We start from the raw sequence: 40,563 nt of genomic DNA on the forward strand, positions 1-40,563 counted from the left end.
CCGTACCGCCGTTCTCCCGTCGACTCTCGGCGGAGGGGCCGTTGGTCCCGGGTCACGGCGGTCCTGCGCCCCTGCCCGGCGGCGCCCGGACCGACGACGCTGAGGGTGAGAACGAGAGCGAGGGAGGCCCCCGATGCGCGCCAGTGTCGTCACCGCGTTCGACCGTCCGATGGAGATCACCGAGCGTCCCGTGCCGGAGGTCGGCCCGGGCGAGATCCTGGTCCGCGTCGAAGCCAGCGGACTCTGCCACACCGACATCCACGCCGCCCGCGGCGAGTGGCCGGTGAAGCCCACCCCGCCGTTCGTACCCGGTCACGAGGGCGTCGGCCTCGTCGAGCAGGTCGGTCCCGGTGTCACCGAGCACGCCGTCGGCGACCGGGTCGCGCTGCCCTGGCTCGGCTGGGCCTGCGGCACCTGCGCGTACTGCGTGACCGGCTGGGAGACGCTGTGCGAGTCGCAGCGCAACACCGGTTACAGCATCGACGGCGCGCACGCCGAGTACGCGGTGGCCTCGGCCCGCTACGCGGTCCGCGTGCCCGATGGCGTGGACCCGTTCGAGGCCGCGCCGCTGACCTGCGCGGGCGTCACCACGTACAAGGCCGTCAAGGTCGCCGGGGTACGGCCGGGCGAGCGGGTCGCGATCTTCGGCATCGGCGGCCTCGGTCACCTCGCCCAGCAGTACGCGCAGATCTTCGGCGCCGAGACGGTCGCGGTGGACGTGACCGCCGAGAAGCTGGAGCTGGCCACCTCGCTGGGCGCCGCGCACACTGTCGACGCCGCCACCACCGACCCGGTCGAGCGGATCACCGCGCTGGGCGGCGTGGACGTGGCGATCGTGCTGGCCGCCAGCCCCCGGGTGATCGAGCAGGCCCACCGCTCGCTGCGCCGCGGCGGCCGGCTGGTGCTGGTGTCGCTGCCCGCCGACAACGCGATCACCCTGCCCGTCTTCGAGACGGTGCTCAAGGGCATCACGGTGCTCGGCTCGATCGTCGGCACCCGCGCCGACCTGGCCGAGGTCTTCGCGCTGCACGCCGCCGGCCGCACCCGGGTCGTCTACGAGACCCGCAAGCTGGACGACATCAACGACGCGGTGGACGACGTCCTCACCGGCCGGGTCGCCGCCCGGCTCGTGCTCCAGCCCTGACCCCCGCCCCCGGTCCCCGCACCCGCGGGGACCGGGCCGCCGACGCCCGGAGAGGGACCGACATGACCGCCACCGAACCCCTGGCCCCCTGGCGCGGATTCCACGCCGGCGCGTGGCAGGAGACAGTCGACGTGGCCGACTTCGTCCGCCACAACCACGAGCCGTACACCGGGGACGCCTCGTTCCTGACCGGGCCGACGCCGCGCACGCTCGCCGTGTGGGACCGGCTGCGGGAAATGTTCCCGGAGGAGCGCCGCCGCGGCGTGTACGACGTCGACGCGGCCACCCCGTCGACGATCACCTCGCACGCCCCCGGGTACATCGACCGGGAGCGGGAGCTGATCGTCGGGTTGCAGACCGACGCGCCGCTGCGGCGGGCGATCATGCCGGCCGGCGGGCTGCGGATGGTGGAGACGGCGCTGCGCGCGTACGGGCGTGAGCCGGACCCGCGCGTGCACGAGATCTTCACCCGGTACCGCCGCACGCACAACGACGCGGTGTTCGACGCGTACCCGGAGACCGTGCTCGCGGCCCGGCGCTCGCACATCATCACCGGCCTGCCCGACGCGTACGGACGCGGGCGGATCATCGGTGACTACCGCCGGGTGGCGCTGTACGGCGTGGACCGGCTGATCGAGGAACGCCGCGCGCTCAAGGCGGCGCTGGACGACCGGCGCAGCACCGACGACGTGATCCGTGACCGGGAGGAACTGGCCGAGCAGCTCCGCGCGCTCGGCGAGCTGAAGGAGATGGCCGCCTCGTACGGCTTCGACATCTCCCGCCCGGCCGTCACCGGCGCGCAGGCGATCCAGTGGCTCTACTTCGCCTACCTGGCCGCCACGAAGGAGCAGAACGGCGCCGCCATGTCGCTCGGCCGCACCGCCGGGTTCCTCGACGCCTACCTGCGGCGGGACATCGCCGAGGGGCGGCTGGACGAGAGTGGCGCGCAGGAGCTGATCGACGACTTCGTGATCAAGCTGCGGATCATCCGCTTCCTGCGCACCCCCGAGTACGACCAGCTCTTCTCCGGCGACCCCACCTGGGTCACCGAGTCGCTCGGCGGGATGGGCGCGGACGGCCGCCCGCTGGTCACCCGCACCACGTTCCGCTACCTGCAGACGCTGTACAACCTCGGCCCGGCGCCGGAGCCGAACCTGACGGTGCTCTGGTCGCCGCGGCTGCCCGAGGGGTTCAAGCGGTTCTGCGCCCAGGTGTCGCTGGACACCAGCGCCATCCAGTACGAGAACGACGAGCTGATCCGCCCGGCGTACGACGACGACACCGCGATCGCCTGCTGCGTGTCGGCCATGCGGGTCGGCCGGGACATGCAGTTCTTCGGCGCCCGGGCGAACCTGGCGAAGGCGCTGCTGTACGCGATCAACGGCGGCCGCGACGAGCTGTCCGGCGCGCAGGTCGCCCCGCCGGCCGCGCCGGTCGGCGGCGAGACGCTCGACTACGACGAGGTGCTGGCCGCGTACGACCGCACGCTGGACTGGCTGGCGCAGACGTACGTGGACGCGCTGAACGTGATCCACCACCAGCACGACAGGTACGCCTACGAGCGGCTGGAGATGGCGCTGCACGACCACCCGGTGCGCCGCTTCATGGCCACCGGCATCGCCGGCCTGTCGGTCGCCGTGGACAGCCTGTCGGCCATCCGGTACGGCCGGGTCAAGGTGCTGCGCGACGAGTCCGGGCTGGCGGTCGACTACGCGGTCGAGGGCGAGTTCCCGACGTACGGCAACGACGACGACCGGGCCGACGAGATCGCGGTGTGGCTGGTCGAGACGTTCGCGGAGAAGCTGCGCCGGCAGCGCACGTACCGCGACGCGGAGCTGACCATGTCGGTGCTCACCATCACCTCGAACGTGGTGTACGGCAAGCACACCGGCAACACGCCGGACGGGCGGCGCGCCGGTGAGCCGTTCGCGCCGGGGGCGAACCCGATGAACGGGCGGGACACGCACGGCCTGGTCGCGTCCGCGCTGTCGGTGGCGAAGCTGCCGTACGACGCGGCCCGCGACGGCATCTCGCTGACCGGCACCGTCACGCCGGACGGCCTGGGCCACACCCGCGACGAGCGGATCGCGAACCTGGCCGGGGTGCTCGACGGCTACGCCGACGCCGGCGGGTTCCACCTCAACGTCAACGTGCTGGACCGGGCCACGCTGCTGGACGCGATGGCGCACCCGGAGCGGTACCCGCAGCTCACCGTCCGGGTCTCCGGGTACGCGGTGAACTTCGTGCGGCTCACGCCGGAGCAGCAGCGCGACGTGGTGTCGCGGACCTTCCACGGGTCGCTGTGAACGGCCGCCCGCCCGCGCCGCCGCAGGTGACTGCGGCGGCGCCGGGGTGCGTCACCGGCGCTGTGCACTCCTGGGACACCTCGGTCGGGGTGGACGGGCCGGGCACCCGGTTCGTGGTCTTCCTGGCCGGTTGTCCGCTGCGCTGCCGCTACTGCCACAGCCCGGACACCTGGTACGGCCGCAGCGGCCGCCGCCGCAGCGTGGACGAGATGGTCGCGCTCGCCGGCCGGTACCGCCGGTTCATCCAGGTGGCCGGGGGCGGCGTCACGGTGAGCGGCGGGGAGCCGCTGCTGCAACCGGCGTTCACCCGGGAGCTGCTGCGGCGCTGTCACGTCGACCTGGGCCTGCACACCGCGCTGGACACCTCCGGCTTCCTCGGCGTCCGCGCCGACGACACGCTTCTGGACGCCACCGACCTGGTGCTGCTCGACGTGAAGGCGGGCAACCCGCAGACGTACCGCCGGGTCACCGGCACCGGCCGGCTCGCGCCGACGTTGCGGTTCGCGCAACGGCTGGCCGACCGGGGTACGCCGATGTGGATCCGGTACGTGCTGGTGCCCGGCCTGACCGACGCGGTCGACGAGGTGGAGCGGGTGGCCGACATCGCGGCCGGGCTGGCCACGCTGCAGCGCGTGGAGGTGCTGCCGTTCCACCGGCTCGGTGCGCACAAGTACGCCGAGCTGGGGCTGACGTTCCCGCTGGCGGACACCGAGCCGCCTGATGCCGACCTGCTGACCCGGGTACGCGGTCAGTTCGCCGCCCGGGGTCTCACCGTCACCTGACCGCGCGCCGGTTCAGCTGGCTGCGGCCGTCGGGTAGCCGTAGAGGTCCAGCAGCCGGACCCGGGACGCCTGGAGGCGGTCCACCACCACGCTCATGAACCGGCTGGTGAGCTGGCGGCCGAGCGTGTCGTCGGACTCCATCAGCCGGCGTACCCCGTCGGCGTCGAGTTCGACGGCGGTGCTGCGCTGGGTGGCGACCGCGCCGAACTGCCAGCGGTACGGCGGGAACAGCCAGGACCAGCCGAGCACGCCGCCCGGGCCGATCGTCTCGATGCCCACGTCGCCGCGGCCCGGCACCGGGAAGTCGAGCGCCACCTGGCCGCCGCGGACGAGCCAGAACCGGTCGGCCGGCGCGCCGGCGCGGAACAGCCGGTGCCCGGGGTGCCAGACCACCGGGCGGGCGTACCCGGTGAGCCGGGGCAGCCACTCGTCGGGCAGCCCGGCCAGGAAGGGGTGGACGCGGAGCATCTCCAGCGGGGTCATCGCGCCTCCAGGATCGACAGGAGGGAGCACTGGTTCCCATTCCACCTCGCGAACGGCCCGGCCGGTAGGGGCCGATGGTCCCGGCTGTGCCGGGCGGATCGACTCTGCCCAGGTGGGAGCCGTCGGCGCAGGCTGAGGGGGAACCGAAGGAGGACGTGATGACCGACAGGACCGGTGCCCCCGTCGTGGTGGGCGTGGACGGCTCCCCGTCCGCGCTGGACGCGGTACGGCTGGCCGCACGAGAGGCGGTGCTGCGGCACCGGCCGCTGCGGGTGGTGAACGCCTTCCTGTGGCCGCTGGTCGGCACGCCGCTGGGCATGGTCGCCCCGGTGCTGCCCGACATCGAGCTGCGCCAGGAGGCCGAGAAGCTGGTCGAGGAGGCGGTGGACGAGGCCCGCAAGGTCGACGCGGAGCTGGCGGTGACCGGCGCGGTGGTCGACGGCGGGCCGGTCGCGGTGCTGCTGCGGGAGAGCCGCGACGCCGCGCTGCTCGTGCTGGGCCACCGTGGCCTGGGCGGCTTCGCCGAACTCCTGGTCGGCTCGGCGGCGGTGCAGCTCTCCGCCCGCGCGGACTGCCCGGTGCTCGTCGCCCGGGGCGAGGCCCGCGCCGACGGCCCGGTGGTGGTCGGCGTGGACGGGTCCGCGCTGTCCGACGAGGCGGTCGGGTTCGCGTTCGCCGAGGCTGCGGCGCGCGACGCCGAGCTGGTGGTGGTGCACACCTGGCTGTACCCGCAGCCGGTGAGCTACCGCGAGGCGTTCGGCGACGTCCTGCCGCTGGCGTACGAGCCGGAGCAGTTGCGCGCCGACGAGCAGCGGGTGCTGGCCGAGGCGGTCGCCGGCTGGACCGAGCGCTACCCGGAGGTCACGGTGCGGCCGAAGCTGGTCGCCGCCGCCACGCCGGCCCGGGTGCTGGTCGAGGAGTCCGTCGGGGCGCAGCTGACGGTGGTCGGCGCGCACGGGCGGGGTAGCCTCGGCTCGCTGCTGCTCGGCTCGGTCAGCCACGCCGTGCTGCACCACTGCCACAGCCCGCTGGCCGTCGTCCGGCACCGCGGGGGCCGGGAACGCTGACCCCGGTTCGGCGGTCCCGGCGCCGCCGGGACCGCCACAATGGCCTGAGCCGACCGGAGGGAACAGACCTGATGAACCGACCCGTCGTGGTGGGAGTGGACGGATCGCCGTCCAGCCTGGCCGCCGCCGACCTGGCTGCCGCGACCGCCGTGGCACGTTCCCGGCCGCTGGTGCTGGTGCACGGATACCTGCACCCGCTCGGCTACGGCGTGCCGCTCAACCCGTACGACCTGGGGGTGCCGGCGCCCACCGCGGAGGCGGAGAAGATGCTCGAGTCGGTCGCCGCCGACCTGACCGAGCGGCACCCGGGCCTGCGGGTGCAGGTGCGCCAGGTGGCCGGCGGTCCGGGCGCGACGATGGTCGAGGAGTCCCGCCGCGCCGAGCTGGTCGTGGTGGGCAGCCGGGGCGTGGGCGGTTTCGCCGGCCTGCTGCTCGGCTCGGTCAGCGGGCAGCTCGCGCAGCACGGGCACTGCCCGGTGCTGATCGTCCGCCCGGAAGAGCAGCCGATTCCGGTGGACGGGCCGGTGCTGGTCGGCGTGGACGGCTCCGACTCGGCCGCGTACGCGATCGAGCTGGCTGCCGACGAGGCCGAGCGGCGCGACGCGGAGCTGGTGCTGATGCACGTCCGGTCGCCGGAACGCGGCGCGGTGGCGCCCGAGATCGCGGCGGAGGCGTCCACCGCCGAGCGGGCCGAGGCGGCGGGACTGCTGGCCGAGGCAGCGGAGCGGGTCCGGTCGGCGCATCCGGGCCTGCGGGTGACGGAGCGGTCCGTCACCTCCCCCTCGCCGGAGACCGCGCTCGTCGAGGCCAGCGGCGAGGCGGCGCTCGTGGTGGTCGGCTCCCGGGGCCGGGGCGGCTTCGTCGGGCTGCTGCTCGGCTCAGTCAGCCAGGCAATGGTGCAGCACTCCCACTGCCCGGTGCTCGTCGCCCACCGGCCCGAGCCGGCCGACGACTGAGCCGCCTCGCGGGCGGCGGCCCCGCGCCGGCCCTGTCCGCCGGGCCGCCCGGCGCGAGAGATGTCTTCCGAGCGATATGACTGAGAGGCACATTTATGCCTCTCAGTCATATCCGGTTTTCGGCGTGGTTCGCCGGCGACGGTCACGCCCGGTAGCGGTCGCCTCCGCGCCGCACCGCCCCCGGCGTCAGGCCGGGTCGCGGCCGGCGAGCAGGTCGGCGAAGTCGGTGGTGAGCGCGAACGGGTCGGCCGGGCCGGTCGCGGGCGGGCGGCGGTCCACCTGCTCGGCCAGCTCGGCGGCGGCCCGGCGGATCCGGGACCGCAGCGCGCTGTCCCCGTCGTCACCGGCCCAGTCCTCGGGCGCGGCGAACACCGCAGTGGGCAGTGTCGCCGCCCGCAGGTACGTGAACATCGGCCGGACCGCGTGCTCCAGCGCGAGGGAGTGCCGGGCGGTGCCGCCGGTCGCCCCGATCAGCACCGGCTTGCCCGCGAGCGTGTCCCGGTCGATCACGTCGAAGAACGACTTGAACAGCCCGTTGTAGGACGCGTTGAAGATCGGCGTCACCGCGATCAGCGCGTCGGCGGCCGCCACGGCGTCGAGTGTCTGCCGCAGCGCGGCCGGCGCGAAGCCGGTGAGCAGGTGGTTCACCACGTCGTGGGCGTGCTCGCGCAGCTCCACGGTGCGCAGTTCCACCGTCGCGCCGCGGCCGGCCAGCTCGTCGCGGGCGGCCGCGGCGAGCTGGTCGGCGAGCAGACGGGTGGACGACGGCTGGGCGAGCCCGGCCGAGACGACCGCCAGGGTACGACGGGTCATCGCTGCTCCCCGTCGGCCGGAGCGGCGTCGCGGGCGGCCAGCAGGCCGGCGTGGGTGGGCGCCTCGGGCACGTGCGCGGGACGCAGCGAGTCGAACTCCTTGCGCAGCACCGGTACCACCTCCTCGCCCAGCAGGTCGAGCTGCTCCAGCACCGTCTTCAGCGGCAGGCCGGCGTGGTCGATCAGGAAGAGCTGCCGCTGGTAGTCGCCGACGTACTCGCGGAAGCCCAGCGTCCGGTCGATGACCTGCTGCGGGCTGCCCACCGTCAGCGGCGTCTCGCGGGTGAACTCCTCCAGCGACGGGCCGTGCCCGTAGACCGGGGCGTTGTCGAAGTAGGGGCGGAACTCGCGTACCGCGTCCTGGGAGTTGCGGCGCATGAAGACCTGCCCGCCGAGGCCGACGATGGCCTGGTCGGGTGAGCCGTGGCCGTAGTGCGCGAACCGCTCCCGGTAGAGGCCGACCATCCGCTGGGTGTGCTCCTTGGGCCAGAAGATGTGGTTGGCGAAGAAGCCGTCGCCGTAGTACGCGGCCTGTTCGGCGATCTCCGGGCTGCGGATCGAGCCGTGCCAGACGAACGGCGGCACGCCGTCGAGGGGGCGCGGGGTCGAGGTGAACGCCTGCAGCGGCGTACGGAACCGGCCCTTCCAGTCGACCACGTCCTCGCGCCAGAGCCGGCGCAGCAGGTCGTAGTTCTCGATGGCCAGGGGGATGCCGTTGCGGATGTCCTGGCCGAACCACGGGTAGACGGGCCCGGTGTTGCCGCGCCCCATCATCAGGTCCACCCGGCCGTCGGCGAGGTGCTGCAGCATCGCGTAGTCCTCGGCGATCTTCACCGGGTCGTTGGTAGTGATCAGCGTGGTCGCGGTGGACAGCAGCAGCCGTTCGGTGCGCGCGGCGATCCAGCCGAGCATGGTGGTCGGCGACGACGGCACGAACGGCGGGTTGTGGTGCTCGCCGGTGGCGAAGACGTCCAGGCCGACCTCCTCGGCCTTGAGCGCGATGGCGGTCATGGCCTTGATCCGCTCACGCTCGGACGGCAGTCGCCCGTTTGTCGGGTCGGGGGTGACGTCACCGACGGTGAAGACTCCGAACTGCATGACCAGCTCCTCGCGTGGGGTCCGGACCGGTCGGCCCGGGATCGCTCCTCACAACATATTTGACGAGTCAACTATTCCGGTGGCCGCCCGCCCCGGCGTGGCCCGGATCACGCGCCTCCCACCGACTACCCTTGCCGCGATGACGTACCCCTGGCTCTCCGCGCCCGCCGCGCAGATCGCGCAGACCGCGCGGACGCTGCTCGGCTGGACCGTGTCGGCCGGCGGCGTCACCGTACGCCTCACCGAGGTGGAGGCGTACGCGGGCACCGGCGAGGACCCGGCGTCGCACGCCCACCGCGGGCCGACGCCGCGCAACCAGGTCATGTTCGGGCCCGCCGGGCACGTGTACGTGTACTTCGTGTTCGGCATGCACTGGTGCGCGAACATCGTCTGCGGGCGGGACGGCGAGGCGGCGGCGGTGCTGCTGCGCGCGGGCGAGGTGGTCGGCGGCGTCGAGACCGCCCGCGAGCGCAGGCCGCGCGCCGCCGACCGGGATCTGGCCCGCGGGCCGGCCCGGCTGGTCACCGCGCTCGGGATCGGGCGGGACGCGAACGGCACCTCGGCTATCGACGGCAGCGGCCCGCTGCTGCTGACGCCACCGGCGATCCCGGTCGACCCGGCGCACATCGTCGCCGGGCCGCGTGTCGGGGTCGCCGCCGCGCACGACCTGCCGTGGCGGTTCTGGCTGGCGGACGAGCCGAGCGTGAGCGTCTACCGGCGGCACACCCCGCGTCGCCGGCCCGCTCCGGCCGCCCCGGTGCGGAACTCGCCGGCCTGAATCGGCCGTTCCGGGCAACCCGGGACACCCCGCGGCGCGTCTGTGGTGGCATGACGCGCCGACCCTTCACCATGCGTTGAGGTCACGGTGTTTTACACGAAGGGCTTTCAACGGGGTGTTGACAACGGGCCATTCTTGGGTGTGGGATGGACGACATGGTCACCGTGGACAACGACCCGTTCACCGCTCCGGATGCTGCCCAGGCCCGGGCGCACCGCAACTACGCGGCGCTGCTGCGGATCGCCGAGCGGCACGCCGGCACCAACTCCCGCCGCCGTCGCTACGCCCACCCCGACGTGCCCGACGCCTACGAGGCGGCCACGCTGGTGATGGCGCTCGCCGGGGGCGCCGAGCTGGACGAGGGTGAGGAGCCGGTCGACCAGGCCGACCTGATGGCCGCGCTGACGCTCATCCCGCACGTGCGCTCCGAGGTGGACGCGCTGGAGGCCGGGCTGCTCCAGGTGGCTCGCGGCCGGGGCATGACCTGGCAGGCGATCGCCTTCGGGCTGGGGCTGGGCAGCGCCCAGGCGGCCCGGCAGCGCTACGAGCGGCTCACCGTCCGCACCGGCACCGGCGACTGACCGGCGGCGCGCACTGTCACAGCCGCGGGCAAGACTGTGCCCGACGACGGCACGGGGAGGACGCGATGACGCGCGAGGAGATGCTCGCCTACTGCCTGGCCAAGCCGGGAGCCTGGCTCGACCGGCCGTGGGAGGGCGACGAGGTGGTGAAGGTGGGCAGCCGGATCTTCGCGTTCCTCGGCTCGCCCGACGGTGAGGCGCGGGTCGGGGTGAAGTGCGGGGCGTCCCGCGAGGTGGCCGACGAGTGGCTGCACCGGTTCCCGGCCGACGCGCGCCCCTCCCCCTACATCGGCCGGTCGGGCTGGAACACGCTGCGGCTCTCCGGCGGCATCCCCGACGACGAGCTGGTCGAGGCGGTCGACGGGTCGTACGACGCGGTGGTGGCGAAGCTCCCCAAGCGCGAGCGCCCCACCGGTTGACCGGTGTGATCCGGGGGCAGGCGGGTGCCTGCCCCGGATCAGCCGCAGGTCAGCGGGGGACGACCCGCTCGGCGGCCCACTCGCGCCAGCCGGTCAGCTTGTCCGCCGCGGCGGCGAGCTGGTCGGCGACCGGGCCGGGCCCGGTGGAGCCGGGCGTGATGCGGGCGGCCAGCGCCGAGCGCACCGACAGCACGTCGCGCACCGACGGGTCCAGGTGCTCGCTGACGGCGGCCAGGTCGGCGTCGGACACCTCGTCCAGCGCGCAGTCCCGGGCCGCGCAGAGCGCCACCAGCTTGCCGGTGATCTCGTGCGCGTCGCGGAACGGCACGTTGCGCCGGACCAGCCAGTCGGCGACCTCGGTGGCGAGCGAGAAACCCGACGGGGCGCTCGCCACCAGCCGGTCCACCCGGACCGTCATCGTGGAGATCATCCCGGCCAGCGCGGGCAGCAGCAGCTCCAGCGTGTCGACCGCGTCGAACGCCGGCTCCTTGTCCTCCTGCATGTCCCGGTCGTACGTCATGGGCAGGCCCTTGAGCATGGTGAGCACGCTCATCAGGCCGCCGACCAGGCGGCCGGACTTGCCCCGGGCCAGCTCGGCGATGTCCGCGTTCTTCTTCTGCGGCATGATCGACGAGCCGGTGGCAAACGCGTCGTCCAGCTCGACCCAGCCGAACTCCTGCGACGTCCAGAGCACCACCTCCTCGCCGAGGCGGGACAGGTGCACGCCGATCATCGCGGTGACGAACAGGAACTCGGCGACGAAGTCGCGGTCCGCGACCGCATCCATCGAGTTGGCGAACGAGGTACGGAAGCCCAGCTCCTTGGCGACCGCCACCGGGTCCAGCGGCAGCCCCGACCCGGCCAGCGCGCCCGCGCCGAGCGGGCTGATCGCGGTCCGCTCGTCCCAGTCGCGCATCCGCTCCAGGTCGCGCAGCAGCGGCTGCACGTGGGCCAGCAGCCAGTGCCCGAACGTCACCGGTTGGGCGTGCTGCAGGTGCGTCATGCCCGGCGCGGCGGTGTCCACGTGCCGCTCCGCCTGCTCGACGAGGGCCTCGGCCAGCTCGACCAGCCGGGCCGCCACCCCGCGGGCGTGGTCACGCAGGTAGAGCCGCAGGTCGGTGGCGACCTGGTCGTTGCGGGACCGGCCGGCGCGCAGCTTGCCGCCGAGGCTGCCCAGCCGCTCCAGCAGGCCACGCTCCAGCGCGGTGTGCACGTCCTCGTCGTCGACGGTCGGGCGGAACGCGCCGGAGGCGCACGCCGCCTCCAGGTCGTCCAGCGCGGCAAGCATCCGGCCCAGTTCGTCCGGGTCGAGCAGGCCGGCGCCGGCCAGGACCCGGGCGTGCGCGCGGGAACCGGCGATGTCGTACGGGGCGAGGCGCCAGTCGAACTGGACACTCACCGACAGCCGCGCGAGCGCCTCGGCGGGGCCGCCGGCGAACCGGCCGCCCCAGAGGCTCGTCCGGTTGGCGGGGGCGCTGTTCTCGGTCAGGCTCTTGTCGTCCACCCCACCCATTGTGGTGCCCCCCATCAGACTCCTCCCATCCGGGCGTCCCGCGCCGCCGCCATCCGGCTGGGCAGGCCCCACAACTGCACGAAACCCTTCGCCAGCGACTGGTCGAACGTGTCACCGGTGTCGTACGTGGCGAGGCCGAAGTCGTACAGGCTCGCCTCGGAACGCCGGCCGGTCACCACGGCCCGGCCGCCGTGCAGCCGCAGCCGCACCTCGCCGCTGACGTGCCGCTGGGCGTCGTCGATGAACGCGTCCAGCGCGCGCTTCAGCGGCGAGAACCAGAGCCCGTCGTAGACCAGCTCACCCCAGCGCTGGTCGACGCCGCGCTTGAACCGGGCCAGGTCCCGCTCGACTGTCACCGCCTCCAGCTCCTGGTGGGCGGTGATCAGCGCGACCGCGCCGGGTGCCTCGTACACCTCGCGGCTCTTGATGCCGACCAGCCGGTCCTCGACCATGTCGAGCCGGCCCACGCCGTGCGCCCCGGCCCGCCGGTTCAGCTCCCGGATCGCCTCGTACGGGGTGACCGTCTCGCCGTCGATCGCGACCGGGACGCCGGCGTCGAACGTGAGCACCACGTCGTCCGGGTCGCGTTCCGACGCCGGGTCCTCGGTGTACGCGTAGAGGTCCTCGACCGGGGCGTTCCAGATGTCCTCCAGGAAGCCGGTCTCCACCGCGCGGCCCCACAGGTTCTGGTCGATCGAGTACGGCGACTTCGCCGACACGTCGATCGGCAGCCCCTTCTCCTCGGCGAACGCGATCGCCTTGTCCCGGGTCCAGGCGAAGTCCCGGGCCGGGGCGATCACCTTCAGGTCGGGCGCGAGCGCGCCCAGGCCGACCTCGAAGCGGACCTGGTCGTTGCCCTTGCCGGTGCAGCCGTGCGACACGATCGTGCCGCCGTGGGCGCGCGCCGCGGCGACCAGGTGCTTGACGATCAGCGGCCGGGACAGCGCGGACACCAGCGGGTACCGGTCCATGTAGAGGGCGTTGGCCCGGATGGCCGGCAGGCAGTAGTCGGCGGCGAACTCGTCGCGCGCGTCCACCACCTCGGCCTCGACCGCGCCACAGTCGAGCGCGCGCTGCCGGATCACGGCCATGTCCTCGCCGCCCTGGCCGACGTCGACCGCCACCGCGATGATCTCCGCGCCGGTCTGCTCGGCCAGGTACGGAATGGCGACCGAGGTGTCCAGGCCCCCGGAGTACGCCAGCACGACCCGCTCGGTCACGTCGTGCTCCCTTCGACTGTGTCGTCCCGGCGGGCCCAGGCGGCGAGCCGCTCGCCCAGCGCCGCCCCGCCGTCGGCCTCCCGGGCCACGACGAGGATGGTGTCGTCGCCGGCGATGGTGCCGACGATCTCGGTGAGGCCGGCCCGGTCCAGCGCGCTGGCGAGGTACTGGGCCGCGCCCGGCGGGGTGCGCAGCACCGCGATGTTGCCGCTGGAGTCGACGCCGTTGAGCAGCTCACGCAGCAGCCGGACCAGCCGGGCCGGCGCGCCCTCGGCGTCGCGCAGCGGCCGGTGCCCGTCCTCCGGGATCAGGTAGACGCCCCGCCCGTCACCGCCGCGCGCGGTCACCGCCCCCAGTTCCTTCAGGTCCCGCGACAGCGTGGCCTGGGTGACCTGGATGCCGTCGCCGGCGAGCAGGTCGGCCAGCTCGGTCTGCGAGTGGATCGGGGTGTCGCGGATCAGCTCGACGATGCGGGCGTGCCGCGCGGCGCGGGTCAGCGGAGCGGTCATGCGGATTCCTCCAGGAGAAACGTCAGCAGCGCCTTCTGGGCGTGCAGACGATTCTCCGCCTGGTCGAACACCGCGCTGTGCGGGCCGTCGAGCGCCTCGTCGGTGATCTCCTCGCCCCGGTGGGCGGGCAGGCAGTGCAGCACGATCACGTCGGCGTCGGCGTGGCCGAGCAGCGCGGCGTTGACCTGGTACGGCAGGAACGGCGTGATCCGGTCCAGCCCGTCGGCCTCCTGCCCCATCGACGTCCAGGTGTCGGTGGCGACGACGTGCGCGCCGCGTACCGCCTCGGCCGGGTCGGTGAGCACCTGGACCGAGCCGCCGGTGGTGGCGGCGATCTTCTCCGCGCGGGCCACGATCTCCGGGTCCGGCTGGAACCCGGCCGGACCGGCGATCCGCACGTGCATCCCGGCGGTCGCGCCGGCCAGCAGGTACGAGTGGGCCATGTTGTTCGCCGCGTCGCCCACGTACGCGAGGATCCGCCCGGCGGTGCCGCCGAAGCGCTCGCGCACGGTGAGCAGGTCGGCCAGCATCTGGCAGGGGTGGTACGTGTCGGTGAGCGCGTTGACCACCGGCACCGTGGCGTGCTCGGCGACCTCGGCGATCCGGTCGTCGCCGTGGGTGCGCAGCACGATCGCGGCGACGTAGCGGGACAGCACCCGGCCGGCGTCGGCCAGCGTCTCGCCGCGGCCGAAGTGGGTGACCTGGGTGTCCACCACCAGCGGGTGCCCGCCCAGCTCGGCGATGCCCACGTCGAACGAGATCCGGGTCCGCAGGCTCTGCTTGTCGAACAGCACCGCCACCGACTTCGGCCCGGCCAGCGGCTGGTGGCCGTACCGGTCGGTCTTCATCCGGGCGGCGAGGTCGAGCACGGCGGCCTGCTCGGCGGGCGTGAGGTCGTCGTCGCGCAGGAAGTGGCGGATCATGCGGGAGCCTCCGTCGGGGTCGTGGCGTCGGACGCGGCGTCGTCGGCGGTCGCTGCGGCGTCGGTGGAAGGGTGCGGCGCGGCGGCGGGCAGCGCGGCGGGCAGCGCGGCGACGAAGGCGTCGGCCTGCGCCACGGTGAGGATCAGCGGCGGGGCGAGCCGGATCACGTCCGGCTGCACCGGGTTCACCAGGAAACCCGCGTCGCGCAGCGCTGCCGCCGCGGCGGCGGAGACCGGCTGGTCGAGCACGATGCCGAGCAGCAGGCCGGCGCCGCGCACCTCGCGTACCAGCGGGTGGCCGAGCGCCTCGACGCCGCGCCGCAGCCGCTCGCCGACGCGCTTGACGTGGTCGAGCAGGCCCTCGTGCGCGATCGTGGAGACGACCGCGAGCGCGGCGGCGCAGCTGATCGGGTTGCCGCCGAACGTGGTGCCGTGCGAGCCGGGGGTGAGCAGGTCGGCGGCCCGGCCGAAGGCCAGGCAGGCGCCCAGCGGCAGTCCGCCGCCGAGGCCCTTGGCGAGCGTGATCACGTCCGGCTCGACGCCGTCGGCCTGGTGGGCGAACCAGTGGCCGGTCCGGCCGATGCCGGTCTGCACCTCGTCCAGCACCAGCAGCGCGCCGTGCGCGGCGGTGATCCGCCGGGCCGCGGCGAGGTAGCCGGGCGGCGGGACGACCACGCCGTTCTCGCCCTGGATCGGCTCGATGATCAGCATGGCGGTGTCGTCGGTGACCGCCTCGGCCAGCGCGTCGGCGTCGCCGAACGGCACGTGCGTCACGTCGCCGGGCAGCGGGCGGAACGGGTCGGCCTTGGCGGGCTGCCCGGTCAGCGCCAGCGCGCCCATGGTCCGGCCGTGGAAGCCGCCGTGGGTGGCGACCACGTGCCGGCGGCCGGTGAGCCGGGACAGTTTGAACGCCGCCTCGTTGGCCTCCGCGCCGGAGTTGGCGAAGAACACCCGGCCGGGGCGGCCGGCCAGCGCGAGCAGCAGCTCGGCCAGCGCCACCGGCGGCTCGGCGACGAACAGGTTCGACACGTGCCCGAGCGTCGCGACCTGCTTGCTGACGGCGGCCACCACCGCCGGGTGGGCGTGGCCGAGCGCGTTGACGGCGATGCCACCGAGCAGGTCGACGTACTCCCGGCCGGTCTCGTCGGTCACGACGGCGCCGGAGCCGGAGACGAGCGCCAGCGGCGGCGTGCCGTAGTTGTCCATCATGGTGGCGTTCCACCGCTGCACCAGCGTGCTCATGAGTCGATCACCATGGTTCCGAAGCCCTCCGACGTGAACACTTCCAGCAGCGTGGAGTGGGCGACCCGGCCGTCGACGACGTGCGCGGCGGGCACTCCCCCGCGCACCGCCCGCAGGCAGGCCTCCATCTTCGGGACCATGCCCGACTCCAGGGACGGCAGCAGCTTCGCCAGGTCGTCCGCGGTGATCTCGCTGACCAGGCTGGACGTGTCCGGCCAGTCGGCGTACAGGCCCGGGACGTCGGTCAGCACGACCAGCTTGCGGGCGTCCAGCGCCACCGCGAGCGCGGCGGCGGCGGTGTCCGCGTTGAGGTTGTGCAGCACCCCGTCGGCGTCCGGCGCGACTGTCGAGATGACCGGGATCCGGCCGGCGGCGATCAGGTCGGTGACCGCCGAGACGTTCACCGACTCCACGTCACCAACCTGGCCTACGTCGACCGCTTCGCCGTCCACGTACGCGGGACGGCGCACGGCGGTGAACAGCCCGGCGTCCTCGCCGGAGAGGCCGACCGCGTACGGGCCGTGCGCGTTGATCAGCCCGACCAGTTCCCGGCCGACCTGGCCGACCAGGACCATCCGGACCACGTCCATCGCCTCCGGCGTGGTGACCCGCAGGCCGCCCCGGAACTCGCTGGCGATACCGAGCCGGCCGAGCATGGCGGAGATCTGCGGGCCGCCGCCGTGCACCACCACCGGCTTCAGGCCGGCGTAGCGCAGGAACACCATGTCCGCGGCGAACGCCCGCTGCAGTTCCGGGTCGACCATGGCGTTGCCGCCGTACTTGACCACGACGGTGGCGCCGGAGAAGCGGGCCAGCCAGGGCAGCGCCTCGATCAGCGTGGCGGCCTTTGCCTGGGCCCGGGTGAGGTCAGCACTCAGATTCATGTGGAATAGGCCGAGTTCTCGTGTACGTACGCGTGGGACAGGTCGTTGGTCCAGATGGTGGCGGTGTCGACGCCGGCGTGCAGGTCGATCCGGACGGTGACGCCGCGGCCGGTGAGGTCCACCTTGGCGCGGTCCTCGGCGGCGGCGCCGCCCCGGCACACCCAGATGCCGTTGACCGCGACGTCGACGCCGTCCGGCTCGAACACGGCGGTGGTGGTGCCGACCGCGGCGAGGATGCGGCCCCAGTTCGGGTCGTTGCCGAACAGCGCGGTCTTGACCAGGTTGTTGCGGGCCACCGTACGGCCCACCTCGACCGCGTCGTCCTCGCTGGCCGCGCCGACCACCTCGATCGCGACCTCCTTCGTCGCGCCCTCCGCGTCGGCCAGGAGCTGCTGGGCCAGGTCGTGGCAGGCGGCGGTGACCGCGGCGGTCAGCTCCTCGGCGGTCGGCTCGATGCCGGACGCGCCGCTTGCCAGCAGCAGCACCGTGTCGTTGGTGGACATGCAGCCGTCGGAGTCGATCCGGTCGAACGTGATCCGGGTGGCGGCGCGCAGCGCGGCGTCCAGGGCGTCCGGCCCGGCCACCGCGTCGGTGGTGAGCACGCAGAGCATGGTGGCCATGGCCGGGGCGAGCATGCCCGCGCCCTTGGCCATGCCGCCGACGGTCCAGCCCGTGCCCTGCGCCACTGTCGTCTTGGGCCGGGTGTCGGTGGTCATGATGGCCTCGGCGGCCGCCGGGCCGCCATCGCGGGACAGGCCGCGCACCGCGTCGCGTACGCCGGGAAGCAGCTTGTCCATCGGCAGCCGCTCGCCGATCAGGCCGGTCGAGCACACCGCGACCTCGGCCGGCCCCGAACGATGAAGCCGCGCGGTTCCGCCGCGGTGATCGCGGCGGCGGTGTGGCTCGGCGGTGGCGTGCGTGTCCTGGAAAGCCGGCCGGGCCGGTGCAAGGCGTTCGCGCCGCCGGAGTTGAGCAACACGGCGCTCACGACGCCGCCGTGCACGACCTGCTGGCTCCACAGCACCGGCGCGGCCTTGACCCGGTTGGCGGTGAAGACACCCGCGACACCGGCGTCCGGGCCGTCGTTGATCACGAGGGCGACGTCGGGCGCGCCGGAAGACTTCAGTCCGGCCGCGACACCTGCGGCGCGGAACCCACGGGGGACGGTGACGCTCACGGGGCCACTCCAAACACGGACAGACCGGTGGTCTCCGGGAGACCCACCATCAGGTTGGCGTTCTGCACGGCCTGGCCGGCCGCGCCCTTGCCCAGGTTGTCGATCGCGCTGACCACGATCACCCGCCCCGAGTCGACGTCCACCGTCGCCTGGAGGTGGCAGGAGTTCGACCCGGCGGTGGCGGCGGTGTGCGGCCACGCGCCCTCGGGCAGCACGTGCACGAACGGCGCGTCGGCGTACGCGGCGGCCAGCACCGCGCGCGGGTCGGCGTCGCCGGTGGGCACGGCGGTGACGGTGGCCAGGATGCCCCGGGGCATCGGCGCGAGCACCGGGGTGAAGGACAGGCCGGTCGCGCCGGTGGCCTGCTTGATCTCCGGCACGTGCTGGTGCGCGCCCACCTTGTAGGGCGACAGGTCGCCCATCACCTCGCTGCCGAGCAGGTGGGTCTTGGCGGCCCGGCCCGCGCCGGAGGTGCCGGAGGCGGCGACCACCACCACGTCGTCGGGGCGTACCGCGCCGGCCGCGATCAGCGGCGCCAGCGCCAGCGTGGTCGCCACCGCGTAGCAGCCGGTGCTGGCCACCCGCGACGCGGCGGCGATCTCGGCCCGCTGGCCGGGCAACTCGGGCAGCCCGTAGGTCCAGGCGCCGGCGTGCTCCCCGCCGTAGTAGCGGGACCAGGCGCCGGCGTCGCGCAGCCGGTGGTCCGCGCCCAGGTCGACCACCTTGACCGTGTCGGGCAGCGCCGCGGCGAGCGCCGCGGACTGCCCGTGCGGCAGGGCCAGGAACACCAGGTCCGCGTCGGCCAGGGTCGCCGGTTCGGTCGCGGCGAAGACCAGGTCCAGGCCGGCGAGCTGCGGGTGTACGGCGGTGACCGGCTGACCGGCCTGGGTGTGCGCGGTGGCGGCGATCAGCTCGAACTCGGGGTGACCGGCGAGCAGGCGCAGCAGTTCGCCCCCGGCGTATCCACTCGCCCCGGCCACCACTGTTCGAATGCCCATACCCACCTCCGCATGACTATGCAGAGAAGGGTACCGGTCGGGGCGACCTCATCGCAAGGTCATACGGCGCGCTGCATAGCCATGAGACGACGTTCACGGGCGGCTCGCGTGCGCGCGGTGTTAAAAGGGGCCCCCTCCGCTGCCGGAGGCGTTAAGAGGGGGCCCCTCCTTTCAGGCGCCGCGCAGGGTGGCGCCGAAGCGCTCGGCGGCGACAGCGACCGCCGCGTCGCGCGCCGCCACCGCCTCCTCGCCCGCGAGGGTCCGGTCCGGGGCGCGGAACGTCAGCTTGTACGCCAGCGACTTGCGCCCCTCGCCGAGCTGCTCGGAGGTGTAGACGTCGAACAGGCGGACGTCCTCCAGCAGCGCGCCCGCGCCCTCGACCAGCGCGGCGCGCACCTCGGCGGCCGGCACCGCGTCGTCCACCACGAGCGCCACGTCGATCAGCGCCGGCGGGAACGTGGAGATGGTCGGCCCGGCGACCAGGGGGGCGGCGGGCAGCGCGTCCAGGTCCAGTTCCATGGCGCTGGTACGCCGGGGCAGCTCCAGCGCGGCCAGCACGGCCGGGTGCAGCTCACCGGCGTGGCCGACGACCACGTCGTCCACCACCAGTTCGGCGCAGCGGCCCGGGTGCCAGGGCGCGCGCTCCCCGGCCCGTACCGTCACCCGGTCGGCGGGGATCCCGGCGGCGTCGAGCACGGCCCGGCCCGCCTCGATCGCGTCGGCCCAGCCGGCCGTGCGGCCCGCGCCCCACCAGCCGGCCGGCTCGATCTCGCCGGTGAGCGCCACCGCGACGTGCCGGGGCTGGGCGGGCACCACCGCGTCGGCGGCGGCGAACTCCTCGTCGGTGGGCCGCCGGTCCACGCCCATCGCGGGCGGGGCGCCGGCGCCGGGACGCGGGTGGAAGACGGTGCCGATCTCGTAGATCGCCACGTCCCGCTGGCCCCGGCCGACGTTGCGCTTGACGATGCCGAGCAGCGGGCCGAGCAGCGTGGTGCGCAGCAGCGGCTCCTCCTCCGACAGCGGGTTCGCCAGGCGTACCGCGGGGCGGCGCGGGTCGTCGGCGGGCAGGCCGAGCTGGTCGACCAGCTCCGGCGCGACGAACGGCTGCGCCAGCACCTCGACGTAGCCGCGCTCGGCGAGCGAGCGGGCGACGGCCCGGCGGCGCTGCTGCTGCCAGGTCAGGCCCCGGCCGGGCGGCGCGGTGGGCAGCACCGACGGCACCCGGTCGTAGCCGTCGAGGCGTACCACCTCCTCCACCAGGTCGGCCGGGTCGGTCAGGTCGGGCCGCCAGCTCGGCGGCGTCACGGTCAGCACCTCACCCGCGCCGGAGCCGACCCCGGCCGTGCCCGGGTCCTCGGCGAGCCGGTCCACGCCGCGCGTGACGGTGCAGCCGACCTGCTCCAGCAGCTCCACCACGCGGTCCGGCGAGTAGGACACGCCGACCCGCCGCGACGGCAGGTCCACCGGCAGCGTCACCGGCGTACGCGGCGCGACGTGGTCGATGTCGAGCACCTCCTCGCCGGCCGTGCCGCCGGCCAGGTCGGTGAGCAGCCGGACCGCCTTGTCCAGCGCGACCAGCGGCAGCGCCGGGTCGACGCCCCGCTCCCACCGCTTCGCCGCCTCGCTGAACAGCTTGTGCCGCCGCGCGGTACGGCCGACGGTCGCCGGGTCCCAGTGCGCCGCCTCGAACAGCACGTTCGTGGTGGAGGCGAGCACCTCGCTGGTCTCGCCACCCATCACCGCGGCCAGCGAGATCGGACCGGTGTCGTCGCAGATCACCAGGTCCTCGGCGGACAGCGAGCGGCTCACCCCGTCCAGCGTGGTCAGCTTCTCCCCCGGCTCGGCGCGGCGCACCACGAGCGGCCCGGCGATCCGGTCCGCGTCGAAGGCGTGCATCGGCTGGCCGAGTTCGAGCATCAGGTAGTTGGTGATGTCGACCGCGAGCGAGATGCTGCGTACGCCGGCCACGGTGAGCCGCTGCCGCATCCAGCCCGGCGTCTCCACAGTCGGGTCGACGCCGCGCACCATCCGCGCCGCGAACCGGTCGCAGCCGACCGGGTCACGGACCTCCACCGGGTACGCGGGCTCGGCGGTCGCGCCGGGCGCGGGCGCATCGGCCGGGTCGCGGAACGGCACGCCGAGCGCGTGCGACAGCTCCCGGGCGATGCCGCGCACGCTCAGCGCGTACCCGCGGTCCGGGGTGATCTCCATCTCGACCACGACGTCGTCCAGGCCGACGACGGGCCGGGCGTCGTCGCCGGGCTGGGCCTTGACGTCCTCGGGCAGCACGACGATGCCCGAGTGGTCGTCGCCCAGTCCCAGCTCCTGGGCCGAGCAGATCATGCCGTGGGAGTTGCGCCCGTACGTCTTGCGCGCGCCGATCGCGAACCCGCCGGGCAGCACGCCGCCGGGGAGGATCACCACGACCTTGTCGCCCTGGGCGAAGTTGCGCGCCCCGCAGACGATCTCCTGCGGCTCGCCGGTGCCGTTCGCGGCGCCGACGTCGACCCGGCAGAAGCGGATCGGCTTCTTGAAGCCGGTCAGCTCCTCGATCTCCAGTACCTCGCCGACGACCAGCGGGCCGGTGACGGACTCGCGCAGGTCCACCACGGACTCGACCTCGATGCCGAGGTCGACCAGCGCCTGCTCCAGGTCGCCGGTGGGCAGGTCGGCCGGCAGGTCGACGTACTCGCGCAGCCAACTGACAGAAACTCGCATGACTGTTAAACCACCGTTCCCGTAGCTCAGGCGCCGAACGCGCGGGTGAACCGCACGTCGCCCTCGGCCATGTCCCGCATGTCGCTGACGCCGTGCCGGACCATCACGGTCCGGTCGATGCCCATGCCGAACGCGAATCCGGAGTAGACCTCCGGGTCGATGCCGCAGGCGCGCAGCACCCGCGGGTTGACCATGCCGCAGCCGCCCCACTCGACCCACTGCGGACCGTCCCGGTGCTCCGGGAACCAGACGTCGAACTCCGCCGACGGCTCGGTGAACGGGAAGTAGTGCGGCCGCCAGCGGGTCTTCGCGCCCTCGCCGAACATGGCCCGGGCGAAGTGGTCGAGCGTGCCGCGCAGGTGCGCCATGGTGATGCCCTTGTCCACCACGAGGCCCTCGACCTGGTGGAAGACCGGCGCGTGGGTGGCGTCCAGCTCGTCGGTGCGGTAGACCCGGCCGGGCACCACCACGTAGATGGGCGGCTTGCGGCTGAGCATGGTGCGCGCCTGCACCGGCGACGTGTGGGTGCGCAGCACCAGGCCACTGCCCTCGGGTGCGATGTGGAACGTGTCCATCAGGCCGCGCGCCGGGTGGTCGGCCGGGATGTTCAGCGCGTCGAAGTTGGTCCACTCCAGCTCGACCTCGGGACCCTCGGCCACCTCGTAGCCCATGCCGATGAACAGGTCACTGATCTGCTCCATCAGCACGCTCAGCGGGTGGCGGGCGCCACGCGGCCGGCGGTCGTACGGCAGGGTCACGTCGACCCGCTCCTCGACCAGCACCCGCTCGGCCTGCTCGCGCTCCAGGATCTCCTGCCGGGCGGCGTACGCGCTCTCGATCGCGCGGCGGGCCTCGTTGACCCGCTTGCCGGCGTCGGCCTTCGCGGCCGGCGGCAGCGCGCCGATCTCCCGGCGCGCGAGCGACACCGGGGACCGGTCGCCGAGGTGCGCGGGGCGCAGCGCGGTGAGCGCGTCCGGGTCGGTGGCGTCGGCGAACGCCTTCTCGGCGTCGGCCACTGCTCCGGCCAGGGCGTCCGGGTCGAGCAGGGCGACCTGCTTCGGGTCGTACGGATCGTTGCGGTAGCTCATGGTGAACGGGCACTCCCTCACGGCGGCGCCGACCCTCACGGGTGGCTAGGCGAGTCTACGGACGCGCGGCTTCGCCGCAGCCCGCCGGTGGGGAGTCGTGCAGGGGGAAGGGTCAGGCCCGCCGCCCGCCGACACCGGCGGGCTGGCTAAACGAACGCCGTGGCGCGTTCATGACGAGGCGGACTCCCCTGCTGTCTCTCGCGTGCCCCGGGGGACACGCAGTGCTCTGGCGGAAGAATACAGGCAGACGGCGGCAGCCGCAGCCAGGTTCAGGCTCTCCGCGCGCCCGTGCAGCGGCACCCGGACCCGGGCGTCGGCGGCGGCGGTCAGCTCCTCGGGCAGGCCGTGCGCCTCCGATCCGAACAGCCACGCTGTCGGTGCGGCCAGCCTTCCCGCGTCGGCGAGGTCGTCCAGGTCGCTGTCGCCGTACCCGGTGGTGGCGAAGATCTTCAGGCCGGCGGTCCGCAGCGCCTCGACGGCCGCGAGCGGGTCGGCGGCGCGCACCACGTCGACGTGGAAGAGGCTGCCGGCGGAGGCCCGCACACACTTGCCGTTGTAGGGGTCGACCGCCTCGCCCGCGAAGATCACCGCGCCCGCCCCGGCCGCGTCGGCGGTGCGCAGCACGGTGCCGGCGTTGCCCGGGTCGCGGATCCCGGCGAGCACCGCGACCAGTCGCGGTCCGCGCGCCACGGCCTGCTCCAGGGGTACGTCGAGGTGCCGGCACACCGCCACCAGTCCCTGCGGCGCGACCGTCTCGGCCAGCGCGGCCAGCGCGTCGTCGGTCACCTCGGAGACCGGCACGTCGGCCCGGGCGGCCGCGGCGGCGAGGTCGGCGTACCTGTCGAGCGCCGCCGGGGTGCCGAACAGCTCCACCACGGTGCCGGCGCGGGCCAGCGCCTCCCGGACCGCCTGCGGCCCCTCGGCCAGGAACCGGCCGGCCTGGTCGCGGTCGCGCCGGCGGTGCAGCCGGCGGGCCGCCACGACCCTGGGGGTACGCGGGGTGAACGGTCCGGGAACGGCGTCGAGACGCCTCCCCTGCGAATGTGACTGCATGGGAGACGCCTCGATCTGCCGTACGGGGTGGGTCAGGCGGCCTGAGCCGCGGCGCCACCGGTGCCCTCGGCCGCCACGGCGGCGCGGGCCAGCTCGACGATCGCCGCGAACGAGGCGGCGTCGTTGACGGCCATGTCGGCCAGGATCTTCCGGTCGACCTCGATGCCGGCCAGGCGCAGGCCCTGGATCAGCCGGTTGTAGGTCAGGCCGTTGGCCCGGGCGCCGGCGTTGATCCGCTGGATCCAGAGCTGCCGGAAGTCGCCCTTGCGGTCGCGACGGTCCCGGTAGGAGTACTGCATCGAGTGCAGCACCTGCTCCTTGGCCTTGCGGTACAGCCGGGAGCGCTGACCGCGGTAACCGCTCGCGGTCTCCAGCAGGGTACGACGCTTCTTCTGGGCGTTCACAGCCCGCTTGACGCGTGCCATCTCAACTCCTTCTTCGGTTCAGGTGGCTCGCGTCAGCGGCCGAGCAGCTTCTTGATGCGCTTGACGTCGGCCTTGGCCAGCTCGACGGTGCCGGTCAGCCGACGGGTCTGGGTGCTGGGCTTCTTCTCCAGGTTGTGGCGAAGGCCGGCCTGCTGGGCAACGATCTTGCCCTTGCCGGTCACCTTGACCCGCTTGCCCATACCCGTGTGGCTCTTCATCTTCGGCATTGGAACGTCTTCTCCCCTGTTACTGGCCGCTGGTCTCAGCGGTCGTACCGGTCTCGCCGGCTGCTGCGGTGTCGCCGGCCGCCGGGGTCTCGCCGGCCGGAGCGGCCGGTTCCTCCGCGGCCCGGTCGCGCGGTCCACCGCGGGACGCCGTGGCGGCGACCGCGGAGGCCTTGACGGCCCGGTGCGGAGCGAGAACCATGATCATGTTGCGGCCGTCCTGCTTCGGAGCGGCCTCGACGTATCCCAGGTCCGTGATCTCGGACTCGAGCCGGCGCAGGAGCCGGTAACCCAGCTCCGGGCGGCTCTGCTCCCGACCGCGGAACATGATCGTCACCTTGACCTTGTCGCCGGCCTTGAGGAACCGCACCACGTGACCCTTCTTGGTCTCGTAGTCGTGCGGGTCGATCTTCGGCCGGAGCTTCATCTCCTTGATGACGGTCTGCTGCTGGTTACGCCGCGCTTCGCGCGCCTTGAGTGCGCTCTCGTACTTGAACTTGCCGAAGTCCATGAGCTTGCACACCGGCGGGCGCGCCATCGGCGCAACCTCGACCAGGTCCAGGTCGACGTCCGCGGCCAGCTGCAGGGCGCGCTCAAGCGGGACGATGCCCACCTGCTCACCCTCAGGGCCGACCAGTCGGACCTCACGTGCCCGGATCTGCTCGTTCACGCGTGGTTCGACGCTGATGGGGCCTCCTCGAGTCGAGTCTCCTACGGTGCCGACTCCGCGGGCTCCCGGGCGGGAGCCGACCCGGAAAGCAGAAGGCCCCGGCATATGCCAGGGCCCACTCGACCGGTCGGCACGATCACAGGATCGCGCATCCGGCGCCGGGACGTGCCCGAAACCGGGGACCGGACCCGGCCACCGTGGCGGCGACTCGGGTGGGAGCGGGCGCTCCGCTTCACGACCGCCCGCGCGTCAGGGACGGGGGCAGTCTGGTCGACTCCGCAACACTACACCCTCGGCCCAGGCCCGCCCAAACCGGGCTCGCTGGTCAGCGGGGTGCCGACTGGCCGGCGGACAGCGCCGCCAGGTGCGCCTGGTGCAGCCGGCGCAACGCGCGGACCGCCTCGACCGCGCTCTCCTTGTCGGCGGCCTGCAACGCGACCATCGGGAGCAGGTCGTCGTCGTGCAGCTCCAGGCTGGCCCACGGGGCGCCCCGGTCGAACCGGACCCCGCGGATCACCTCCCACGGCAGCTCGTACGAGCTGAACACGTTGCGCACCCGGACGCCCTTGGCGTCGGCGACCACGCGCGGGCGGGTGAACAGCAGGAAGCCGAGCGCACCGAACACGCCCAGGCCGATCATGGCGAACTGGTCGCCGCGCTGGAACGTGCCGTAGCCGTTGCCGGTGGCGCCGGTCAGCGACGTCGCGACGAGGCTGAACACGACGAACAGCGTGACGGCCGACACCCAGCACACGACCCGGACGCGGCGGGGTCGCACGGTCACCACGGAATCGCTCACCCGACCAGTCTGCCATCCGGTTCGCGCGCATCTTCGGCCGCCACACGGTCCGGGCCGCGCCGGCGCAGGCTGGTGACCACCACGGCGAGCAGCGTGAGCAGGGCGCCGGCCAGCACCGGCAGCCGCACGCCGGGCCCGCCGGGTAGGACCAGGTCCAGCAGCAGCGCGCCACCGAGCTGCCCGGCCACCAGCGCCAGGCCGGTGCGCAGCACCCCGGCGGCGCGTACGCCGACCAGCAGGGAGAGCACGATGCCGACGCCGAGCAGGCCGCCGACGTAGAGCCACCACTGGCCGGGCCAGCGGGGCTGGCTCGCGAGCGCGCCGGTCAGCGCCGCCACCGCGCCGATCACCACGGTGCTGACCGCGAAGTTGACGGCGAGCCCGGCGGCCGGGCCCACGATGGCGGCGACCCGGCCGTTGAGCGCGGACTGCGTCGCCACCGCCAGCCCGCCCAGGACGCAGAGCAGCACCAGCCCGACCGCCAGTTCGCCGACCGGGCGGCCGAGCTGGGCGAGCGCGACCGCGCCGACGCCGAGCACCGCCCCGCCGACGCGGGGCACGGTGAGCGGCATCCGCCCGGTCGCGGCCAGCCCGGCCCGGTCCACCGCCAGGCCGCCGAGGCTGCCGCCCGCCACCTGGGCGATGGTGAAAACCGCCACCCCGAGCACCGGCACCACCACCGGCGCGACCAGCACGATCACCGCGCCGCCCACCCCGCCCAGGTAGGTCCACCAGGGCAGCCCGGAGCGGCGCAACGCGGCCAGCCCGGCGCGCATCGACGGCAGCGCCACGATCCCGGCCAGCACCAGCAGGCAGCCGCCGAGGTTGTTGACGACCGCGCCGAGGACCGGGGCGCCGGTCCGCTCCCCCATCTCGGCGTTGACCACGCCCTGGGCGGCGGAGGCCACGCCACCGGCCACGACCACCGCGAGCGCGGCCGGGAGCGGCAGCGGCCTCACAGGCGGCAGGCGTGGATGTTGGTGACCAGGATCGCGCGGGCGCCCAGCTCGTACAGCTCGTCCATGATCCGGTGCACGTCGTCGCGGAGCACCATCGCCTGCACCGCGACCCAGCCCTCCCGGTGCAGCGGCGAGACCGTCGGCGACTCGATGCCGGGGGTCAGCGAGCTGGCCCGGTCGAGCAGGCCGGCCGGTACGTCGTAGGCGAGCATCACGTAGCGCCGGGCGACCAGGACGCCGTGCAGCCGGCGCAGCAGCTGCTCGTGCTGGGTGCCGCCGGGCGTGCCGGCGCGGCGGACCAGCACCGCCGAGGAACGCAGCAGCGGCTCGCCGAACACCACCAGGCCGGCCTGGCGCAGCGTCGCGCCGGTCTCCACCACGTCGGCGACCACGTCGGCCACGCCGAGGCGGATGGCGTTCTCCACCGCGCCGTCCAGGCGGATCACGTCGGCCTTGACGCCCAGCTCGGCCAGGTGCCGCTCGACCAGACCCGGGTACGCGGTGGCGATCCGGTGCCCGCCCAGATCCCGGACGTCGTCCACGTCCTGCGGGCGTGCGGCGAACCGGAAGGTGGCCTGGGCGAAGGCGAGGTCCACCACCTCCTCGGCCGGAGCGCCGGAGTCGATCAGCAGGTCCCGCCCGGTGATGCCGACGTCGAGGTCACCGGAGCCGACGTAGGTGGCGATGTCCTTGGGGCGCAGGTAGAAGAACTCGATGTCGTTGGGCTCGTCCCGGCAGACCAGGTCCTTCGGGTCGGTGCGCTGGCGGTAGCCCGCCTCGCGCAGCATCTGGGCCGCCTTCTCGGCCAGGGCGCCCTTGTTGGGTACTGCGACACGCAGCATGGGAGTGCTCCTTCGTTCGATCGGATGATCAGCGGACGGGCACTCACAGATGTCGGTAGACGTCCTTCAGTTCCAGACCGGTCGCGAGCATCAGCACCTGCGCCTGGTAGAGCAGCTGGGAGATCTCCTCGGCGGCCCGCTCCGGGCCCTCGTGCTCGGCGGCCATCCACGACTCGGCCGCCTCCTCGACGACCTTCTTGCCGATGAAGTGCACGCCCTTCGCGAGCGCGTCGACCGTGCCCGAGCCCGGGGTGCCGGCGGCGGCCTTGGCCTGCAGCTCGGCGAACAACTCCTCGAACGTCTTCACGGAAGGCGATTCTTCCAGCCGCCCCGGGTGAGCACGCCCACCGGGTCCACCCGCGTCGTCCGGCTCACCCGGGCAGCGCGGCCAGGAAGTCCCGCACTGCGGCGGCGAACTCGGCCGGGCGCGCGGCCGGCACCGCGTGACCGGCCTCGACTGTCACCAGGCGGGCGGCGGGGATCCGGGCCGCCATCCGCGCCAGCTCGTGCTGCGGCAGGTGGCTGGCGGGACCACCGGCCACCACCAGGGTGGGCGCGGTGATCTCGGTCAACTCCTCCCACCACGTGGGAGGCGGGGCGTTGAGTTCGGCGACGACCGCTTCGCGGGCGGCCCAGTCATAGGGCAGCGGGCCCGCCGGCCGAGGTGGCAGCCGCAGGCCGAGCGGCACCGGTGGCGGCGGTTCGACGAGCACCAGCGCCGCCACCCGGTCCGGATACGCCCGGGCGAGCAGGTGGGCGGCCACCGAGCCGGAGGAATGGCCCAGCACCGTGACCCGGGTCAGCGCCAACGCGTCGAGCAGTCCTCCGCGAGCGCGGCCCAGCTCTCCCCCGATCCCGTGCCGCCGTGCAGTGCCACGAGCGGGCGGCCGTCGGCCCGGCCCCAGATCCGGTACGCCATCCGCAGCCCAGGCAGGTCCGCGTACCCGGTCTCCGTCATCGCAGCAGTCAACCACGGCGCACCAAAGGATTCGTTCAAAGCGGTTCTTTCGAAAGGAACCTTTTCAAAGTAGTCTTTCGATATGACCGAGCAACACCCTCGCGAGATCACCGACGTGGAGACGCTCCGCGCGGTCGCCCACCCCCTGCGCCTGCGCATCCTCAACGCCGTCGGCCTCTACGGCCCGCTGACCGCCACCGAGGTGGCCGAGCGGGTCGGGGAGAGCCCGGCCAACTGCTCCTGGCACCTGCGACAACTCGCCAAGTACGGCTTCGTGGCCGACGCGGGCGGCGGGACCGGCCGGCAGCGCCCCTGGCGGATGGTCACCGACGGGCACCGGTGGGGCGACGGCGACGAGAGCCCCGAACTGGCCCGCGCCGGCGACGCCGCCGCGCGGGTGCTGCTCGACCTGGAGTACCGCAAGCTCTGGGACTGGATGACGGCCCGCCGACAGGAGCCCGCGCAGTGGCGGGACGCGGGCTTCTTCAACCAGTTCATCGGCTGGTACACGGCTGAGGAACTGGCCGGGCTGCGTGAGGAAGTCCGGTCGCTGTTCGCCCGCCACCTGGACCGGTTGGAGAATCCCGCCGCGCGGCCCGCCGGGTCCCGCCCGGTGCGCCTGATGGCGTGGGGCGTACCGGAGGTGGAGCAGTGAGGGCCCTGCTGCGCCGGCCGGACTTCCGGCTGTTCTTCCTCGCGCTGACCGTGAGCATGGTCGCCGAGTCGGTGCTGCTGCTGGCGCTCGCGGTGTGGGTGAAGCAACTGACCGGCTCGGACGGGCTGGCCGGTGCCACGTTCGTCGCCCTGACCGCGCCGATGGTGCTCGCGCCGCTGGTCGGCTGGGTGGTCGACCGGGCACCCCGGCGGCGGCTGTTCGTGGCACTGAACGCCGGCACTGCCGTCCTGCTGCTGCCGCTGCTCACGGTGCACGACGACAGCCGGCTCTGGGTGGTCTACGCGGTCGCCGCCGGCTACGGACTGTCCTATATCGCGCTGGGCGCGACGGTCACCGCTCTCGTACAGGAACTGGTCCCCGGCGCGCTGTTACCCGACGCGAACGGCGCGACGCAGACCGTCAAGCAGGGCCTGCGGCTGGCCGGCCCGCTGCTCGGCGCAGGGCTGTTCGTGCTGCTCGGCGGCCCGGCGCTGGCCGGTGCCTGCGCGGCCGGTTTCCTGCTGGCCGCGGTCGCCGGGCTGGGTCTGCGGCCCGCCCCGGGCGGCACGGTCGCCGGGGGCCGCGCCGCGGGAGGACGCGACGAGCTGATCGCCGGGATGCGGCACCTGCTGGGCGAACCGGCGCTGCGGCGGGCCCTGATCGCTGTCGTCATGGCCACGGTCGGCCTGGGTTTCGGCGAGACGCTGTGGTTCGCGTACGTCGACCAGGGGCTCGGCCGCGAGCCGGCCTTTCTCGGGGTGCTCGTGTCGCTCCAGGGCATGGGCGGGCTGGTCGGCGGGGCCGGGTCGGCCGCACTGGTACGTCGCCTGGGCGAGCTGGGCGCCATGGCGCTCGGCGTCGCCTGCGTGGCGCTGGCCGGCCTGGCGCTGGTCCGGCCGGCTCTCGGCCTGGCGGTCGCGGCGAGTGTGCTGATCGGACTGGGGTTGCCGGTCGCCTGGGTCGGTGTGATGACGCTCGTGCAGCGGCGTACCGCCCCGGAGTTGGTGGGCCGGGCCTCGGCCGCGCTGGACGCGATGGCCAGCGCACCGCAGGCGGTGGCGATCGGCGCGGGCGCGCTGCTGGTCGGCCTGGTCGACTTCCGCCTGCTCTACGCCGCGATCGGAGCCGTACTGACGATCGCCGCCGGCTACCTGCTCACCGGCCGCCGGCTCAGCCCACCGACGGCGCCCGCCCTCCTCGGACACCCCTCCCCCGCGCTCCCGCCCCGCGGCACACAGCGTCCCGCCGCGCGTCGATCATGAGGTTGGCGGCGACCGGCGCCCCTTTTGTCACCGTCAACTTCATGATCGACGGGGCTCGAGTCGCGCACCGAGACCCGGGTGGGTCAGGCGAAGCCGACGCGGTGGGCGGACTGGGCGTCCAGGCCGCGAATCGCGAGGGCGGCGTCCAGCGCGGCCACCGTCGCCGACCAGCCCTTGTCCTCGGCCGAGCCGGGCAGCCCGGCCCGGTCCCGGGCCTGCTCGACGGTGTCCACCGTCAGCACCCCGTGCGCCACCGGCTTGCCCTCGTCCAGCGCCACCCGGGTCAGCCCCTCGGTGACCGACTGGCAGACGTAGTCGAAGTGCGCCGTCGCGCCGCGTACCACGACGCCGAGCGCTACCACCACGTCGAAGCGGCGGGCCATCGCCTGGGCCACCACCGGCAGCTCCACCGAGCCGGCCACCCGGGCCACCACGGCCCGCGCCCCGCACGCCTGCGCGGCGGCCACCGCCCGCTCGGTCATGTGGTCGGTCAGCTCGCCGTGCCAGCGGGCGGCCACCACGCCGACAGTCATGCCGGCGGCGTCCACCGCGCTCACGCCCGGCTCCCCGAAACCCGCCATCGCCCTACGCTCCGATCTCGTCACCGGCGACCGGGCGGCCCATCGGCGCCTCGGTCACCTCGTCCAGTCCGTCCAGCAGGTGACCCATCCGGTCCCGCTTGGTGCGCAGGTAGCGCACGTTCTCCGGGTTGGACCGCACGGGCAGCCCCTCCCGGCCGGTCACGGTGAGCCCGTACCCCTCCAGCCCGGCCCGCTTGGCCGGGTTGTTCGTCAGCAGCCGCATCGAGCGGACGCCCAGGTCGTAGAGGATCTGCGCGCCGGTGCCGTAGTCGCGGGCATCGGCCGGCAGGCCCAGGTCGAGGTTCGCGTCCACGGTGTCGCGGCCCTGGTCCTGGAGCTGGTACGCCTGCAGCTTGTGCAGCAGGCCGATGCCCCGGCCCTCGTGCCCGCGCACGTAGAGGACCACGCCGCGGCCCTCGGCCGCGACCCGGGCCAGCGCGGCCTGCAACTGCGGCCCGCAGTCGCAGCGCAGCGAACCGAACACGTCGCCGGTGAGGCACTCGGAGTGCACCCGCACCAGCACGTCCCGCCCGTCGCCGAGCTCGCCCATGACCAGCGCGACGTGCTCGGCCGGGTCGTGCTCGGCGCGGTAGCCGAGCGCCTTGAACACGCCGTACGGGGTGGGCATGCGGGCCTCGGCGGCCAGCTCGACCTGCTTCTCGGTACGCCGCCGGTAGGCGATCAGGTCCGCGATGGTGACCAGCGTCAGGCCGTGCTCGGCGCAGAACTTCTCCAGGTCCGGCAGGCGCATCATGGTGCCGTCGTCGTTCACCAGCTCGCACAGCACCCCGGCCGGGCGCAGCCCGGCCATCCGGGTCAGGTCCACGGCCGCCTCGGTGTGCCCGGGTCGGCGCAGCACCCCGCCGGCGCGGGCGCGCAGCGGCACCACGTGGCCGGGCCGGGCCAGGTCGGTCGGGTCGGTGGGGCGTCGGCGAGCAGCCGGATGGTGTGCGACCGGTCGGCGGCCGAGATGCCGGTGCTGACGCCCTCCCGGGCGTCCACCGTCACGGTGTACGCGGTGCCGCGCCGGTCCTGGTTGGTGTGGTGCATCGGCGGCAGGTCCAGCCGGTCGCACTCGTCCTCGGTCAGCGGCACGCAGATGTAGCCGGAGGTGTAGCGGACCATGAACGCGACCAGCTCCGGGGTGGCCAGCTCGGCCGCGAAGATCAGGTCGCCCTCGTTCTCGCGGTCCTCGTCGTCGACCACGACCACGGGGCGCCCGGCGGCGATGTCCGCCACCGCCTGCTCGATCGATCCGAAAGTGGTCATGCCACTGCCTCCGAGTACGTCGCCGGGATCGGGGCGGGCGCGGTCGCGACGGCCCGGGAGGTGCGCCACCAGCTGTACAGGCCGGCCGCGCAGAACGCGCCGTAGACCAGGTACATGGCGGCCGACGGGTAGAAGCCGCCGCGCAGCAGCAGCGGTACGCCGACCGCGTCGACGGCGATCCAGATCAGCCAGAACTCGACCCAGCCGCGGGCCATGCCGTACGTGGCGAGCAGGCTGCCGACCAGGATCCAGGCATCAGGCAGCGGCCCCCACGAGCCGAGCGCGGCGAGCACCGGGTACGCGGCGGCGGTGCCGACGACGGCGGCCACGAGCAGGCCGAGCCGCTCCGGCCAGGTGGCCCAGCGCGGCACCACGGCCGGCTCGTCCCCGCCACCGGCGCGCCGGTTGCGCGACCAGCGCCACCAGCCGTACACGCTGACGGCGAAGAAGAAGACCTGCCGGCCGGCCTGGCCGTAGAGGTCGTGCGCCTGCGGGGTGACGAAGACGCCGCCGAGGAACACGGTGAGCAGCAGCGCGTTGCCGATCATGCCGACCGGCCAGGCCCACACCACCCGGCGCAGCCCGAGCAGCGCCGAGGCGAGCCCGAAGCCGTTGCCGACGATCTCCCGGACCAGCACCGGCGAGCCGGCCACGTGCACCTGGGCGTCGAGCAGCCAGCCGAGCGGGCCCATCACCGCACGCTTCCCGCGCCGCGGTCGCCGAGCAGCCGTTCGACGTACTTGGCCAGCACGTCGACCTCCAGGTTGACCGGGTCGCCGACCTGCTTCGTGCCGAGCACGGTGAGCTTGAGCGTGGTGGGGATCAGGCCGACGGAGAACCAGTCGTCGCCCGCCTCGGCGACGGTCAGCGACACGCCGTCGACGGTGATCGAGCCCTTCTCCACCACGTACCGGGCCAGCCCGTCGGGCAGCCGGAACCGGACCGTCTCCCACTGCGCGGCCGGCTCCCGGGCGACGATCTCGCCGACGCCGTCGACGTGGCCCTGCACCAGGTGCCCGCCGAGGCGGCTGTTGAGCGCGGCGGCGCGTTCCAGGTTGACCGGGTCGCCGGGGCGCAGCGCCCCCAGCGCGGTGCGGCGCAGCGTCTCGCCCATCACGTCGGCGGTGAACACCCCGCCGTCGACCTCGACAACGGTCAGGCAGACGCCGTTCACCGCGATGGAGTCGCCGTGCCGGGCGTCCGAGGTGACGAGCGGGCCACGGATGGCGACCAGGGCGGAGTCGTCGCCGGTCTCGGTGCTCCGGACGATCTCGCCCAGCTCCTCGACGATGCCGGTGAACATGTCAGGCCTCCCTCTTCCGGGGCAGCGCGGTGATCCGCAGGTCGGGACCGACCCGCGTAACGTCGGTGATCTCCAGATCGATGGCGTCGGCGATGGTGCTCACGCCGGCGTCGAGCAGCGCGGTCGGGCCGGCGCCGAGCAGCTTCGGCGCGACGTACCCGACGATCTTGTCGACCAGGCCGGCGGCGAGGAACGCGCCGGCCAGCGTCGGCCCGCCCTCCAGCAGCGCGGCCCGCACGCCGCGGTGGTGCAGCTCCGCGAGCAGCGCCGCCAGGTCGACCCGGCCGTCCGGCCCGGCGCCGACCTCCGCGGCGGTGGCCACCCAGGTGCGGGCGGCGCCGTCGCGGACCCGGGCCTCGGCCGGGGTACGCCCCGAGCTGTCCACCACGACCCGCAGCGGCTGCCGGATGGCCAGGGTGCCGTCGCGCAGGTTGCGGGCGGTGAGCCGGGGGTCGTCGGTGAGCACGGTGCCCACCCCGGCGAGCACCGCGTCGACGGTGCCGCGCAGCGCGTGCACGTCGATCCGGGCCGCCTCGGAGGTGATCCACATGCTGGTGCCGTCGGCGGCGGCCGAACGCCCGTCGAGCGTGGCCGCGTACTTCCAGATCAGGTACGGCCAGCCCCGGCGCATCGAGGTGAGCCAGGCGACGTTGCCGGCCTCGGCCTCCTGGGCGCGTACCCCGAGGGTCACCTGGACCCCGGCGGCGCGCAGCGTGGCCGCGCCGCCGGAGGCGACCGGGTTGGGGTCGGGCACGGCGACCACGACGCGGGCCACCCCGGCGGCGATGAGCGCGTGGCTGCAGGGGCCGGTGCGGCCGGTGTGGTCGCAGGGCTCCAGGGTGACCACAGCGGTGCCGCCGCGGGCGCGGGCGCCGGCCTGGGCCAGCGCGACGATCTCGGCGTGCGGGCCGCCGGCGTAGGCGTGGAAGCCCTCGCCGACGACCTCGCCGTCGGTGTCGAGCAGCACGCAGCCGACGACCGGGTTGGGGCTGGTGGCGCCGAGGCCGCGCGCGGCCAGTTCGATGGCACGACGCATCGCCTCGTCGACGGAGACGCTCGCCATGGCCGTCTGTCCTCCCGCTCGCCGGTCGCGCGCGGGCGGGTTCGGGAGCAGCGGCCACAAAGCCGCGGACACGCGGCGGCGGAGAACCCGGGGACGGCGTCGCCGACCCCGGGGAGCCCACGCGGCGGCTGAGGGTGCTCAGCGGCCGGCAGGGGCCTCCCCCGTTCCGCGCGCTGTCTCCCATCCGGACTGTCTGGGGGCGGACGAGCCGCACCCCAACCGTCGGCCCCGGATTCTCACCAGGTCCACCGTCCGGCCGAAGCCGTCCGGGTCGCGGGCTTACCACGGTCGGACCGTGGATCACCGCCGGTTCGGAATTTCACCGAGCCCCGCCAGCGCGTGGTGGGTATACGGGAAGTCTTACACGTTCCGCCCGGGTGCGCGCCACAGAGGCGAGCTACCTCACAGGAGCGCTCAGGTGACGCCGCGCCGGCGGTCCACCGCCACGTACGAGCCGGGCTGGCTCTTGGCCACCGTCTTCATCTCCGAGGCCACCGCGATGGCCTCCAGCGGGTCGGTGAACCGCTTGCCGGAATCGGACAGCGACACCCCGATGGAGAGCGTGACGAGCGCGGCGCGGCGGATGTTGCCGCGCCGGTCCTTCAGCTCGACGAAGCCGCGTTCCCGGTCGGTGGCGTCGTAGAGCGCGTCCGCGGCCTTCTCGAAGTCGACAACGGCCCGGCTGGTCAGCGGCCGGACCTGGCTGGGCGCGCAGACGATCACGAAGTCGTCGCCGCCGACGTGCCCGAGGAACGCCGGCGGCAGCCCGATCGACACCACCGCCCGGTGCAGGCTGCGGGCCAGCGCCGAGATGAACTCGTCGCCGCGCACGAAGCCGTACCGGTCGTTGACGCTCTTGAACCGGTCGATGTCGATGTAGCCCACGGCGTAGTCGACGCCGTTGCGGACCCGGTCGCTGATCTCCCGCCGGATCCGGCTGTTGCCGGGCAGGCCGGTCAGCGGCGAGACCTCGCGGAACTCCTTGTTGCGCCGCAGCGTGGAGTTGACCCGGGCCACCAGCTCCAGCGTGTCGAACGGCTTGACCAGGTAGTCGTCGGCGCCGACGCTGAGCCCGTTGACCTTGTCCTGGGTCATCCCCTTGGCGGTCAGCATGATCACCGGCAGCGCGGAGGTCATCGGGTCGGCGCGCAGCCGCCGGGTCAGCTCCAGGCCGTCGACGCGCGGCATCATCAGGTCCACCACCGCCAGGTCGGGCCGCTGCCGCTCGATGATCTCCAGCGCCTCCTGGCCGTCACTGGCGTGCAGCACCTCGAAACCGTGCAGGCGCAGGTTGAACTCGACGAAGCGGGCGATGTCCTCGTCGTCGTCGACGACCAGGATGACGTCGGGGCGCTCGCCGGCCGCGTCCATCTCAGGCCCCGGTCATCGCACGTTCCGCCAGGCCCCGCAGGCGGCGTACCGCCTCCGCGGGATCGTCGGCGCCGTAGACGGCGGTGCCCGCGACGAACGCGTCGGCCCCGGCCGCGGCGGCCTGCTCGATGGTGTCCGCGGCGATGCCGCCGTCGACCTCGATGCGCAGCTCCAGGTGGCCGCTGTCGACGTGCCGGCGGGCGGCGCGCACCTTGTCCAGCAGCTGCGGCAGGAACCGCTGGCCGCCGAAACCGGCCTTGATCGTCATGATCAGCAGCGTGTCGAAGCTCGGCAGCAGCTCCAGGTACGGCTCGATCGGGGTGTCCCGGTCGATCGCCAGGCCCGCCTTCGCCCCGGCCGAGCGCAGATCCTTCGCGAGCGCCACCGGGTCGTCGCACGCCTCGGCATGGAACGTGACGTTGTACGCCCCGGCGTCGGCGTACCCGGGCGCCCAGCGGCGCGGATCGGTGATCATCAGATGCACGTCGAACGGGATCTCGGTCACGGCGCGCAGGCTCTGCACCACCGGCAGCCCGATGGTCAGGTTGGGCACGAAGTGGTTGTCCATGACGTCGACGTGCAGCCAGTCGGCGGCGGGCTCCACGGCACGGACCTCGTCGGCGAGGCGGGCGAAATCGGCGGCCAGGATGCTCGGCGCGACGATCGGCGGCGGTACGGTCACCGGGCCAGTGTACGAACGCGGTGATCCGGAGGTCGCGGCACGGCTCCCGGAGCGACAGGTGGTGAGCCTTCCGTCACCCGTGGTGCACCATCGGGCCGTCCGGAGCGGAAAACGGCACGAATAGTCGTCGGTGACTAGCCGATCGATTGAAAGATGACGAAACTCCTACAGGGACGGTCACGTATGCTGCACGCCCGGGCGCGGGGGACGCCGGTCGGGCCTATGGCGACCGGCTGCCATCTCTCCCGGAAGGGGCGGACGATGCGACGGTGGCTCCACGTGCTCGCGCTGGCCGGCGCCGCGACTGCGGTGCTCGCCGGCTGCGCTCAGACACACCGGGCCGACGGCGACCTGATCGACGACTGGGCGGCGCTGCCGGCGCCGCGGCTGTTCGTACCGGCGACAGACGCGTGCCTGCCCCGGCTCACCACGGTGGTGGCCGCCGCCACGTACGAGACCGTCGACTGCGCGGGCAGCCACCTGGCCGAGACGGTGCACGTCGGCACGTTCACCGGGCCGGAGACGCTCGGCGACCGCCCCGAGCCGGGCACCCCGGCGCTGCGGACCGCGCGCGCCGAGTGCGACCGGAGCGCCCGGGAGATGATCGGCGGGGACTGGCACGCCGCCCGGCTCACGCTGAACATCGCGCTGCCGACGGTGGCCGCCTGGGGCGCCGGCGCGCGCTGGTTCCGCTGCGACCTGGCCGAGACCGACAGCATCGACAACACCCGTCCGATCAACCGGGTCGGCAGCCTGCGCGGCGCGCTGGTCGGCGACAACCCGCTCGTGCACAGGTGCTTCGACCCGAAGCTGATCGGCAAGAACCTCAACTACATGGCCCCGGTGCTCTGCACCGAGCCGCACCGCGCAGAGTTCGTCGGCGTGTACGAGGAACGCGACATGAGCTGGGCGGAGTTCACCAAGGGCGCGCCCGCCACGCACCGGCGCTGCATGACGCTGATCGCCCAGTTCGCCGAGGTGCCGGACAACGCCGAGCTGCCGTACCGGGCCGGGTCCATCTACTACCCACCGTCGCAGCGGGAGTGGGAGGAGGGCGACCGGGGGGTGCGCTGTTTCCTGTGGAGCGACGACCGCAAGCTCAACCGATCGGTGCGCGGCGCCGGTCCTGAGGGGCTCCCGGTGACCTGATCGGCTGCCGTATGCTGCACCGCCGAGGCGTACCGGGGGGCCGGTCGGCTCCGGACGCACGGGGAGGTCGGTCGCGATGCGGCGTTTGTGGGTGGCGGTCACCGTGTCAACGGTGGCGGCGCTGGCGCTCGGCGGCTGCGCCGCGCCGGCCGGAGTGGACCGCGACCTGACCGACGACTGGCCCGCGTTCGCCGCGCCGGTCGGCTTCGTGCCGAGCACCGGGGCCTGTCACCCCACCGTCGCCGACGTCGGCTACCTCAGCGGCTACCAGCCGGTCGACTGCGCCGCCACCCACCGCGCCGAGACGCTGCACGTCGGCACGATGAGCGGCCCGGAGGCGGAGCGCTCCGCCCCGCCGCGCACCGGCTCGGCCGGTATGCGCGCCGCGCACGGCGACTGCGCCCGCCAGGTCACCCAGGCCCTCGGCGGGGACTGGCGCTCCGGGCGGCTGCGGCTGTCGGTGGTCTTCCCCTCGGCGCTCGCCTGGTCCGGCGGGGCCCGCTGGTACCGCTGCGACGTCGCCGAGGTGACCGACCTGGACCAGGGCGACGTGGCCGAGCGCACCGGCAGCCTGCGGGGCGCGCTGAAGCCCGGCTCGAAGCTGGCGCTGGGCTGCTTCAACCCGAAGATGAGCAAGGACGACGTGCAGGAGATGCGGCCGGTGGCCTGCACCGCGAAGCACCACGCCGAGTTCGTCGGCGTCTACCAGGCGCCGGACATCAGCTACGCCGAGTTCGAGCGCACCCCGCTGCGTACGCACAAGGCGTGCCGCGGGCTGATCGCCAAGTACGCGAAGCTGCCCGACGACGGCAACATGCAGTACCGGGCCGGCACCATCATCTACCACCCGTACGCGGAGCAGTGGCGCGACGGCGACCGGGGCGTGCAGTGCTTCCTCTGGGTCTCCGACCGGACGCTGACCCGCTCGGTGAAGGGCGCGGGCGCCAAGGCGCTGCCGATCACCTGAGCCACGGGCGGGGCGGGCCGGCGCCCACCCCGCCCGTGTCCGCTCAGCCGACCTGCAGCGTCACGTCGTCCACGACGAAGCTGGTCTGCAACGACGAGTCCTCGACCCCGGTCCACTTCAGCGTGACCGTCTGCCCGGCGTACGCGGCCAGGTTGAAGGTGCGCTGGGTGTAGCCGGTGGCCTTGTTCAGGTTCGAGTACGTGGCCAGCGTGGTCGAGCCGACCTGCACGGTGAGCTTGTCGTACGCGGTCGAGCTGGTCGTCTCGGCCGAGTCGATGTGCAACCAGAACGAGAACGTGTAGCTGCTGCACCCGGACGGCAGCGTGACCGACTGGGACAGCGTGTCGGTACGCGAGGAGCCGTACCCGTTCAGCCACGCCTTGTACGACCCGGTGCGGGCCGCCTGGCTGGAGCTGTTGGTGATCACGCCGGAGCTGGCCGTCCACGGCGTGGTGCCGGACTCGAAGCTGCTGTTGCCGATGAGCTGGCCGCCGGTGCAGCCGCCGCTCCCGCCGGTCACGGTGATCGTGTAGCTGGCGGTGCGGGTGGCCGAGCCGGTGCCGGTCACGGTGAGCGTGAACGTGCCGGTGGTGGCCGTCGACGAGGCGCTGACGGTCATGGTGGACGAGCCGCCCGAGGTGACCGAGGACGGGCTGAAGCTCACCGACACGCCGCTCGGGGCGCCACTGGCGGACAGCGCCACGGTCTGCGCGCTGCCGGAGGTGGTGGCGGTGCTGACGGTGGCGGTGGTGGAGCCGCCCCGGGCGACGCTGCCGGAGGTGGGGCTCACCGAGACGGAGAAGTCGTTGGCGGGTGTGCCGCCGCCGACCGCGAGCGCCCAGATCGTGTACGCGACGCCGTCCGCGGCCCGGTTCAGGATGGTCGTGTTGATGTTGCTGGTGTTGTCGCAGGAGCGGTGGTAGCAGCCGTCGTACGCCGCGCCCGCGGTGCCGCCCCACTTGCTGGCCTGCGCCGACGTCTTGGTGTAGCTGGCGCCCGCCGCGTAGCCGGAGGTCTGGATGCCGGCGTTGGCGAACGAGTAGTCGTCGGAGCGGCCCTGACCCTCGGTGTTCTCCTCCGGCGAGATGCCGAACGAGTCCCAGTACGCCTTCAGCGGCGCCGCGGTGGCCGAGGTGATCCGGTTGATGAAGTAGCCGCCGTTGGGCGAGCCGACCATGTCGAAGTTGTAGTAGCCCTTGATGTAGCCGCGCTGGGTGGAGCTGAGCTGGTTGACGTAGTGCTTGGAGCCCTGCAGGCCCTGCTCCTCGCCGTTCCACCAGGCGAACCGGACCCGCTTGGTCATGGTCGGGTTCTGCGCGGCCAGCACCAGCGCGTTCTCCAGCAGCACCGACGAGCCGGAGGCGTTGTCGTTGATGCCCGGCCCGGCGGCCACGCCGTCCAGATGCGCGCCGAACATGACGACCTGGTCCGACGGGCCCTGCGGCCACTCGGCGATCAGGTTGTTGCCCGGGTAGGTGCAGGTGGAGCAGTTCTGCTCGGTGACCGTGTAGCCGGCCGCCTGGAGCTTGCCCTTCACGTAGTTGACCGACGCGGTGTAGCCGGCCGAGCCGGCGCGCCGGTTGCCGCCGTTGCTGGTGGCGATGGAGTTGAACTGGGTGAGGTGGGCCTGGATG

Annotated in this window: 40 protein-coding genes, 3 pseudogenes and 1 riboswitch; of the genes and pseudogenes, 12 read left to right on the top strand and 31 right to left on the bottom strand. The window is 73.7% G+C overall.

The genetic code is table 11. The features are described from left to right. Nucleotides 1–133 precede the first annotated feature (133 nt). From adhP to pflA, 3 genes are all read left to right on the top strand, one after another. Nucleotides 134–1,144 carry an alcohol dehydrogenase AdhP gene (gene adhP, locus MCBG_RS07835; RefSeq protein ID WP_043324910.1) on the top strand — a complete coding sequence of 337 codons (1,011 nt, stop codon included), beginning with the start codon at nucleotides 134–136 and terminating at the stop codon, nucleotides 1,142–1,144. A gap of 62 nt (nucleotides 1,145–1,206) precedes the next feature. Next, a complete protein-coding gene (pflB, locus tag MCBG_RS07840) occupies nucleotides 1,207–3,450 on the top strand; it encodes a formate C-acetyltransferase (protein WP_043324911.1) in 2,244 nt (747 codons plus the stop codon). After that, a complete protein-coding gene (gene pflA, locus MCBG_RS07845; protein ID WP_051611069.1) occupies nucleotides 3,447–4,232 on the top strand; it encodes a pyruvate formate-lyase-activating protein in 786 nt (261 codons plus the stop codon). Before pflB ends, pflA begins: the two co-directional genes overlap by 4 nt. Before the next feature lie 12 nt (nucleotides 4,233–4,244). Here pflA and MCBG_RS07850 read toward each other — a convergent pair whose 3' ends face one another. After that, entirely contained in the window at nucleotides 4,245–4,715 is a 471-nt protein-coding gene (locus MCBG_RS07850; protein WP_043324912.1) for a cyclic nucleotide-binding domain-containing protein, read from the bottom strand. Nucleotides 4,716–4,873: 158 nt separating this feature from the next. Here MCBG_RS07850 and MCBG_RS07855 point away from each other — a divergent pair, with 158 nt between their 5' ends. After that, nucleotides 4,874–5,782: a universal stress protein gene (locus MCBG_RS07855; RefSeq protein WP_043324913.1), complete on the top strand. Its 909-nt coding sequence runs from the start codon at nucleotides 4,874–4,876 to the stop codon at nucleotides 5,780–5,782. A gap of 71 nt (nucleotides 5,783–5,853) precedes the next feature. Further along, entirely contained in the window at nucleotides 5,854–6,738 is an 885-nt protein-coding gene (locus MCBG_RS07860; protein ID WP_043324914.1) for a universal stress protein, read from the top strand. A 186-nt stretch (nucleotides 6,739–6,924) separates the two neighbouring features. Here the strand turns inward: MCBG_RS07860 and MCBG_RS07865 are convergent, their stop codons facing one another. Both MCBG_RS07865 and MCBG_RS07870 read right to left on the bottom strand, forming a co-directional pair. Next, nucleotides 6,925–7,551 (bottom strand): CE1759 family FMN reductase, encoded by a 627-nt coding sequence (locus tag MCBG_RS07865; RefSeq protein WP_043324915.1) that lies wholly within the window; start codon nucleotides 7,549–7,551, stop codon nucleotides 6,925–6,927. After that, a complete protein-coding gene (locus MCBG_RS07870) occupies nucleotides 7,548–8,648 on the bottom strand; it encodes an LLM class flavin-dependent oxidoreductase (RefSeq protein ID WP_043324916.1) in 1,101 nt (366 codons plus the stop codon). Before MCBG_RS07870 ends, MCBG_RS07865 begins: the two co-directional genes overlap by 4 nt. 139 nt (nucleotides 8,649–8,787) lie before the next feature. Between MCBG_RS07870 and MCBG_RS07875 the strand changes: the two genes are divergently transcribed. From MCBG_RS07875 to MCBG_RS07885, 3 genes are all read left to right on the top strand, one after another. Beyond that, on the top strand, nucleotides 8,788–9,426 hold the full coding sequence (locus MCBG_RS07875) for a DNA-3-methyladenine glycosylase (protein ID WP_043324917.1): 639 nt from the start codon (nucleotides 8,788–8,790) through the stop codon (nucleotides 9,424–9,426). 146 nt (nucleotides 9,427–9,572) lie between these two features. After that, a complete protein-coding gene (locus MCBG_RS07880; RefSeq protein WP_030502457.1) occupies nucleotides 9,573–10,007 on the top strand; it encodes a hypothetical protein in 435 nt (144 codons plus the stop codon). Nucleotides 10,008–10,072: 65 nt separating this feature from the next. After that, nucleotides 10,073–10,426 carry an MmcQ/YjbR family DNA-binding protein gene (locus MCBG_RS07885; protein WP_043324918.1) on the top strand — a complete coding sequence of 118 codons (354 nt, stop codon included), beginning with the start codon at nucleotides 10,073–10,075 and terminating at the stop codon, nucleotides 10,424–10,426. 49 nt (nucleotides 10,427–10,475) lie between these two features. Here MCBG_RS07885 and argH read toward each other — a convergent pair whose 3' ends face one another. The 20 genes and pseudogenes from argH to MCBG_RS33830 form a co-directional block, all read right to left on the bottom strand. After that, nucleotides 10,476–11,939: an argininosuccinate lyase gene (gene argH, locus MCBG_RS07890; RefSeq protein ID WP_030271078.1), complete on the bottom strand. Its 1,464-nt coding sequence runs from the start codon at nucleotides 11,937–11,939 to the stop codon at nucleotides 10,476–10,478. Between the two features lie 14 nt (nucleotides 11,940–11,953). Then, entirely contained in the window at nucleotides 11,954–13,159 is a 1,206-nt protein-coding gene (locus MCBG_RS07895) for an argininosuccinate synthase (protein ID WP_043324919.1), read from the bottom strand. After that, nucleotides 13,156–13,668: an arginine repressor gene (locus MCBG_RS07900; protein WP_043324920.1), complete on the bottom strand. Its 513-nt coding sequence runs from the start codon at nucleotides 13,666–13,668 to the stop codon at nucleotides 13,156–13,158. The genes MCBG_RS07895 and MCBG_RS07900 overlap by 4 nt, the downstream gene beginning before the upstream one ends. Continuing rightward, complete coding sequence (argF, locus tag MCBG_RS07905) at nucleotides 13,665–14,591, bottom strand: ornithine carbamoyltransferase (protein WP_043324921.1); 927 nt, start codon at nucleotides 14,589–14,591, stop codon at nucleotides 13,665–13,667. The genes MCBG_RS07900 and argF overlap by 4 nt, the downstream gene beginning before the upstream one ends. Continuing rightward, nucleotides 14,588–15,832, bottom strand: coding sequence for an acetylornithine transaminase (locus MCBG_RS07910; protein ID WP_043324922.1), 1,245 nt, complete (start codon nucleotides 15,830–15,832; stop codon nucleotides 14,588–14,590). Before MCBG_RS07910 ends, argF begins: the two co-directional genes overlap by 4 nt. Continuing rightward, nucleotides 15,829–16,716: an acetylglutamate kinase gene (argB, locus tag MCBG_RS07915; RefSeq protein ID WP_043324923.1), complete on the bottom strand. Its 888-nt coding sequence runs from the start codon at nucleotides 16,714–16,716 to the stop codon at nucleotides 15,829–15,831. The genes MCBG_RS07910 and argB overlap by 4 nt, the downstream gene beginning before the upstream one ends. Beyond that, a pseudogene (gene argJ, locus MCBG_RS07920) lies at nucleotides 16,713–17,893 on the bottom strand (bifunctional glutamate N-acetyltransferase/amino-acid acetyltransferase ArgJ). Before argJ ends, argB begins: the two are co-directional and overlap by 4 nt. Next, nucleotides 17,890–18,891, bottom strand: a complete 1,002-nt coding sequence (argC, locus tag MCBG_RS07925) for an N-acetyl-gamma-glutamyl-phosphate reductase (protein ID WP_043324924.1) — start codon at nucleotides 18,889–18,891, stop codon at nucleotides 17,890–17,892. The pseudogene argJ and the gene argC overlap by 4 nt, the downstream one beginning before the upstream one ends. A gap of 171 nt (nucleotides 18,892–19,062) precedes the next feature. Continuing rightward, nucleotides 19,063–21,609, bottom strand: coding sequence for a phenylalanine--tRNA ligase subunit beta (pheT, locus tag MCBG_RS07930; RefSeq protein WP_043324925.1), 2,547 nt, complete (start codon nucleotides 21,607–21,609; stop codon nucleotides 19,063–19,065). 26 nt (nucleotides 21,610–21,635) lie between these two features. Continuing rightward, on the bottom strand, nucleotides 21,636–22,697 hold the full coding sequence (pheS, locus tag MCBG_RS07935; protein WP_043324926.1) for a phenylalanine--tRNA ligase subunit alpha: 1,062 nt from the start codon (nucleotides 22,695–22,697) through the stop codon (nucleotides 21,636–21,638). Between the two features lie 168 nt (nucleotides 22,698–22,865). After that, a complete protein-coding gene (locus MCBG_RS07940; protein WP_043324927.1) occupies nucleotides 22,866–23,750 on the bottom strand; it encodes a TrmH family RNA methyltransferase in 885 nt (294 codons plus the stop codon). A 32-nt stretch (nucleotides 23,751–23,782) separates the two neighbouring features. Further along, complete coding sequence (gene rplT, locus MCBG_RS07945) at nucleotides 23,783–24,175, bottom strand: 50S ribosomal protein L20 (protein WP_043324928.1); 393 nt, start codon at nucleotides 24,173–24,175, stop codon at nucleotides 23,783–23,785. Nucleotides 24,176–24,207: 32 nt separating this feature from the next. Beyond that, the gene (rpmI, locus tag MCBG_RS07950) at nucleotides 24,208–24,402 is read right to left on the bottom strand and encodes a 50S ribosomal protein L35 (protein ID WP_026267805.1); all 195 of its coding nucleotides are present in this window, start codon (nucleotides 24,400–24,402) and stop codon (nucleotides 24,208–24,210) included. Between the two features lie 19 nt (nucleotides 24,403–24,421). Next, nucleotides 24,422–25,069, bottom strand: a complete 648-nt coding sequence (gene infC, locus MCBG_RS07955; RefSeq protein ID WP_043324929.1) for a translation initiation factor IF-3 — start codon at nucleotides 25,067–25,069, stop codon at nucleotides 24,422–24,424. A 325-nt stretch (nucleotides 25,070–25,394) separates the two neighbouring features. Then, on the bottom strand, nucleotides 25,395–25,868 hold the full coding sequence (locus MCBG_RS07960; protein WP_030502474.1) for a PH domain-containing protein: 474 nt from the start codon (nucleotides 25,866–25,868) through the stop codon (nucleotides 25,395–25,397). Continuing rightward, on the bottom strand, nucleotides 25,865–26,827 hold the full coding sequence (locus MCBG_RS07965) for a DMT family transporter (RefSeq protein ID WP_043324930.1): 963 nt from the start codon (nucleotides 26,825–26,827) through the stop codon (nucleotides 25,865–25,867). Before MCBG_RS07965 ends, MCBG_RS07960 begins: the two co-directional genes overlap by 4 nt. Beyond that, nucleotides 26,824–27,669 (bottom strand): ATP phosphoribosyltransferase, encoded by an 846-nt coding sequence (hisG, locus tag MCBG_RS07970; protein ID WP_043324931.1) that lies wholly within the window; start codon nucleotides 27,667–27,669, stop codon nucleotides 26,824–26,826. Before hisG ends, MCBG_RS07965 begins: the two co-directional genes overlap by 4 nt. Before the next feature lie 43 nt (nucleotides 27,670–27,712). Then, a complete protein-coding gene (locus tag MCBG_RS07975; RefSeq protein ID WP_197494977.1) occupies nucleotides 27,713–27,994 on the bottom strand; it encodes a phosphoribosyl-ATP diphosphatase in 282 nt (93 codons plus the stop codon). A 46-nt stretch (nucleotides 27,995–28,040) separates the two neighbouring features. Continuing rightward, nucleotides 28,041–28,478, bottom strand: coding sequence for an alpha/beta fold hydrolase (locus MCBG_RS07980; RefSeq protein WP_051611071.1), 438 nt, complete (start codon nucleotides 28,476–28,478; stop codon nucleotides 28,041–28,043). Continuing rightward, nucleotides 28,469–28,627, bottom strand: a complete 159-nt coding sequence (locus MCBG_RS33830) for an alpha/beta fold hydrolase (RefSeq protein WP_223201129.1) — start codon at nucleotides 28,625–28,627, stop codon at nucleotides 28,469–28,471. Before MCBG_RS33830 ends, MCBG_RS07980 begins: the two co-directional genes overlap by 10 nt. 82 nt (nucleotides 28,628–28,709) lie before the next feature. Between MCBG_RS33830 and MCBG_RS07985 the strand changes: the two genes are divergently transcribed. Together MCBG_RS07985 and MCBG_RS07990 are read left to right on the top strand one after the other, a co-directional pair. Continuing rightward, a complete protein-coding gene (locus MCBG_RS07985; protein WP_043324933.1) occupies nucleotides 28,710–29,282 on the top strand; it encodes a winged helix-turn-helix domain-containing protein in 573 nt (190 codons plus the stop codon). Beyond that, nucleotides 29,246–30,544: pseudogene (locus tag MCBG_RS07990) on the top strand (MFS transporter); the annotation flags it as partial. The gene MCBG_RS07985 and the pseudogene MCBG_RS07990, both read left to right, overlap by 37 nt. 83 nt (nucleotides 30,545–30,627) lie before the next feature. On the opposite strand, the gene ribH reads toward MCBG_RS07990, so the two are convergent. From ribH to rpe, 7 genes and pseudogenes are all read right to left on the bottom strand, one after another. Further along, nucleotides 30,628–31,125 carry a 6,7-dimethyl-8-ribityllumazine synthase gene (ribH, locus tag MCBG_RS07995; protein ID WP_043324935.1) on the bottom strand — a complete coding sequence of 166 codons (498 nt, stop codon included), beginning with the start codon at nucleotides 31,123–31,125 and terminating at the stop codon, nucleotides 30,628–30,630. Nucleotides 31,126–31,129: 4 nt separating this feature from the next. Further along, a pseudogene (locus MCBG_RS08000) lies at nucleotides 31,130–32,394 on the bottom strand (bifunctional 3,4-dihydroxy-2-butanone-4-phosphate synthase/GTP cyclohydrolase II). Then, nucleotides 32,391–33,086: a nicotinamide riboside transporter PnuC gene (pnuC, locus tag MCBG_RS08005; protein WP_030502479.1), complete on the bottom strand. Its 696-nt coding sequence runs from the start codon at nucleotides 33,084–33,086 to the stop codon at nucleotides 32,391–32,393. The pseudogene MCBG_RS08000 and the gene pnuC overlap by 4 nt, the downstream one beginning before the upstream one ends. Next, the gene (locus MCBG_RS08010; RefSeq protein ID WP_043324936.1) at nucleotides 33,086–33,697 is read right to left on the bottom strand and encodes a riboflavin synthase; all 612 of its coding nucleotides are present in this window, start codon (nucleotides 33,695–33,697) and stop codon (nucleotides 33,086–33,088) included. Before MCBG_RS08010 ends, pnuC begins: the two co-directional genes overlap by 1 nt. Before the next feature lies 1 nt (nucleotide 33,698). Then, nucleotides 33,699–34,760, bottom strand: a complete 1,062-nt coding sequence (gene ribD / locus MCBG_RS08015; RefSeq protein WP_043324937.1) for a bifunctional diaminohydroxyphosphoribosylaminopyrimidine deaminase/5-amino-6-(5-phosphoribosylamino)uracil reductase RibD — start codon at nucleotides 34,758–34,760, stop codon at nucleotides 33,699–33,701. A gap of 168 nt (nucleotides 34,761–34,928) precedes the next feature. Then, nucleotides 34,929–35,101: riboswitch (FMN riboswitch) on the bottom strand. Between the two features lie 73 nt (nucleotides 35,102–35,174). After that, nucleotides 35,175–36,131, bottom strand: coding sequence for a response regulator (locus MCBG_RS08020; protein WP_043324938.1), 957 nt, complete (start codon nucleotides 36,129–36,131; stop codon nucleotides 35,175–35,177). 1 nt (nucleotide 36,132) lies between these two features. Continuing rightward, nucleotides 36,133–36,813 carry a ribulose-phosphate 3-epimerase gene (gene rpe / locus MCBG_RS08025; RefSeq protein WP_043324939.1) on the bottom strand — a complete coding sequence of 227 codons (681 nt, stop codon included), beginning with the start codon at nucleotides 36,811–36,813 and terminating at the stop codon, nucleotides 36,133–36,135. 261 nt (nucleotides 36,814–37,074) lie between these two features. On the opposite strand from rpe, the gene MCBG_RS08030 reads away from it, so the two are divergent. Together MCBG_RS08030 and MCBG_RS08035 are read left to right on the top strand one after the other, a co-directional pair. Next, on the top strand, nucleotides 37,075–37,962 hold the full coding sequence (locus MCBG_RS08030) for a septum formation family protein (protein WP_043324940.1): 888 nt from the start codon (nucleotides 37,075–37,077) through the stop codon (nucleotides 37,960–37,962). Nucleotides 37,963–38,038: 76 nt separating this feature from the next. Continuing rightward, on the top strand, nucleotides 38,039–38,929 hold the full coding sequence (locus MCBG_RS08035) for a septum formation family protein (protein WP_043324941.1): 891 nt from the start codon (nucleotides 38,039–38,041) through the stop codon (nucleotides 38,927–38,929). A 43-nt stretch (nucleotides 38,930–38,972) separates the two neighbouring features. On the opposite strand, the gene MCBG_RS08040 is transcribed toward MCBG_RS08035, so the two are convergent. After that, nucleotides 38,973–40,563 (bottom strand): M28 family peptidase (locus MCBG_RS08040; RefSeq protein ID WP_043324942.1); only part of this gene is annotated, 1,591 nt, incomplete at its 5' end.

Source organism: Micromonospora sp. M42 (genome assembly GCF_000568915.1).
Lineage (GTDB): Bacteria > Actinomycetota > Actinomycetes > Mycobacteriales > Micromonosporaceae > Micromonospora > Micromonospora chalcea.

Bases quoted from the DNA above. Each gene is read 5' to 3' on its own strand.
- adhP (WP_043324910.1), top strand. From the start codon at position 134: ATGCGCGCCAGTGTCGTCACCGCGTTCGACCGTCCGATGGAGATCACC.
- pflB (WP_043324911.1), top strand. From the start codon at position 1,207: ATGACCGCCACCGAACCCCTGGCCCCCTGGCGCGGATTCCACGCCGGC.
- MCBG_RS07850 (WP_043324912.1), bottom strand. From the start codon at position 4,715: ATGACCCCGCTGGAGATGCTCCGCGTCCACCCCTTCCTGGCCGGGCTG.
- MCBG_RS07855 (WP_043324913.1), top strand. From the start codon at position 4,874: ATGACCGACAGGACCGGTGCCCCCGTCGTGGTGGGCGTGGACGGCTCC.
- MCBG_RS07860 (WP_043324914.1), top strand. From the start codon at position 5,854: ATGAACCGACCCGTCGTGGTGGGAGTGGACGGATCGCCGTCCAGCCTG.
- MCBG_RS07865 (WP_043324915.1), bottom strand. From the start codon at position 7,551: ATGACCCGTCGTACCCTGGCGGTCGTCTCGGCCGGGCTCGCCCAGCCG.
- MCBG_RS07870 (WP_043324916.1), bottom strand. From the start codon at position 8,648: ATGCAGTTCGGAGTCTTCACCGTCGGTGACGTCACCCCCGACCCGACA.
- MCBG_RS07875 (WP_043324917.1), top strand. From the start codon at position 8,788: ATGACGTACCCCTGGCTCTCCGCGCCCGCCGCGCAGATCGCGCAGACC.
- MCBG_RS07880 (WP_030502457.1), top strand. From the start codon at position 9,573: ATGGACGACATGGTCACCGTGGACAACGACCCGTTCACCGCTCCGGAT.
- MCBG_RS07885 (WP_043324918.1), top strand. From the start codon at position 10,073: ATGACGCGCGAGGAGATGCTCGCCTACTGCCTGGCCAAGCCGGGAGCC.
- argH (WP_030271078.1), bottom strand. From the start codon at position 11,939: ATGGGTGGGGTGGACGACAAGAGCCTGACCGAGAACAGCGCCCCCGCC.
- MCBG_RS07900 (WP_043324920.1), bottom strand. From the start codon at position 13,668: ATGACCGCTCCGCTGACCCGCGCCGCGCGGCACGCCCGCATCGTCGAG.
- argF (WP_043324921.1), bottom strand. From the start codon at position 14,591: ATGATCCGCCACTTCCTGCGCGACGACGACCTCACGCCCGCCGAGCAG.
- MCBG_RS07910 (WP_043324922.1), bottom strand. From the start codon at position 15,832: ATGAGCACGCTGGTGCAGCGGTGGAACGCCACCATGATGGACAACTAC.
- argB (WP_043324923.1), bottom strand. From the start codon at position 16,716: ATGAATCTGAGTGCTGACCTCACCCGGGCCCAGGCAAAGGCCGCCACG.
- argC (WP_043324924.1), bottom strand. From the start codon at position 18,891: ATGGGCATTCGAACAGTGGTGGCCGGGGCGAGTGGATACGCCGGGGGC.
- pheT (WP_043324925.1), bottom strand. From the start codon at position 21,609: ATGCGAGTTTCTGTCAGTTGGCTGCGCGAGTACGTCGACCTGCCGGCC.
- pheS (WP_043324926.1), bottom strand. From the start codon at position 22,697: ATGAGCTACCGCAACGATCCGTACGACCCGAAGCAGGTCGCCCTGCTC.
- MCBG_RS07940 (WP_043324927.1), bottom strand. From the start codon at position 23,750: ATGCAGTCACATTCGCAGGGGAGGCGTCTCGACGCCGTTCCCGGACCG.
- rplT (WP_043324928.1), bottom strand. From the start codon at position 24,175: ATGGCACGCGTCAAGCGGGCTGTGAACGCCCAGAAGAAGCGTCGTACC.
- rpmI (WP_026267805.1), bottom strand. From the start codon at position 24,402: ATGCCGAAGATGAAGAGCCACACGGGTATGGGCAAGCGGGTCAAGGTG.
- hisG (WP_043324931.1), bottom strand. From the start codon at position 27,669: ATGCTGCGTGTCGCAGTACCCAACAAGGGCGCCCTGGCCGAGAAGGCG.
- MCBG_RS33830 (WP_223201129.1), bottom strand. From the start codon at position 28,627: ATGACGGAGACCGGGTACGCGGACCTGCCTGGGCTGCGGATGGCGTAC.
- MCBG_RS07985 (WP_043324933.1), top strand. From the start codon at position 28,710: ATGACCGAGCAACACCCTCGCGAGATCACCGACGTGGAGACGCTCCGC.
- ribH (WP_043324935.1), bottom strand. From the start codon at position 31,125: ATGGCGGGTTTCGGGGAGCCGGGCGTGAGCGCGGTGGACGCCGCCGGC.
- pnuC (WP_030502479.1), bottom strand. From the start codon at position 33,086: ATGGGCCCGCTCGGCTGGCTGCTCGACGCCCAGGTGCACGTGGCCGGC.
- MCBG_RS08010 (WP_043324936.1), bottom strand. From the start codon at position 33,697: ATGTTCACCGGCATCGTCGAGGAGCTGGGCGAGATCGTCCGGAGCACC.
- ribD (WP_043324937.1), bottom strand. From the start codon at position 34,760: ATGGCGAGCGTCTCCGTCGACGAGGCGATGCGTCGTGCCATCGAACTG.
- MCBG_RS08020 (WP_043324938.1), bottom strand. From the start codon at position 36,131: ATGGACGCGGCCGGCGAGCGCCCCGACGTCATCCTGGTCGTCGACGAC.
- MCBG_RS08030 (WP_043324940.1), top strand. From the start codon at position 37,075: ATGCGACGGTGGCTCCACGTGCTCGCGCTGGCCGGCGCCGCGACTGCG.
- MCBG_RS08035 (WP_043324941.1), top strand. From the start codon at position 38,039: ATGCGGCGTTTGTGGGTGGCGGTCACCGTGTCAACGGTGGCGGCGCTG.